At 47.3% G+C, this 50,164-nt stretch carries 38 protein-coding genes; 30 read left to right on the plus strand and 8 right to left on the minus strand.

Annotated features, from left to right (window positions below; translation table 11 throughout):
• Nucleotides 1-818, minus strand: an 818-nt coding sequence (locus ACHAL6_RS12080; RefSeq protein ID WP_395270928.1) for a PHP domain-containing protein, incomplete at its 3' end; no start/stop codon positions are given.
• Between the two features lie 268 nt (nt 819-1,086).
• Here ACHAL6_RS12080 and ACHAL6_RS12085 point away from each other — a divergent pair.
• Nucleotides 1,087-4,506, plus strand: coding sequence for a 5'-nucleotidase C-terminal domain-containing protein (locus ACHAL6_RS12085; protein ID WP_395270929.1), 3,420 nt, complete (start codon nt 1,087-1,089; stop codon nt 4,504-4,506).
• Between the two features lie 81 nt (nt 4,507-4,587).
• Here the strand turns inward: ACHAL6_RS12085 and ACHAL6_RS12090 are convergent, their stop codons facing one another.
• Nucleotides 4,588-5,457, minus strand: coding sequence for a helix-turn-helix domain-containing protein (locus ACHAL6_RS12090; protein ID WP_395270930.1), 870 nt, complete (start codon nt 5,455-5,457; stop codon nt 4,588-4,590).
• A gap of 171 nt (nt 5,458-5,628) precedes the next feature.
• Here ACHAL6_RS12090 and ACHAL6_RS12095 point away from each other — a divergent pair, with 171 nt between their 5' ends.
• Both ACHAL6_RS12095 and ACHAL6_RS12100 read left to right on the plus strand, forming a co-directional pair.
• Complete coding sequence (locus ACHAL6_RS12095; protein ID WP_395270931.1) at nt 5,629-6,996, plus strand: MFS transporter; 1,368 nt, start codon at nt 5,629-5,631, stop codon at nt 6,994-6,996.
• An 11-nt stretch (nt 6,997-7,007) separates the two neighbouring features.
• Nucleotides 7,008-7,829, plus strand: coding sequence for a creatininase family protein (locus tag ACHAL6_RS12100; RefSeq protein WP_395270932.1), 822 nt, complete (start codon nt 7,008-7,010; stop codon nt 7,827-7,829).
• Nucleotides 7,830-7,888: 59 nt separating this feature from the next.
• Here ACHAL6_RS12100 and ACHAL6_RS12105 read toward each other — a convergent pair whose 3' ends face one another.
• Both ACHAL6_RS12105 and ACHAL6_RS12110 read right to left on the minus strand, forming a co-directional pair.
• Complete coding sequence (locus ACHAL6_RS12105; protein WP_395270933.1) at nt 7,889-9,139, minus strand: hypothetical protein; 1,251 nt, start codon at nt 9,137-9,139, stop codon at nt 7,889-7,891.
• Between the two features lie 16 nt (nt 9,140-9,155).
• Nucleotides 9,156-13,994 (minus strand): cytidyltransferase, encoded by a 4,839-nt coding sequence (locus tag ACHAL6_RS12110; protein ID WP_395270934.1) that lies wholly within the window; start codon nt 13,992-13,994, stop codon nt 9,156-9,158.
• A gap of 202 nt (nt 13,995-14,196) precedes the next feature.
• On the opposite strand from ACHAL6_RS12110, the gene ACHAL6_RS12115 reads away from it, so the two are divergent.
• The 4 genes from ACHAL6_RS12115 (at nt 14,197) to ACHAL6_RS12130 (ending at nt 17,107) form a co-directional block, all read left to right on the plus strand.
• Nucleotides 14,197-14,547, plus strand: coding sequence for a hypothetical protein (locus tag ACHAL6_RS12115; RefSeq protein WP_395270935.1), 351 nt, complete (start codon nt 14,197-14,199; stop codon nt 14,545-14,547).
• Between the two features lie 31 nt (nt 14,548-14,578).
• Entirely contained in the window at nt 14,579-15,526 is a 948-nt protein-coding gene (locus ACHAL6_RS12120; RefSeq protein ID WP_395270936.1) for a DUF4097 family beta strand repeat-containing protein, read from the plus strand.
• Nucleotides 15,527-15,616: 90 nt separating this feature from the next.
• Nucleotides 15,617-15,805, plus strand: coding sequence for a ferredoxin (locus tag ACHAL6_RS12125; RefSeq protein WP_395270937.1), 189 nt, complete (start codon nt 15,617-15,619; stop codon nt 15,803-15,805).
• Nucleotides 15,806-15,895: 90 nt separating this feature from the next.
• Nucleotides 15,896-17,107: a hypothetical protein gene (locus ACHAL6_RS12130; RefSeq protein WP_395270938.1), complete on the plus strand. Its 1,212-nt coding sequence runs from the start codon at nt 15,896-15,898 to the stop codon at nt 17,105-17,107.
• A gap of 88 nt (nt 17,108-17,195) precedes the next feature.
• Here the strand turns inward: ACHAL6_RS12130 and ACHAL6_RS12135 are convergent, their stop codons facing one another.
• Nucleotides 17,196-17,522: a PTS sugar transporter subunit IIB gene (locus tag ACHAL6_RS12135; RefSeq protein WP_395270939.1), complete on the minus strand. Its 327-nt coding sequence runs from the start codon at nt 17,520-17,522 to the stop codon at nt 17,196-17,198.
• Between the two features lie 249 nt (nt 17,523-17,771).
• On the opposite strand from ACHAL6_RS12135, the gene ACHAL6_RS12140 reads away from it, so the two are divergent.
• From ACHAL6_RS12140 to ACHAL6_RS12150, 3 genes are all read left to right on the plus strand, one after another.
• Nucleotides 17,772-18,407 (plus strand): DsbA family oxidoreductase, encoded by a 636-nt coding sequence (locus ACHAL6_RS12140; RefSeq protein WP_395270940.1) that lies wholly within the window; start codon nt 17,772-17,774, stop codon nt 18,405-18,407.
• Between the two features lie 35 nt (nt 18,408-18,442).
• Complete coding sequence (locus tag ACHAL6_RS12145; RefSeq protein WP_395270941.1) at nt 18,443-19,045, plus strand: nitroreductase family protein; 603 nt, start codon at nt 18,443-18,445, stop codon at nt 19,043-19,045.
• Between the two features lie 197 nt (nt 19,046-19,242).
• Nucleotides 19,243-20,385 carry a DUF5050 domain-containing protein gene (locus tag ACHAL6_RS12150; protein WP_395270942.1) on the plus strand — a complete coding sequence of 381 codons (1,143 nt, stop codon included), beginning with the start codon at nt 19,243-19,245 and terminating at the stop codon, nt 20,383-20,385.
• Between the two features lie 127 nt (nt 20,386-20,512).
• Here the strand turns inward: ACHAL6_RS12150 and ybaK are convergent, their stop codons facing one another.
• The gene (gene ybaK, locus ACHAL6_RS12155; RefSeq protein ID WP_395270943.1) at nt 20,513-21,010 is read right to left on the minus strand and encodes a Cys-tRNA(Pro) deacylase; all 498 of its coding nucleotides are present in this window, start codon (nt 21,008-21,010) and stop codon (nt 20,513-20,515) included.
• 356 nt (nt 21,011-21,366) lie between these two features.
• Here ybaK and ACHAL6_RS12160 point away from each other — a divergent pair, with 356 nt between their 5' ends.
• From ACHAL6_RS12160 to ACHAL6_RS12180, 5 genes are read left to right on the plus strand one after another with little or no spacing between them, the layout of a single operon-like run.
• Nucleotides 21,367-21,906, plus strand: a complete 540-nt coding sequence (locus ACHAL6_RS12160; RefSeq protein WP_395270944.1) for a cupin domain-containing protein — start codon at nt 21,367-21,369, stop codon at nt 21,904-21,906.
• Between the two features lie 17 nt (nt 21,907-21,923).
• Nucleotides 21,924-22,973 carry a spermidine/putrescine ABC transporter ATP-binding protein gene (potA, locus tag ACHAL6_RS12165; RefSeq protein ID WP_395270945.1) on the plus strand — a complete coding sequence of 350 codons (1,050 nt, stop codon included), beginning with the start codon at nt 21,924-21,926 and terminating at the stop codon, nt 22,971-22,973.
• 2 nt (nt 22,974-22,975) lie between these two features.
• The gene (locus tag ACHAL6_RS12170; RefSeq protein ID WP_395270965.1) at nt 22,976-23,812 is read left to right on the plus strand and encodes an ABC transporter permease; all 837 of its coding nucleotides are present in this window, start codon (nt 22,976-22,978) and stop codon (nt 23,810-23,812) included.
• The gene (locus ACHAL6_RS12175; RefSeq protein WP_395270946.1) at nt 23,806-24,597 is read left to right on the plus strand and encodes an ABC transporter permease; all 792 of its coding nucleotides are present in this window, start codon (nt 23,806-23,808) and stop codon (nt 24,595-24,597) included. Before ACHAL6_RS12170 ends, ACHAL6_RS12175 begins: the two co-directional genes overlap by 7 nt.
• Nucleotides 24,598-24,650: 53 nt before the next feature.
• Entirely contained in the window at nt 24,651-25,694 is a 1,044-nt protein-coding gene (locus ACHAL6_RS12180) for a PotD/PotF family extracellular solute-binding protein (protein WP_395270947.1), read from the plus strand.
• A gap of 306 nt (nt 25,695-26,000) precedes the next feature.
• On the opposite strand, the gene ACHAL6_RS12185 is transcribed toward ACHAL6_RS12180, so the two are convergent.
• Complete coding sequence (locus ACHAL6_RS12185) at nt 26,001-26,834, minus strand: hypothetical protein (protein WP_395270948.1); 834 nt, start codon at nt 26,832-26,834, stop codon at nt 26,001-26,003.
• A gap of 278 nt (nt 26,835-27,112) precedes the next feature.
• On the opposite strand from ACHAL6_RS12185, the gene ACHAL6_RS12190 reads away from it, so the two are divergent.
• The 15 genes from ACHAL6_RS12190 (at nt 27,113) to ACHAL6_RS12260 (ending at nt 48,392) form a co-directional block, all read left to right on the plus strand.
• Nucleotides 27,113-27,706: an ABC transporter permease subunit gene (locus ACHAL6_RS12190; RefSeq protein ID WP_395270949.1), complete on the plus strand. Its 594-nt coding sequence runs from the start codon at nt 27,113-27,115 to the stop codon at nt 27,704-27,706.
• Nucleotides 27,707-27,733: 27 nt separating this feature from the next.
• Nucleotides 27,734-29,557, plus strand: coding sequence for a hypothetical protein (locus ACHAL6_RS12195; protein ID WP_395270950.1), 1,824 nt, complete (start codon nt 27,734-27,736; stop codon nt 29,555-29,557).
• Between the two features lie 309 nt (nt 29,558-29,866).
• Nucleotides 29,867-32,011, plus strand: coding sequence for a TIM-barrel domain-containing protein (locus tag ACHAL6_RS12200; RefSeq protein WP_395270951.1), 2,145 nt, complete (start codon nt 29,867-29,869; stop codon nt 32,009-32,011).
• Between the two features lie 28 nt (nt 32,012-32,039).
• On the plus strand, nt 32,040-33,518 hold the full coding sequence (malQ, locus tag ACHAL6_RS12205) for a 4-alpha-glucanotransferase (RefSeq protein WP_395270952.1): 1,479 nt from the start codon (nt 32,040-32,042) through the stop codon (nt 33,516-33,518).
• 4 nt (nt 33,519-33,522) lie between these two features.
• Nucleotides 33,523-35,913, plus strand: coding sequence for a glycogen/starch/alpha-glucan phosphorylase (locus ACHAL6_RS12210; protein ID WP_395270953.1), 2,391 nt, complete (start codon nt 33,523-33,525; stop codon nt 35,911-35,913).
• Between the two features lie 342 nt (nt 35,914-36,255).
• Nucleotides 36,256-37,623, plus strand: coding sequence for a hypothetical protein (locus ACHAL6_RS12215; protein ID WP_395270954.1), 1,368 nt, complete (start codon nt 36,256-36,258; stop codon nt 37,621-37,623).
• Between the two features lie 133 nt (nt 37,624-37,756).
• Entirely contained in the window at nt 37,757-38,215 is a 459-nt protein-coding gene (locus ACHAL6_RS12220) for a hypothetical protein (RefSeq protein WP_395270955.1), read from the plus strand.
• Between the two features lie 15 nt (nt 38,216-38,230).
• Nucleotides 38,231-40,315, plus strand: a complete 2,085-nt coding sequence (locus ACHAL6_RS12225; RefSeq protein ID WP_395270956.1) for an ABC transporter permease subunit — start codon at nt 38,231-38,233, stop codon at nt 40,313-40,315.
• On the plus strand, nt 40,315-41,211 hold the full coding sequence (locus ACHAL6_RS12230) for a sugar ABC transporter permease (protein ID WP_395270957.1): 897 nt from the start codon (nt 40,315-40,317) through the stop codon (nt 41,209-41,211). Before ACHAL6_RS12225 ends, ACHAL6_RS12230 begins: the two co-directional genes overlap by 1 nt.
• A gap of 25 nt (nt 41,212-41,236) precedes the next feature.
• Nucleotides 41,237-42,319: an ABC transporter ATP-binding protein gene (locus tag ACHAL6_RS12235; RefSeq protein ID WP_395270958.1), complete on the plus strand. Its 1,083-nt coding sequence runs from the start codon at nt 41,237-41,239 to the stop codon at nt 42,317-42,319.
• Between the two features lie 30 nt (nt 42,320-42,349).
• The gene (locus tag ACHAL6_RS12240; protein ID WP_395270959.1) at nt 42,350-43,378 is read left to right on the plus strand and encodes a LacI family DNA-binding transcriptional regulator; all 1,029 of its coding nucleotides are present in this window, start codon (nt 42,350-42,352) and stop codon (nt 43,376-43,378) included.
• Nucleotides 43,379-43,478: 100 nt separating this feature from the next.
• On the plus strand, nt 43,479-45,248 hold the full coding sequence (locus ACHAL6_RS12245) for a glycoside hydrolase family 13 protein (protein ID WP_395270960.1): 1,770 nt from the start codon (nt 43,479-43,481) through the stop codon (nt 45,246-45,248).
• Nucleotides 45,245-47,023 (plus strand): alpha-amylase family glycosyl hydrolase, encoded by a 1,779-nt coding sequence (locus ACHAL6_RS12250; protein ID WP_395270961.1) that lies wholly within the window; start codon nt 45,245-45,247, stop codon nt 47,021-47,023. The genes ACHAL6_RS12245 and ACHAL6_RS12250 overlap by 4 nt, the downstream gene beginning before the upstream one ends.
• Nucleotides 47,024-47,210: 187 nt before the next feature.
• On the plus strand, nt 47,211-47,549 hold the full coding sequence (locus tag ACHAL6_RS12255; protein ID WP_395270962.1) for a hypothetical protein: 339 nt from the start codon (nt 47,211-47,213) through the stop codon (nt 47,547-47,549).
• Between the two features lie 78 nt (nt 47,550-47,627).
• Nucleotides 47,628-48,392 (plus strand): SDR family oxidoreductase, encoded by a 765-nt coding sequence (locus ACHAL6_RS12260; protein ID WP_395270963.1) that lies wholly within the window; start codon nt 47,628-47,630, stop codon nt 48,390-48,392.
• A gap of 48 nt (nt 48,393-48,440) precedes the next feature.
• Here the strand turns inward: ACHAL6_RS12260 and abc-f are convergent, their stop codons facing one another.
• Nucleotides 48,441-50,081 (minus strand): ribosomal protection-like ABC-F family protein, encoded by a 1,641-nt coding sequence (abc-f, locus tag ACHAL6_RS12265; protein WP_395270964.1) that lies wholly within the window; start codon nt 50,079-50,081, stop codon nt 48,441-48,443.
• Between the last annotated feature and the right edge of the window lie 83 nt (nt 50,082-50,164).

The raw sequence follows: 50,164 nt of genomic DNA on the forward strand, positions 1-50,164 counted from the left end.
CAGAACAGGTTCAGGAAGGGTTTCAGAAGTTCCATGTCATACTCCATGGACCCCAGATATCCGTGTTTCACATCCCCGATGATGCCATGAAAGTCTGATCCTACCGTCACAAGAAGGTTTCGAGCCTTTGCGGCTTCCAGACTTTTCTTCGTCATTTCTTCGTCGTTCAGGAAGTAGAAACATTCCAGTCCGTCGAAGTCAAAGGTGAGGAGATCATCCAGTGTATTTCTGGTGTAAATGACAGGGTGCGCCAGGACCACCACTGCACCATGTTTTCTGAGAAGTGAGATTCCTTCCTCTATTGAGATTTTGATGTTGGGTATATAGGCCGGGCTTTTCTTATCCAGATATTTCATGAACGCTTCATTATAGGTAAGATGAGGAACTTTCTCGTGCACCGCATGGGCGAGGTTTGCTCTTGTCAGCACGCCATGGTTGGATGCCCTCAGCTTTTCATAGTCGATTTCCAGATCGAAATGATGTTTCAGGTTCACAATGAACTGTCTGATTCTCTCATTACGCGCATGGTGCAGTTCATCCAGCTTGTCCAGAAATTCCTGATTCTTATATCCTTCATTATTCCAGTACCCAAGGATATGGATGCTTTCACCATGAAGACTTGTGGTCAGTTCGATGCCTGGTATGTATCGGAAGTCCGAATCGTCAAGAAGCGGGATCATTTCAAAATGACCCTTGACGGTATCATGGTCCGTCAGCGCCATATAGGACAGATTTTCTTTCACTGCCAGGTCATGGAGTTCACTGGTTGTGAGTCTTCCGTCAGAGCAGGTGGTATGACAATGCAGTTCTATTTTCATTTACATCATTCCTTTTCTTTCTGTTAACAGTATCTTAATAAATTTAGTTGACATAATGAGTTATGCACATAATCTAGTAAAGCCTATAATAGCATGTTTACGGCGATTATAAAAATATATTTTCTATTATGTAAACGTTTATAAGGCCAATTTGTTACATATCTATAAAACATCAGGAAACACCCGTCTTTTGGGTTATGTAAACCATTACTTACAGATATAATAACATTAGAGGCCATTTTTGGCTAAATTTTTTGGAGGTGTAGTTTTGAGGAAAAGAAAATCAATCCGATCTCTATCTATCGCATTGGCACTGATTTTTTCGTTTGCACTTATTCCGGGTCAGCGTTTCTATGCGGATGAAGTTGTAGAACCGCCGGCAGCTGTTGAAGCGGAGCCACCAGCAGAGGAAGCAGTTCCACCGGCACCAGAGACTGAAGAGCCTGCTGAGCCTGTGGAAGAGGTTCCAGAGGAAGAAGCAGTCGACTCGGAAACCGCAGCACCTGAAGAGGAAACTCTTCCGGAACCGCTGGAAGAGCCTGATGATGCAGAGGACCTGACGATAACATCAGCTCCTGTGGCACCTATGGCTATCGCTGAACTAGATGCTTCCGCAGTTCTTGATTATTATTCCATCAATGATTTTCATGGAACAGTAGACGATTCAGCCAGTTCCAGCAATCCTGGAGTTGCAAGACTGCAGACCTATCTATTAAGTCAGAAGAAACTGAATCCTCACACGTATTTCCTGTCCGCAGGAGATCACTATCAGGGATCCCCTATTTCCAACCTGACTCATGGAGAAGTGGTCAACGAGATTCTTTCCCATATGGGGCTTCTGGCATCAGCCATCGGAAACCATGAATTCGACTGGGGTTCAGACCTCATTCCATTATGGGCACAGAGCGGTGGATTCCCATTTGTGGCATCCAACATTGAAGTGGAAGAAGCCAAGAAACCTGCTGGCTGGGATGACCATGTCAAGCCATACTACATTCATGAAGTGATGGTGGAAGGTGTTCCAGTAAGAGTCGGATTTGTCGGCATTGCAACACCAGAGACATCCTATAAGACAACAGCAGAATATGTTGACGGATTCACCTTTACGGATCCTACGGAATCTGTGAATTACTGGACAAATGAACTGAGAACGAACCATGATGTGGATGCGGTCATCGCACTGACACATCTTGGCGCATACCAGGATGGAGATGTGGTCACAGGTGAAGCTGCAGACCTTGCAAAGGGTGTAACAGCAGAGCTTGATGCCATCGTCACCGGACATACACATCAGGTGATAGATGGAATGGTCAACGGCATCGTGATTGTTCAAGGACAATACAACGGAAGAAGTCTATCCAAGGTTTCACTGGCCTTTGACCTGACCGGAACTACGGAAGCTCCTGTAGTGGAGCTTACAGGGGTCACCGGTGATGTCATCAACATCAGAAATATGAAGGTGGATCTTGTGGAAGACCCTGCGGTGAAAGCCATCATAGACGAGTATTACGTGGTGCTTGGACCGATTCTTGAAGAAGAACTGGGCACCATCGCCTATAACCTTCCTCATGATACAGATACAATGCAGGTGACACCAATGGGGCAGTTTGTAGCTGCTGCAATGGCAGAACTCGGTGGAACAGAAATCGCCATCATAAACGGTGGAGGAATCAGAGGCGGATTTGAAGCCGGAACCATCACCATGGGTGATATGTACAGCATTCTTCCATTTGACAACACACTTGTGACACTGGAAGTCACCGGTGCAGAACTGAAGAAACTCATCGAACATGGAATCTATCCACCAACATTCAGACCAGGTCAGTTCTACGGAATTGAAGTCTGGTATGACAAGGATGCGGAAGCAGGAGAAAAAATCACAAAGATTCAGCTTCTGGATGGAACCCCAGTAGAAGATGACGCGTATTACACAGTTTCCACACTGGACTTTCTGATCACTGGTGGAGACAAATATGATTACAGCAAGGCCATCAACGTTGTAGACACGTATCTGCCGCTGAGAGATCTCATAGCAGAAGCAATTGAAGAGATGGGCGAAATCGAATTCGTCTATGAAACAAATCTTTTCATCAAACAGACACTGTCTATGGACTACTATGCCATCAATGACTTCCATGGCAACGTGGACAGTTCAGGCAGCAGCAAAAATCCTGGACTTGCAAGAATACAGACTTTCCTCAGAGAGAGAATCGCAGAAAATGCACATACCTACTTTCTTTCTGCTGGAGACCATTTCCAGGGCACAGCGATTTCAAACCTTACACATGGTGAAGTCGTCAATGAGATCCTGAAGGAAATGAATCTGCTCGCTTCGGCAGTTGGTAATCACGAATTCGACTGGGGCAGCGATCTGATTCCTACCTGGGCGAAGGATGGAGAATATCTGTTCCTGGCTTCCAATATAGAAGTGGAAGAAGACAAGAAACCTGAAGGATGGGATGACTATGTGGTTCCATACATGGTGCAGGAACACATCGTCAACGGCACAGAAGTTAAGATAGGGTTCATCGGCATAGCTACACCTGAAACAAAGTTCAAGACTGCAGCTGAAAATGTTGTAGGCTATACCTTCACAGATCCGGCAGAAGCCACCAATAAATGGGCCAAGGTTCTGAAGGAACAGGAAAATGTGGATGCCATCATCGCGCTCACACATCTGGGATCCTTCCAGAAAGACGGTGTCGTTTCCGGTGAAATCGTGGAATATGCAAATGAAGTGGAAGGCATCGATGCCATCTTCACAGGACATACCCATCAGGTTGTAAATGGCAGAGTCAATGACATCGCCATCGTGCAGGGTGGATACAACGGCAGAAATCTGTCACAGATCACACTGGACTTTGAAGTGAATGATACAGTGGTTACGCTTCTGGCAGCCACCGGCAACGTGATCAACATGACAGAACTGATTCCTGAACTGGAAGAAGATGCAGTCGTGAAGACCATCGTTGACAAGTATTACGAAGAGCTTGCACCGATTCTGGATGAGGTTCTTGGAACACTTACAAACGATCTGCCTCATGATACAGATACAATGCAGGTTACCCCAATGGGACAGTTCATTGCCAAGTCTCTGGCGGAAATCGGCGGAACACAGATTGCCATCATCAACGGTGGTGGAATCAGAAGAGGATTCGACAAGGGCGACATCACCATGGGGCTCATGTATGAACTTCTTCCATTTGACAACACACTGGTTACATTGAAGGTCACTGGAGCAGAACTGAAGAAACTCATAGAACACGGACTCCATCCTGAAGATTTCAGACCTGGACAGTTCTATGGCATCGAAGTCTGGTATGATGACGAGGCGGAAGCTGGAAACAGAATATCAACCATCAGACTTCTTGACGGCACTCTGGTGAAGGATGACGAAACCTATACTGTATCCACACTGGATTTCCTTCTGACAGGTGGAGACAATTACGATTACAGCAAGGCAACGGATGTTGTAGATACCTATATTCCAGTAAGAGATGTCATTGCTGAAATGATCAGAGAAAAAGAAGTCATTTCTCACGTATATGTGGAACACCTTCATGTGGGTGAGGATATCAGACTTCCTGCAGCTGGTTCAATCGGAGACAGCTTATACTATGGAATGGGTGTCATGTCCATTCTCGCAGCTGGCGTAATCACAAGAAAAGGAAAGAAAAAAGCAGCATAAAGATAGGTGTGATCAGACGCCTGGAATGCACCAGGCGATGATTCACACAATCTGATCCATACACTATAAGACCCCTGAACCTTAAAATGGTTCAGGGGTCTTGATTTTGCCTTTGTATTGCTTCTGCATGGACTTCGGAGACATACCGAAAGTCTTGCGAAAGGCCTTGTAAAACGAAGTGTATTCGGAGAATCCGCACTGAAAAGCCACTTCGGAAATATTCATGCCTGACAGGATGGAGTTCTTCGCATGGATCAGTCTTCTCTGGAGCACAACCTGGTAGAAGGACATGTTGTGCTTTTCCTTGAAAAGATGGGTGATTTTGGACTTGCTGATATTGAATACTCCGGAAAGATCATCCAGTGAAATCTTCTCTGCGTAATGTTCAAAGACATAGTATGTCATATCTTTTATGAGCATCTCATTATCCTTCTTCTGCCGGGTTCTCAGTTTCTGGAAATAGACGGTCCGGTTCATATGCACCATGGTTGTGATGAAAAGTGCTTCCACCGCTGCAGGCCTGCACACATTCTCCTCCGTGTACTCCGTAAAGAGCATGAAGACCACGGAGTAGAGACCCTGCCATGTGGCCTTGGGACTTTTCAGTAGAATAAGATCCTCTTCACTGTTCGTCTCATAAATGGTATTCAGTTCAGGTGTCTTTCTGATCAGGTCAGACCAGTACTGCTCCCTGAACTGAATCACGATGGATGATTTCTCTGTCTCCTCCGAGATGCTGCTTCTGATCTGGAAGTTCGAGTGAGGTTTCACGAAAACAATATCACCAAGACCCAACTCCAGCTGCTCATTGTTGACGAATAGAATCAGACTGCTGTTCATGTTGAACAGAATCAGGTGCTGATTCCCCGTGAAAACATCCTTAGACGGTTCGTGACAGAATTCACTTAGCGTGGATAACTCTATATTATTGATGACACTTTTCTCAGACATGACATATTCACCTCAAACATATTATAGAAGAAAATCTGAAGAATTGCCAGAATTGCAATGTTTTAGATTTTTTAATCAATTTTGTCAATGTCAAAGTGATGTTATATTGTTGTCAATGAATTCATTTACACTATCCAGGTCTTTACAATTATTTTTAAGGAGTTTAATTATATGAGAAAATTTGGAGTCAGAGATCAGATCGGCTATCTCTTCGGTGATATGGCCGGAAGTTTCGTGAACCTTTATGTGGATGCGTTTTTCCTCACTTTCTGCACCTATGTGCTAGGGGTCAGCCCTTATTTCATGGCATCGCTGTTTCTTGGGTCCAGGCTGTGGGATGCCGTGAATGATCCCATCATCGGCTCTTTCCCTGACAGATGGCAGATCGGAAAGTCCGGAGACAAATTCAAGCCATATATTAAAATCGCCATGTTCCCCCTGGCGTTATCGGTAATCCTGGCTTTCTATGATGTATCTGCATGGTCATCCACTGCAAAACACATCTGGATCGTGGCAGCGTATATCTTCTATGGCATGAGCTATACGGGAACCTCCATGCCTTACGGATCTCTTGTGGCTGTCATCACAGACAATCCGGTGGAAAGAACGAAGCTTTCCAGAGCAAGATCCTTTGGAGGACTCATTGTAGGTGCAGGTTTTCTGTCCATCGTTCCTCAGCTGGTCTTCAACAAGGCAGGGGAAGTGGTTCCGGTGAACTTCTTCTATATTGCAGTTGCATTTGCGGCGCTGTCTCTCATCAGTTATACAGTCACACTGAAACTGACAACGGAAAGAATAAGACAGCCGAAGATTGCAGACGAAAAATTCGACTACGGTAAAGTGCTCCGAAGTGTGCTGAAGAACAGACCGCTCATAGGTGTCATGGTGGCCACAGTGGGAAGTCTTCTCTACATCACAGGAAACAGTCAGCTGGGTGCCTACATCTACAAGGAATACTATCAGGCTCCTCAGGTGCTGACATTTGTGACGCTCAGCATGATTCCCATGATGCTCATCGCATTTCCCATCATTCCGAAGCTTTCGGGTAAGTACGGAAAACGTAAGCTGATTCTGGTATCGACTGCAGTAAACTTCGTGTTTGCGCTGTTTCTGCTGCTGGTCCCCATAAAGAATGTGTATCTGTTCCTGCTTCTTTACACACTGGCCAATGCAGGGCAGACCGTATTCATGATGATCATCTGGGCGCTGGTGACGGATACGCTGGATTATCATGAATACATCACAGGAGAAAGAAGCGATGGATCACTGTTCTCCATCTACACGTTCTCCCGTAAGATCGGTTCGACTCTGGCATCCACGCTTGCAAGTGTCATGCTGGGGATGGTCGGATTCGTTTCCGGCGCAGCGGTTCAGGCTCCTGCCGTAGCGGAGAACATCAGAACGCTGACCACGGCAGTGCCTGTCATCACAACCATTCTTCAGCTCATCGGCATCGGCCTGATCTTCAATCTGTCAAAGGAAAGAATGGATGAGATTCAGGCTGAACTGAAAGAGAAGAGACTACTGAAAGCGAACTAAAGGGAGGAACAATGAGAACACGAATTTTTTCAAGACTGACGAACAGGGAAGCGGAAGAGTATCTGGAGAATCGATCAACCATCATCGTACCAGTGGGTACGGTGGAGATGCATGGTGATTTTCCTCTGGACTGTGAAACCGTCGTATCCGAAGCCATTGCACTGAAGATGGCTGAAAAGACCGACAGCGTCATCCTGAACAACCTGCCCTACTTTTACGCAGGGGCCACTCTGGCTGGCAGGGGAACGGTTCAGGTCAGTATCAGAGAAGGAATCGATTATCTCTACGCGGTAGCGAAATCGCTGCTGAGACAGGGATTCCGGAAACAGGTCTATCTCAGTTTCCATGGACCAGCTCATATGACGCTGAGTCCCATGGTGAGAGATTTCTTTGATGAGACCAAGACACCCATACTCTATCTTGATCTGATCATGGCTGTGTTCAAGCATGCCAAAGAGCTGATTCCTGACGGGAATTTCTACGATATCTATGTGGGTGCCTACGACATCATGGGAAGGCTCGAAGATGTGCCGCTGATGCCTGAAAAGAAGGAGGAAGAGAAGAAGGATTCCTCTGTCAAGGAATTTCAGAACCTTTTCTCACTGGCTTACCAGTCTGCAGCAGTGGGCTATTACTTCGGGGAAAAGAGCGACCATGCCCAGACCCATGTCATCAGAACAATAGAGGAGCGGCAGCAGATGGCAGAACGCGGAAAGAAGATCATAGAAGCACTGGTGGACAAGCTGGACATGCCTTCTGTATTGAAGCAGCTGGATGACCTGGATGATTTTCAGAAAAGCAGTGTATTCACGAAATACGGTGAATGGTTATAGACAAAAGAGGAAGGAAGCGGTTTATGGAACCGCTTCCTTCCTCTTTGTGATTATTCAGTTTATGATTCTCTGCCGTCATAGAGCGTAGTCAGAAGCTCCTCTGTTTCACGCAGGAGCGGTCTGAGCGCAGGAAGGGATACTTTGCCTGGGAAGGTGAAACTCTCCTTCAGGGTGTTTCTGGAGCCCATGAAGACCCTGCCGTTATACCAGGTGCTGAGATGCTCCTCTTCATTCAGCGCTTTCAGTATGGAGATGGCGCCGGAGGAAAGAGCAGGAGCGATGTAGGGTTTGAAACCCGTCTCTCGCACGCGGAAGTTTTCCCGTTCGGTCAGGTGTGTGAGTTCTTCGGAAAGCTTCGGATCATAGTTTTCAGTGGAATTGATCACAATGAGTCCTTTGCCATGGGGTCCGAAGGTTCTGAGCGCTTCGGAGAAGACACCTTTTTCTTTCGCGATGAATCTTGCCCTGGCTTCCATGACGCCGAGTCCGAAGCCTCGTATCCTATGATCTGGAATCTTCCCTTCATCCATGAGGTTCATGCACAGAAGATCCACCGGATCCGAGACGATGAAGTAGTAACCTTTGAATCCGGCCTCTTCCGCTTTCCGGGCATAATCAAGCAGAATCCTTCTGTTCTTCTCGAACTGCACCAGTCTTACATCCGTAAGGCTTGTGCCCACTGGGGGGATATAGACCGATACGGTGAACACCAGCACATCCGTATCGAAGATCTCTTCGATTCCGGCCTCAGTCACAGGTGGAAGCGCAGTGCCGTCACTGACTTCATTGATCTCCAGGTAGTATCGCCGTCTTTTCTTTTCATCCAGATCGAAGATGCGGATTTCCTTCAGGATGTCTCTTCCCAGAAGTCTCAGACCCATGAGGAGTGTTCCACCCACATCACCCAGTCCCAGAATGGAGAGGGTGAAGGGTTTCTTCTTCTTCATGACTTCCGTCATGATCGAAGCATCTTTTTCCCGGATCATGTGGACCTGAAAGTCCAGTCTGTTTTCGCTTTCAAGAAGAAGGGCAGCTCCGTTTTCTTCCAGCAGTTCTTCCAGAGTTCCTGCTATGTATCTGGAAGGGAAGGCATCCTCTTCCAGTATCATGAAGAGGGGGTCCCCGGCAAGAATCAGGCTTTCCATCTGAGAGAGGAGGTCTTCTTTCGCATCGGTGTCCTCCAGCAGAGCTTCGATTCGTCCGCTCATCTTCTCCTCCAGATCCTTCATGAAGTCTTTCACAGCCAGACTTCCGTCAAGCCTTCTCGTTTCAATATAGGCCAGTATTTCATGTTTTCTAAAAATACTCATGTTCATGGGTTTCTCCTTACTGTATCAGTTTTTCAAGTCTTGTCAGCTCCTCCAGATCGGAACCAAGATAAAAGGTCGGTGCTTTATAGAGGTCATAGGTCAGGTCAGGACCCTTATCCGGTACCCTTGGCATGCTGAAGACCTGTCCCAGGGAGGACAAGGTCAGTTTTCTTTCATAGACCCTGTGGAATTCCTCTTCGATGATGCTCAGTATGGTCATGGCGTTTTCTATGGAGGTTTTCGAGAGTTCGTAGACGCTCTTGGCACCGGCATCCATGATGAAGGTCGGTGTGGTATAGGGAAGGATCAGATTGATGGATTCAATGAGGTTTCGCTTCGGATATTCTCCTCTCCAGAGGGCGTCTCCGCCCATGAAGGGATACAGATCCTTCTCGTTGAACCAGGCTTTGAGCCTGGGGAGATAATATACGCCATCCACCTTGTACTCCTTGCCGGACATCATATCCATTCCTTTGGCGGAGAGGATTCCAGTGATGATCTTACGGACTTCGATGCCGTGGGATTTCAGAAGCGGGCTTAAGGCATTCATTCTATACCCCTTGTGCAGAATCGTATCCACCAGGATCACCGGTTTTCTGAAGGAGGAGAGCGTCTTCACCTGATTTTCCAGCGTCAGGTAGAACGGCACTTCCCGGATGGCAAAGCTCTTCATGTCGGAGCTGAAATACTTCTCCGAATGGATGGATTTGGTGACGGTGTTGGGGACCACAGAGCGGTCCAGTACATCACCGTAGGGAACACACATGTATCGGCCGAGCATTCTGGGCTTGGTTTCCTCCATGGGCACATTGTTCTCCTGACAGATGAGACTGATGATGCCCTGCTGGAGCATCAGGGGTTCAAAGGGGAGAACCAGATTGCCGGGATAAAGGGCGCCGATGGCCTTCATGAGGTTCGCTCGGGTTTCATTGATTCTGTTTCTGACCTTCTGATTGCTTCTGAAGGGATCCTTCAGGATGTTCTCCATGTCGAGGTTCAGTGCGATGGGGGTACTCATGTCCACATAGTACACCGGTTCATGGCAGTCCAGCATCTTGAAATTATAAAGGCCAAGAAGACTGAGGAACTTCTCTTCTTTCAGGTACTTGTTCTTGGGCAGGAAGAGGGCACACTCGTAATCTCTGGAAACACCGAAGGACAGGGTTTCTGTGAGAAGAATCTGATGGTAGTTTCTCAGCCTGTCCGGAGCGGAGATGTAGAGGCCGTCAAGGACCATGATTCTTCCCAGATTCAGCGCACGCACTTTGTCCGCAAAGGCGGATGATTTCATCTCATCCATGAGATTCTCACTTCTAGCCCAGTGGAATATACTCATGCCGATGGGCTTGCCGCTGGTGCGATCCGTCAGGGTCAGGACTCTTCCGGAAGGTTTCTGGAAGGTGTCTTTGATGAATCTCGAAATCACGTGTCTGCTTGTGGGGAAAAGTCTGTCTATGCTTTCTGAGAGTTCAGGGTCCATCTCACGATAGATCTTTTTCTCAAGGAAGGTGAGACTCACCAGTGATTTGTCCACAGGCGCTTTCTGATAGAATCCGTTCATGTAGATATAATTCTGCGCCATGGGGTCGATGAGGCTAGAGATGTCTCTGTTCTCATCGATGTTGGTGCGGATCTTCGAAGAACTGACTTCTTTCAGCTCTTTGGGCAGATCCATGAAGACCACATGTTCCACCAGGCTTTCTATGGTTTTTCTGGCTCCGCGGATTCTGGTGCGGTCAAAGACCAGATGGTTGATGGTGTGTATGGAATGCTCCGTGGGTTCGCTCTTGTAGCTGGAAGCATTGATGACCACATCACTGCCGCAGACCATGTAGACCTCTTCATTGAAGATGGTTTTCAGCTTCAGCAGATCTTCATCGCTTGCGATATTCACGGGAATATCCGCAGGGAAGAGATACAGGTCCAGTTCTCCCGCAGTACTCATCTCAAGGATTCTTCTTCTGACGTTGTTCGGCAGGGTCTTCTTGGACCAGGAGAACTCGTCGATGGAGAGATAGACTTCATACCCTTCATCTCGGATCAGTTTGGCAATGGCTAAGTGAGAGAGGGTGAAGGGGTCAAAGGTACCGGGGAAGAAGGCATACTTCGTGGTGCTTGCATGGATGAACTGCTTGTTTTCATGAAGATAGTCGTTCATGAAACGATAGATGTTGTTAAGCCCTACACTCTGGCAGAGGAACAGGAGGTTTCTCGTCTCATTGGTCAGAAGCGTGATGAGCTTCTTGTAGACGAAGAGGAACACCTGATTCTTGCTTTCCAGTGTCAGGATGTCCGAAGCGAAGATGACCTTGCCGATGGTGGTGAAGGAGGCTCTTATGGTCAGGTTCTCATAATCCGCCATACCGTAGAGAAGCACGCTGAGCATGCTCTTGATCCGATCGACTCTTTCCTTCTGGGTCAGATCGGTGCTTCTCATGCCGAACTGAATGAAGGATTCAAGGGTGGTGCCCAGGGTCTTTATGAGCAGGGATTTCACCGAAGGGTTGGCCGTCTTCACCTTGATGAGAAGATCGTCGATGATTTCGTCGAATTCCTTCATGTCCAAATACAGCAGCACTTTCCCGAGCGGTTTCGGAATATATTCCGTGAAGCGGTGTCCTTCGATCTCAAGGGCACGCAGAAGCTCCACGGCCACTTCATTGCGCTCATAGGAGGAAAGTCTTCTCATGAGGGTCATGAGGGCATTGCCGGCGGTTCTTCGAACGGATTCTATGGCCGAAACCTTCAAAAGATTGCACAGATGAAGGGAAGTGTTGATGGGAGAGATGAGGTTTCCATCCAGGGTATAGAAAACCAGGAGCCTGATGTTGTTTCTCTTGGCGATCCAGTGGGTGGCGGTCTTCAGGTTGTTCAGGAACACTTCTTCCATTTCCGCTTTTCTGTTTTTGAGATCCGTTTCCAGTGCTTTGCGCTTTTCCGGCATGGAAAGCTGACCCGCCAGTTTCATATAGAGAAAGACCTCTGTGATGTCCGTCTTTCTATTCACCTTCTGAAGCCTTGTGCTCAGATACTCGATGAACTCTTCACTGTAGTGACTGATGGGGTAGCTGGTGGTGATGAGTTCCAGCACCGAAACTCTCTGCATGATGCTGCCTTTGAGCACCGTACGATAGAAGTCTTCTTTCAGCTTTCCTGAAAATGGGATATAACGGATCGCTTCCGTCAGGAAAATATTGGTCTCCTGTCTTTTCGGGCTGATGTTTTCATAATACTTTTCCACTACAGCTGTATATTCACCGATTCTTGATTCAGGCAGGCTGTCAAAGAGGTTCTTGATCATGGTGGAAAGGGAGTAGCCCAGCTGCATCTTGTGGCTGTCTATGACCTTGTGGCCGGGATAGAGAATCTTCTTCAGCGTGGAATCCAGAAGACGAAGACCTGACACGTTGGAGGAAGGAGCCACTTCTTCCAGAGGGATCTCCTTCCGGTAGTCCTCATCGAAGCTTCCGATGATGTCTCCAAGCATTTCCGCACTGTGATACCTTATGTCATCTTCCGGATGAATGAGGCATTCCAGCAGAAAGCTTATGACCTGGAGCTTCTGTCCCTGGGTCAGGTAAGTGGAATACTCTTCGAAGATGCGCAGGTATTCTCTCAGGTCCTTCCAGTCACGAAGAGACCTGGCCTCTTCAAGAAGCGTATCCATGCTGAACTCATCTCGTAGAAGATGCATGACTTTGATGTTGTGATCAATGGCATGATATTTAAGCCTGTCGATGATCTCATCGCCGAAGCAGATGGCAGGCTTCTTCAGGGTGCTTATGTTTTTTCGTGACTCCACGATTTTTCTGTTTTCTTCTTTTCCTGCTACGCTGACTTCCACGCCCAGACTCTTCAGATAAATCTCGAAGTCTTCCAGTTTCGCATACACTCTTTCATATCTTCTCTTTTTCGCCTCGTCCACATTGTCCAGCTTCTCCAGAATCACATGGAAGGATTCATCCAGCGGGTAGATGAACATCTCCTCTTTTCCGTTTATGCTTCTGTTCTTCACTCTGAAGTCGGAGTAGATGAGCACCAGCGCTTCCAGGGACAGGTTTTCCAGTTCCAGATCCCAGGTGCTGTGGTTCACGGCAACGTTTCGGATGTAATCTATGCCGTGCTTTTTGAACCAGATATCCGAATAGTAGTAATGGAGATAGGGGACTCTTCTCATTTCACTGAGCTTGACTCCGTATTTTCCGATGTCGTGTCCTGCCAGAGCACCGGAAACTCTGCCCAGATCGATGGGAAGCCCCAGACTCTTCAGCTGCCTTGCAATGAACATGCCCACATGATGGACGCCCACCACATGGTCCAGGGTGTTGTAACCCAAGAGGTCTCTGGACATCTTCATGAGCGCGTAGATGTGATCTTCCTTGAAAGCCCTTATGAAGCGCTTGTATTCCTCGTTTTCCAGTTCCTGGACTTCTTTCTTGGTCAGAAACTGAAACCCATGTGTGATATAGAATTCATCGCTTCCGGATGCTTCTTCGTTTTTCAGCATCACTTCGTACACTGCGATGAAAATCATGATGAAATCTCTTTCCTCTTTGGTGAAAACCCGATCTCTCGCATCCTCGTCCACTTTCAGGACCAGATAGTCATAGATCATCTCAAGATCCATTTTTTCTATGCGACCCAGGGAACCGAAGGCTTCCCTGACGACCGGAAGCAAGCTCTGGACGCTGTAGTCTCTGTTTTCCAGAAGTCTCGTGATGCCTTGCGTGAATCTCTTCTCTCCGGTAGCATCGAGCATCTCCGTTTTCGTGTAACTTATTTTTCTCAGAAAACCTGACAGTGTCAGGGCCTTTCTGATGTTGGTCAGTACGCTGATTCCTAATACCTGTGACAACTTCATCCCCCCATTCATTCTCCCTTTCATTATATTATGAATCTCCTGAATACTCTACCGTGGAAGGAAAGGTTTTCCTGCGGCAGGGATCTTCAGCCTATTAGAAAAGAGGAAAGCACTCTTTTCTCTGGAAGTGCTTCTGATTTTTAATTCACTTTTAATTCTCGAAGGGTATAGTTTAGAAAAAGAGAGGAGGGAAACCATGGGACCATATAAAAACGGCAAGGGCACCAATCAGACAGCCAGACTCATCGCCCTTATACTGTTTATCATCTTCTTCGGACCTGTACTGATCAGTATTCTGGGTTCTGTGGTCATAGGATTGTTCACCATGGCTCTTTTCCTTCTGGTGGCGGCACTTGTGCTGCTGGCCTCCCCGATTCTCATCATGGTTTTCCCCGCTTCTGCAGGATTCAATATCCCGCAGCTCGCGCTGTTTTTCTTCGGTATTGCCGTCCTGGCAGTTTTTGTGCTTGTAACAGCTGTTGTCATAAGAATCATCAAATGGATTCTTTTCACGATCTGGAATATTTTTAAAAGAATGCTGGGCTAGCGACCCCGGCGAAACTCTGGAGGAATAAAAAATGAGCGGATTTAAGAAAATTGTTGTAACCACGCTGATCATCGCATCCGTATCCATCGGCATCGGTGCCTATATCATTTTTGAATCAGGACTCGGCACAGGCGAGATCGCCAATGAGATCAGAAACCTCATCGGAGGGAATGATATCAGCATCAATCTCGGCAGTGGCGTGGAAGTCAGCGAGGATCTTTCCTATCCCATGGGCAGCAAGGAGATGATTCTTGTGGATACCCCCATCGGAGATCTGGAAGTCATCGGCTATGACGGAGATGAGATAAAGCTTCTTGTGGAAGGAAATGTACCTGAGCGTTACCTTGAGCGTTATCTGAAGGTGGAGGAGAGTGCCACGGAACTTGGCATCTATTTCTACAAAGACATCAGCAACCTGAATTTCGGGATCGGCAGCAGCTACGATATGGATATTACGCTGATGATTCCGGAAGAGTACAAGGAAGATGTGCATTTTGAAAATGTTTCCGGAGAAATCACCATGGAGGGCATCAGTGCAAGAAATGTGCGGGTGGAAAACATTTCAGGAGATATCGTTCTGGAAGACGGAGAACATGAGGAAATCCGGTTCAGCAGCGTTTCCGGACAGTTCATCAGTTACAGTCCTGTCCGCATTCTGGAAGGTGAGACAGTGTCTGGAAGAATCACGGCTACCGGAGTGAAGGAGACCTTCCGTCTGGAGTCCGTGTCAGGAAGTGTCATTGTCACGGCAGAAAGTCTGACAGAGGATTCTGAGATCTCCACGATTTCCGGAGCGGCTGCAGTGGAAATAGAAGAGATCGAAGATCTCAGCTATGACCTTTCCAGTATCAGCGGGAAAATCACCGTGGATACTGGTGATGGAGTGAATCAATCTTCACAATCTCTGGAGAGAAATGTTAACAATACTGTAAAGGTAGATGTGTCAACGGTTTCCGGAAAAATCAGTATCAAATATTAGCAAGTTGTACAAAAAGTTTACAATTTGTTCATAGACTTTGTTATAAAGTTATTTATAATAGGGATATAAAGTATAAAAGGGGTGTTGTATATGAAAGCATTTGTAGATCAGGATCTTTGCATCGGATGTGGAGTTTGTCCAAGCGTTGCTCCTTCAATCTTCGATATGAATGATGATGGAAAGGCTTATGTTATAGTTGACGAAGTTCCAGCTGGCGAAGAAGACTTAGCTGAGGAAGCTGTAGAAAGCTGCCCAGTAGCTGCAATCACAGTAGAATAATTATTTGTGATTCAGAGAGGCCTACGGGCCTCTTTTTTATTTGTCTGAAATGGTGTATATTTGTTATATATTTATTAAACGGAGGACATCATGGAGATTTTTGGAAGAAATACGCTTTTTAAGGTCATGCTCCTATCCATAGCACTGTATCCTGTGGTTCCAGAAGAAAATACGCCTTGGATCGGTGTCTTCATGGGGCTCTTTTTTGCCGTGCACCTTTATGTGGACAAGGATGCCCTGAAGAAGATCCGGCGTGGCAGAAAACAGAATAAGCTTGCCTATGGGCTGGCGACCTTTCTCTTCCTTCTTCTTCAGGTCCTGACCCTGATCTATTCCAGAGATCCCATGGGGACCTTACGGGGAATCCTCATTTATGCATCGGCGTTTGTCATGTTCTTCGTGCTGAAATATGTGCTGAACAGGCCCAACCATACCATGACCCTGATCAAGACGTATTTTTTCTCGGTTCTTCTGGTGGGCATCTACCATGTGGGGCAGGTGGTTTATGATGAAATCGTCAGGGGGATTCCCTTTGATCCTTCCGTCAATTACTCCTTCATGGAGAATCCTGCGGCCTTGGCCTACTTCATGCTGATACCGCTGTTCCCCGCCCTTGGGCTTTATATCTACAAGGAAAAGGACCATGAGTCCAGATTCTATCTCTTTGTCCTGGGTGTTGCCCTGGTGTCCATCTTCATGACAGGTTCAAGAATCGCCGTCATCGGTCTCTTTATCGGGCTGGGTCTGCTGTCCTTCCTGTACTCCATGAAGTTTCTCATCGCGCTGGTTCCCACTGGAGTTTTTCTCATTCTCATTCCGGTGTTTTCCAGAAGGCATGGCCAGTTCTTCGCACTCAGTCAGGAAATGAACAGAGCGCAGTTCTATCTGGAAGTGGTGAAGGAAAACCTTTCGACCATCTTCATCGGCAAAGGATTCAACACCTTCGATGAAACTTTCAGAAGCTTCATGGTGGGCAGACCGCAGCTTCTGAATCTGGATCTTGTCAACAGGCCCTATAATGCGGTTCTGCAGGTGGTCATGGAGATGGGACTGATCGGTCTTGTTCTTGGCGGGCTCATTCTCTTTTTCAAGATCAGAGGCATCGCCACCTATAACAAGTCCATAAAGGTTCAGCCTGTGATGAAGGTCATGTATGTGGGATTCATGGTATCCATGATTGTTCTCATCTTCATAGGGCTCATGGACAGCTATATGCTTGACCCTAAAATCGTATATTCCGTCAGCATCGTCATGGGCATCATGCATGGAGATGCCAACTGGAAGGGGATTCACAAGATCTGATTCCAGGTGCAGATGGGAAAAATCAATCCAGAGTTCAAAAAAGCGTTTCTTCCGGTGAGGGAAGAAACGCTTTAGTTTATTCTATGGATTATTCTTTTTCCGGACTATGTAGACTGAACAGCCTCAAAGCCTGAGCCAGAACCTTTTCTCCGTCCATGAGTCCGTAGTCTCTTGTGGGAATGACTTCCAGCGGAACATCGTGCGCGTCGCACTCTTCTTTGATTTCAGTTAGCGCATGCTTCACCTGGGGTCCCACGAGAACCACATCCGCACCACTGATGTATTTTTTCATGATGGATTCCGGATAGGATTTCACATTCACGGTGATGTCCTTTTTTTCGGCAGCATTTTCGATCTTCCTGATCAGTAGATTGGTGGACAAACCCGTGGAGCAGAATAGTACTATATTGATCAATACAATGACCTCCTCTGATTACTCTGAAAATTCTAATATTCTACCTTCATTTTACCATATGCGGAAGGAGTTAGACAGCAAATCTTTCCTGGAAGAAGCATCAATAGGGCGTATGCAGTGCAGCGGGTATTCATATTTTATAAAATGAAATTGCATAAAATATGAAATAAGGCTATAATAGAAGAGGATTGAAAGCGAGACTGTAAAACACAGTGCGAGCATCAATAGAGAAATAAAGGAGGAATTCCATTGAGAGTTGAAATATGGACGGACATTGTATGTCCTTTCTGCTATATAGGCAAAAACAATTTCAATCGCTTCCTTGAGGATCTGCCCGAGGGCGAGACCATCGAGGTTGTGAACAGAAGCTACGAACTGGACCCTTATGCAAGCAGGACCCAATCGCATAACACAGTGCAGTCCCTGGCGGATAAGTACGGCTTTTCCGTAGAAGAGGCGAAAGCGAGAATGCGAGGCGTGGAGGAGATGGCGGAAAAAGCTGGTCTACCCATGAACATCTTTGAAGCAAGAGGAGCCAATACCCATGATGCGCACAGACTGGTTCACCTGGCTAAGGAGAAGGGAAAGGATGAGGAAGTCATGAATGCCCTTTTCAGAGGTCATTTTGTGGATGGACTGAATATCAATGACCAGGATGTCCTCCTGAGTCTCTGGAAAGAGGCAGGACTGGAGGAGAAGGAAGCAAGAGAAGCTCTGGGCTCAGACACCATGAAAGAGGCTGTGGAAAGAGACCTGTCAAGCGCGCAGGAGCTGGGCATCAGAGGAGTCCCGTACTTTCTCTTTGACGGCAAGGCCGAGGTCAGCGGAGCGCAGCCCAAAGAAGTGTTTCAGAGGGTCTATGAGACCCTGAAGAAGGAAAGATAGAGAGATAGAAGGAAAGATTACAAGGAGAAGAAGATATGAGTGCAAATGTGTTTTTAGAAGCAGTGGCTAAGAGAAGGTCTCATTATGCCCTGGACAAGAAGGAAATCGTCAGCAGAGACAGAATCGAGGAGATCATCAACCAGGCGGTGGTAAATGCGCCTTCAGCAATGAATGCGCAGAGTTCAAGAGTGGTGGTCCTTTTCGGAGCGCAGCATGACAGGCTCTGGAACATAGTTCAGGATACGCTGAAGAAGATCGTTCCGGATATGGATTTCAAGAGAACGAAAGAGAAGCTGGACTCCTTCAAGGCAGGATACGGAACAGTGCTTTTCTATGAAGATACCAGAGTCATCCGAAAGCAGGAAGAGGATTTTGCTCTATACAAGGACAATTTCGTGCCATGGGCCCATCAGGGAAACGGCATCCTGCAGTTCATCATCTGGACAGCCCTTGAAAGTGAAGGTCTGGGCGCATCCATACAGCATTACAATCCGCTCATCGATGAGGAAGTGGCAGAAGCCTTCGGTATCCATAAAGACTATAAGCTTCTGGGACAGCTGGTATTCGGAAATCCGGTCAGCGAACCGGGAGAGAAGACGACGCTTCCCCTGAGTGAGAGAGTGACAGTCATCAGGTAGGATTTTCTGCAAAATCAAAAAAAGATAGATGAAACTAATTTCAGAAACCCCCATGAAAGATCACAGCGATCATTCATGGGGGTTTCTGGAATATGAGGATAACATCATGATATTTTTCTATCCCAGTATACTGTTCACGTAATATAATACTATCATAAAAGCGATTCATAAAACGGATGTAAAAGGGGACGAGAAACATGGGGAAGAAGTTGATTTCATTACTGCTCACGCTATTATTCATAGCGACCGTATTCACTGGATGTGGAGCCGGAGAACGGCCGGAAGAGAGCTCCGGCGATCCGGTTCAGGAAGAACCTTCTACAGGAGAAGAGGTGGAGGAGCCTTCAGGAAATCAGGAGGCGGAGACAGAGGGAGAATCAGAGGAAGCCGAACAGGAGGATGTGACGCTATCTCTCAAGGGACCGGGCAATCTCATGAGCAATCTGCTTCATGACGGAACTGCAGCCTATCACGAGGGATATGTGTATCACTCCGACAAGATGATGTATGGAAATCTCATGAGAACCGATGTGAAAACCGATGAAACGCAGCTTCTTGTGAAAGGCACGCTGCATGACATCAATGTGGGAGACGGCAGAATATTTGCTGTGGGAGATGTGGATCCTATGAATCCGGATGATTTCGCGCTATCTGGGATCTTCATGAGCAGACTGGATGGAAGTGATGTAAGGCTTCTGAAAGAAGGCTATTTCGAAGAGCTGGTGCTGTATGAGGAGTATCTTTACTTCTATGATGTCATGGATGGAAACTTCATGCGCATGAAATATGACGGCACCGAGGAGACCCTTCTTCTGGAAGGGGCCTATCCTCAGATTGTCATTCTGGAAGGCAGCCTCTACATTCATGCTTCGCTGGACAACGATGATGCATTAAGCTACATCTACAAGATGCCGCTTTCAGGAGGCGAACCGCAGAAAGTGGATCCGGTGGGCACGTTCGGTGGCACCATCCATGTGGCCATGGAGGATATCATCTACATCAGCAGAAACGGCGATACGAAAGGCATGAAAAGATACGATGCGGAGACAGGAGAGATCACGGATTTTCTCGATACCTGGATCAGTGACATCGTCCAAGATGAAGAGTGGATCTACTATTACTGGAGTGGCGTAAGACAGGACAATGAGGATCAGGGCATCTATAGAAGCAGGCCTGATGGCAGTGAAGCGACCCTGCTTCAGAAGAGAGAGTATGTCAGCAGCTTCAACATTGCAGAAAAATATCTGTATTACATCACCAACGACGAGCAGAGAAGAGTGACAAGGCTGAATCTTGAAACGCTGGAAGAATCCTTTGTACCTATTGCTCCAGAGCCGTAGCCCTGATGAACTGAAAAGAACAAAAAGAAAAGCGAAAAATGAAAAGAAGAGGTTTCAAAGCTCCGCAAAGAGGAGCCTTGAAGCCTCTTCCATTTTATGGTTCAGAATCAATCAGTAAATACCGCTTCTATTTGAAGATGGATTTTGTTTCCATGAGGAGATCCGTGGTTTCTCCTTCCGTAGCCCGCAGAAGTCCCTCCACAGGCACTTCGATCTGATAGCCTCTTTTCCCGGCAGATACGATGATCTTCTCAAAGGAAAGGGCATGCTCATCATAGAAGGTCTTGTAGAGCTTCTTCATGCCCACCGGAGAGCATCCGCCTTTCTCGTAGCCCGCCACTTTCAGAAGATCCCTCTGATCGATGAGAGAGATGCTCTTTTCTCCGGCAGCCTTGGCCGCCTTCTTCAGATCCAGCTCTTCGATGATCTGAAGACAGAACACATAATGATTTCCGCTTGTGCCTGCGGTTACGATGGTCTTGAAGATTCTCTCCACTTCTTTTCCGATTTGCGCTGCGATATACTCCGGTGTGATGGAATCCGCTTTCAGATCGAAGGAGAGAAGTTCATGGGATATTTTATGATCGTCTAAAAGCCGCATGGCATTGGTCTTAACTTTCTTCATGATTACCTCCACTGCTAACAGTCATTAAGAACAGTGTATCACCCGTGAAGTTTTTTGACAATTCAGGAGAAGGAGAAAATGTTTCTGGTTTAGTGAGAGTAAACTCTGAGTACGTTTCTTTGAAAATCAAATGATTGAATTCCTAGTATTATGAAATGATCAGTGTTTTAATTGATGGCTGAAACGCGCTTATACCAGTGTGTTGAAGCCTTGCTTTCCGAAGGTGGAAAATCCTGCTTTTTTTCCGGGAAAAATCATTGATTTCGAAAATATTTTTCTATATAATGGTCTATGCAGTTTAATTTAACTAAACAAAAAGTTTACTGATTCATATACTGACGGAACAGGAGGTAGTTATGCAGATCGGTGAGAAGATCAAGAACTTAAGAATCAAAAATGCACTGACGCAGGAAGAACTTGCGAACCGCTGTGAGCTCACAAAAGGGTTCATCTCTCAGCTGGAACGAGACCTGACGTCTCCGTCCATAGCAACCCTTGTGGATCTGCTGGAAGGTCTGGGGACCAATCTCAGGGATTTCTTCAATGAGACCACAGAAGAGAAAATCGTGTTCAGTAAAGAAGATGCCTTTGAAAAGGAAAACGAGGAACATAAAAACATCATCAACTGGATCATTCCCAATGCGCAGAAGAATGCCATGGAGCCCATCCATGTGGAAATCCGTTCCGGTGGTAGAACCAAGGAAATGCCGCCCCATGAAGGAGAAGAGTTCGGTCATGTACTGACAGGGCAGATCATTCTTCATGTGGGAGAGGACAGACATAAAGTGAAAAAAGGGGAGAGTTTCTATCTGAAACCAGGCAAAGCCCATTATCTCTCCAATGAAGGTAAGAATACAGCCATAGTCATCTGGGTGAGCACACCACCAATATTCTAGAAAGGGGACACAGCGTTATGACAACCAATATCATGATCGATCTTAAAAATATATCCAAGAGTTTCGGTAAGACCACCGTGCTTGAAAACATGAACCTTTATATCAGGGAAAATGAATTCCTTACTCTTCTTGGACCTTCGGGCTGCGGGAAGACCACAACCCTCAGAATCATCGCAGGCTTTGAAACGCCTACAGAAGGAAAAGTGATTTTCTCCGGCAAAGATATTTCCGATGTGCCTCCCTATGAGAGACAGGTCAATACAGTCTTTCAGAAATACGCACTGTTTCCCCATCTCAATGTGTACGAGAACATCGCCTTCGGTCTGAAGATCAAGAAGATGCAGAAGGATGAGATCACAAAGAAAGTCACGGACGTGCTGAAGCTTGTGAACCTTTCCGGCTTTGAAAAAAGAGGGGTAGACTCCCTTTCCGGTGGACAGCAGCAGAGAATCGCCATTGCAAGAGCCCTGGTCAACGAACCCAAGGTCCTGCTTCTGGATGAGCCGCTCGGTGCACTGGATCTCAAGCTTCGAAAGGAGATGCAGATCGAGCTGAAGAACATTCAGAAACGGGTAGGCATCACCTTCATCTATGTAACCCACGATCAGGAGGAAGCGCTGACCATGAGCGATACCATTGTGGTCATGAATGAGGGCCTCATCCAGCAGATCGGTACGCCGGTGGACATCTACAATGAACCGAAAAACGCTTTCGTTGCGAAGTTCATCGGGGAGTCCAACATCCTGCCGGGCATCATGCACAAGGACTATCTCGTGGAGTTTCAGGGCGTGCAGTTCCCCTGCGTGGATAAAGGGTTCTCTCCCATGGAGCCTGTGGAAGTGGTGGTGAGGCCTGAGGACATCCTCATGACCAAGGAAGAAGAAGGTCAGCTCACGGGTCTGGTGGAAGAGGTCACCTTCAAAGGCGTCCACTATGAAATGGTGGTGAACGTGGACGGATTCCGATACCTGATTCAGAGCACAGCCATGGCACCTCTCGGGGAAGTCATCGGCATGAAGATTCTGCCCGATGCCATCCACATCATGAAAAGAGGTGAGGCATCTTGAAAATGAGAAAGGCCTCGTATCCGTATATTCTATGGATGCTGATCTTTATCCTCATTCCGCTCTTTCTTGTGGTGTATTTCGCTTTCACCACAGGGGACAGCAGTAATTACGAGACTTTCCGTTTCAGTCTGGACAACTTCAGGCGTTTTCTTTCTCCCATCTATATCGATGTTCTGGGAAGATCCCTGATGCTATCCCTGATTTCAACGGTGATCTGCTTTATCCTCGGCTATCCCATAGCCTACATCATTGCAAACAAGAGAAAAGCCAAGACGAGAAACAATATGATTCTTCTTTTCGTCATACCCATGTGGATGAATTTTCTCCTGAGGACCTACGCGTGGCTCACCATCCTGGGAAAGAACGGAATCATCAATTCCTTTCTGAACTTTCTGGGGTTTGAGTCCATGGAGCTTCTCTACAACAGCGGGTCGGTGATTCTGGGGATGGTCTACAACTTCCTGCCCTTCATGGTGCTGCCCATCTATTCCGTACTGGTGAAGATGGACAAGAAGCTGGTTGAAGCGGCGGAAGACCTTGGCGCAGACAGGAAAACCATATTCAGAAGAGTGATTTTTCCCTTGAGTCTTCCCGGCGTCATGACGGGATTCACCATGGTGTTCACCCCAGCGGTGTCCACCTTCATCATCTCCAATCTCTTAGGGGGAAACAAGACGACCCTCATCGGGAATGTCATCGAGCAGCAGTTCATCTACACCGGAGACTGGCATTTCGGTTCCTCCATGTCCATCATACTCATGGCGATCATTCTCATTGTGATGGCACTGACCAATAAAGGCGGCGGAGACCTGGAAGGAGGCAGAGGCGGATTATGGTAAGAAAAGGAATCAAGAATCTTTATACGGTGCTCATTTTCCTGTTCCTCTATGCCCCCATCATTGTACTCATCATCTACTCCTTCAATGAATCGAAATCAAGAGGAGCCTTTACCGGATTCACACTGAAATGGTATCAGGACCTGTTCACCAACAGAGCCGTCATCAGTGCGCTGACCAATACCATGATCATCGCGGTGGTGACCACCATCGTGGCGACCATCCTGGGCACCCTTGCAGCCATCGGCATCCATTATTCCAGAAAGGGACCCTTCAAGCAGATGGCGCTGAACCTTAATTACCTGCCCATCCTGAACCCGGACGTGGTCATTGCGGTATCTCTTATCGCCCTTTACAGATTCATGGGACTGGATTTCGGACTTTCCACGGTGCTTCTTTCCCACATCACCTTCTGCACCCCTTACGTGGTGCTGACGGTGCTGCCGAAACTGAAGCAGATGAATGTGAACCTGGCGGAAGCGGCCATGGACCTGGGTGCGAAACCCATGTATGCGCTTCGCAAGGTGATTGTTCCGGAAATCATGCCCGGCATCGTCACAGGAGCTCTACTGGCCTTCACCCTTTCGGTGGATGATTTCGCCATCAGCTTCTTCACCACAGGTCATGGGGTTCAGAACCTCAGCATTCTCATCTTCTCCATGGCGAGAAGAGGGATAAACCCCGTAATCAATGCTTTATCAACCTTCATGCTCATCGGATTCTTCCTTCTTCTGCTGGTCATCAACAAGATCGGAAGAAACGAGGAAGAGGAAGAAAGAGATTTATAATAAGAAAAGAAACAGTATCATCCATGGTCATTCATGGACAACAGGAGGATAAAATGAAAAACATCAGAAAAATCATTGCAGCTGCCCTCATCGGGGTCTCCGCACTGGCACTGGCTGCCTGCGGAGAAGAAAAGGAAACCATCAACGTCTATAACTTCGGTGACTACATCAATTTCGATGTGCTGGACCAGTTTGAGGAAGAAACCGGCATAGAAGTGGTCTATGACACCTATGCGAACAACGAGGACATCTATACCAAGCTGAAGCAGGGTGGCAATTCCTATGATGTCATCTTCATCTCTGACTACACCATCGAAAGATCCATCAAGGAAGAGCTCATTGTGCCCATCAACTGGGAGAATGTGCCAAACAGAGACAAGATCGACCCTGATTTTCAGGGGCTTGTCTTTGATCCCAACGATGAATACTCTGCACCATACATGTGGGGAACCTTCGGGATCCTCTACAACAAGAATGAAGTCACAGAACCTGTGACTTCCTGGGATATTCTGTGGGATGAGAAGTACAAGGATGAGATCCTTATGCTGAACAGCCAGAGAGACACCATCGGGGTTTCCCTTCTCAGACTGGGCTACTCCATGAACACCAGAGATGTGGCGGAGCTGGAAGAGGCAAGAGATGAACTGATCAAGCAGAAGCCCATCGTCTATGCCTACCTCGGAGATGACATCAAGGATGCCCTTATTGCGGAAGATGCAGCCATGGGCCTTGTATGGTCAGGAGATGCCATGTACATGATCGAAGAGAATCCGAACCTTGATTATGCCATTCCGGAAGAAGGAACCAACATCTGGTTCGACTCCATGGTTATCCCAAAGAGTGTGGCCAACAAGGAAGGGGCTGAGAAGTTCATCAACTTCATGCTCAGACCTGACATCGCCATCCAGAATGTGGACTACATCGGATACTCCACACCGATCACGGAAGCGGTGGAGATGCTCCCTGAAGAAATCAGAAACAGTCCCATCGCTTATCCATCAGACGAAGTGCTTGAAAACACGGAGATCTTCAGAGATCCTTCCGATGTGCTTTCTGTCTATGACAGAATCTGGACGGAAATCACTTCCTCCAACTAGGATGGGGACTGAACTATCCATGACATGAAAAAAGCAGTATGAGGTTTTTCAAAAAAACCACATACTGCTTTTTGCTATGCTATTCTATGATTTCCAGAATTTCTGAAATCTCGTCTTCCTCTTCCGGGGTAGGCTCCTTTTTGAGAAGATAGAGCAGAGCGATGCTCACAGCCACGCCCACCAGAATTCTGTGAGAGGAGGACGTATCTGTCACAGAACAGAAAATGCTGAAGCCGATCCTTTGATGGAAAGGCTTCAGCTTTTTTTAAGCTTCTCCTGCAGTATTTTTTTTATTCTTCTTCGGAATCAGTGTTTCTTTGCTTCTGAAATGGCTTCTATTCTTCGCTCCACATTCTCCAGCCAGATGTCGATGCCGGAACGGGTCCAGTCCAGAGGAAAGAGAAGCTCTTCTTCCACCTGCGGGTGAAGCGCCATCATATCCGGATGTTCTGCTCCCTTTTCCAGGCAGTTTCCGCAGAGATACCCATTGTCTTCCACCTGATAGGAATAACGGATATGGGGCGTGTTGAAGCGATGAAGGACACATCTTTTTCCGAAGGTGAGCTTCACTTTCGTGCCGTCGCCTATGGTGATGACCATGCCTTCCGCCCAGCTGTTTTCCAGAGCCTTCTTTTCCTGATCGAAGTTGCATTCGTCCAGAAGTTCCAGTTTCTTCAGCTCTTCCAGAAGAGCGGGAATGCTTGGCAGCTCGGAAATATCTCTGGCATCCGCTATGATTTTCGCGAAGGTATAAGGGTAGGTGTTGTCTCTGAAAAACTCCGCATCGGAAACAGGCCATTCCAGCGGGAAGAGGATGTTTTCTGAAACTTCTTCGATCTTTCGCAGGGTTCTATGACAGGTGAGGCACCTGTACTTGTTCTCATCGATGCGATAGGCGTAAGTCTCTTTCTTCTCCAGGCTGGAGTGTCCGGCGCAGATCAGGTCCTTCAGAAGCTGGACCTTTGTGCCGTCTTCTATGGTGAGGGTGACGCCTTCTCTGAACGCTTCCTCTATGAAGGTGAGTTCTTCTTCAGGGTATTCTCCCGCAGTGATTTTCCTGTTCACCTTCTTGTAGATGGACTTCAGCGAAGGCAGTGAGTCTACGGTTTTCGATCTTTTTAATATTTCAAGAAATTGCATTTCAGTGCTCCTTTTTCAGTCTGAGTCTGTATTTTTCGTTCTCTCAGAATGTAGTTCATTTCATTATAACATTTTTGACTGTAATAGCAGAATCGGATTTCTCTGCAGTGAAAAAAAGAGCGTGAGAGATGATGTTCGGATAAAGTGATTGTGAAAAACTGATAATACCTTTCAGGCAGAGAATGAATGAGATATACTATATGTGATATTATAAATTATAGTGGAAAACTATTCTATAGGATAAGACAGAACATGAAATATGCTTCCAGGAGGGCTCTATGAAAAAGATCAATTACCCATTGCTGCTCGGCAGCCTGTTATTTCTGTTTTTCATGGCGGCAGCCATGTTTCCGGAGCTTTTTACAGACAAAGACCCCATGTTCGAAGAGCCGCCGCGAAATATGGAAGTGATGGTGGAAGGGGAAGTGAAGGACGAGTTCACCATGCATCCCATCTGGCCCAGTGAGGATAATCTCATGGGCACCGATGTGGCGGGCAGAGACATTTTTGCAAGGCTTGTCTACGGCACGAGAAACACCTTGAGACTTGGCTTCTATATCGCCCTTTTCAGAATCCTTCTGGGGATGCCCATAGGGATGCTTGCGGGTATGGGAAAGAATTTCTTCAGGAAGCTCATTCTCTTTTTCAACACCTACTTCAGTGCGGTGCCCATTCTGATTCTGAGTTTTCTCATTTTCAGAATGAATTTCTTCCGGAATCTTCAGATCGACAGATCCATTCTGCTCTATTCCGTGATCCTTGCTGTCCTGGGCTGGTCTCGGGTGGCGGGCATCATTGAGGATGCGGTGAAGCGCATCATGGAGGAGGATTTCATCGAAGGTCAGATCGCCATCGGAAAAACCTGGCCGTAAATCATTCGTCAGAATCTCCTTCCCCATGTGGTTCCGACAGCCCTTGCAGGATTTTTCAAGGAGACAGGGCAGGGGATCTTTCTTGTAGCCCAGCTGGCGGTCCTTGGCATCTTCGTGGGTACCATCAGAGAAGTGAAGACCCTGGCCTTTCGGGCAAGTTATGAAATGAGCATCGAACCGGAATGGGGCTCCATGCTTCTGAAGCTCACCTCCCAGCTGGAGCGTTTCCAGGACAACTGGTGGCTGGTGGTCTTTCCGGTGCTCACCTTCACCCTAGCAGTGCTTGGGCTGAACCTTCTGGGAGAAGGGCTTCGCATAGAATTTGGCAAAAGAAATTCAAGGTTTGTGAGCAATGTGCGAAAGGCGTATTTCATACTTTCACCGAAGGTGTTTTTCATGGAGCTGAAAAATATCAGGAAGTACTGGAAGCCCGTCGTACTGAAGAGTGCATCTGCTGCAGTCCTTCTGGTGCTTCTTCTTGTGCCCAGCTACAAGCCGGTGGGGGACTTCAATGTGGACAATGCCAGAGAACATCTTGAGGAGCTCATCCATGAGAAGTATGAGGGCAGAGTCTCAGGTTCAGAGGGAGGCCATGAGGCTGGAGAATACATCATCTCCACCATGGAAAGCTACGGATTCCAGACCCAGGAGTTTCCCATCCAGTATGCCTATCCCAATGAAAATCCGGACCGGGATGTGGACTTTGCACTGGCCCACAGAACACCCCTGATCATGAAAGAGGCGAAGATCACCCTGACCGATGGGGAAGGGCATGTGGAGGAGTACAGCCTCCATGAAGATTTTTCCGTTCTGGAAGTGCCCATGGACTATGACAGACCGGGAAAAAAGGTTGTGAAGGAAGGCAGAGCCGTGGAGTGGGAAAGGGAAGACTACAGCATGGAGGATCGCAGCTTCTTTCCCGTGAGCTATGCGGGTCTGGATGAAGTGATCCGGGGCATGGACCACCTGCCGGGCTTCATGGACCCCACAGATATCGTGGAGTTTCTCATCGTGGAGGGTCATGAGGCCAGAAGCAATACCTACTCTTCCTACAAGCTCACCCTGGTGCCCTACGGTGCCCTTCAGGAGAAGCTTCTGGAAGGTCCCGTGGATGTGATCGTCGAATACACCGTTCCAGAGATTCCGAAAAGGGACGGCCGAATCATCGAGTCCTGGCTCATTCCTGAAGGAAGGAGCATTGAGGACCATGGCCAGAGCCTCATCATCGGTGTGCCATATGATGGTGTCAGACTTTCCGATGGAACCGCATCGGTGGAAGGCACCACAGCGCTGGCCACAGCCCTGGAATTAGCCCGAGCCATCACGGAAGGGGAAGAGGGATATGAGAAATCCATCCTCTTTCTGTTCCTGGACCGGGAATCGGATCTTCTGGGCGAAAACAGGAATGACTACTATCTGCGCCATGCGGAAGTCTCCTCCGGCGGAGGCTACATGTATCTGGAACTTCTGGGTTCCGGGCTGAAGGGGGACAGAGAGGTGGACCTGGTGGCCTACTTCGGACAGCTCAACAAGGAAGACTCTTTCCGCAGTCTGCTGCGCATGGAAAACATCCTGAAAGAGATGAAAGTGCCTTATACCAGGTATCAGGGGCTTCTGCCGCCGGATGACTGGCGGGTGTCCACCCCCATCTACAAAACCGTCTCCAGGCAGCTTCTGAATTTCAGAACCAATGCCCATCTGTCGGTGGGCATCGGGAAAGCCTATCACAATCAGAAAGGAACGGAGAAGGATACCCTGGAGAATCTGAACCTGAAGAAGATGGAAAGCATCGGACAGATGCTCACAGACCTTATCATTTCAAGAGAGAATTTCGGGCTGGGAGAGCCTTGACCTGAAGGACAACCAGTCGTGACATGCTTAGAACAAGTTCGTGCACGCAGAGATCTTTGCGCATCAGATATTAGAATCTGTACCTGGATCGGATGAAATTCCGATCCAGGTATTTTTCTGCGAGAAATTTTCGAGGACGGATTCACCTGAATGGAGTCCGTAAGCGGTTGGAGCTTCCATGGTGATATCAGAAGTTAAGATTACGATATTTACAAAAATTGGTAATAACCTTTACATTTGGATTTTTTGTACTATAATGGAGTTAAGAAATTAGTGCAAGCGGTTGCACAGATAAATCTGGAGGTCCAAATGAGCGCATTCAAGCTTACAGAACATGTCACCGGATACACCTTCGGGGAACCAGTGGACACAGGAATCATCCTTGGAGAAAAAACCTATGGTGACCATGTGCTTCCTGTCAAAGTGGAAGTGAGAGATGGTCATGGAATCATATCCTTCGCACTGACAAAGTACGACCGTGTATTCGGACTGGGTCCGAATCTGGGCGGCATCAACAAAAGAGGAAGACAATACGAGTCCTACTGCACAGATGACCCGCTGCATCATGAGGATAAAACGACTCTTTATGGAGCCCACAACTTCTTCATTCTGGAGGATGATGATGTGGCCACAGGCTTCTTCATCGATTTTCCATCCAGAATCCGATATGATGTGGGTTTCACGGAAATGGATGCTTTCGGCATCGATATCCACGGAGAGGATTTCACTCTCTACATCATTGAAGGAGATTCTCTGAAGGACATTGTGGTGAATTTCCATGAAATCATCGGAAAACCTTATATGCCGCCCAAGTGGGGGTTAGGTTTCTTCCAGTCCAGATGGGGATATGAGACGGAGAATGACATCAGAGAGGTCTATGAGACCTTCAGAAAAGAGGATATCCCACTGGATGGAATCTATCTGGACCTGGACTACATGGAGGACTTCAAGGACTTCTCCTTATCAGAGGACAGATTCCCGAATTTCGAAACGCTGGTCAGAGATCTCAAAGCGGATGGCGTGCGCCTCATTCCCATCATCGACGCAGGCGTCAAGATGGAAGAGGGGTATGATGTCTACGATGAAGGCATCGCGGGAGATCATTTCGTGAAAGATGAGAGCGGTAAGCCCTATGTGGCAGCCGTGTGGCCTGGCAAGGTCCACTTTCCTGATTTTCTCAAGGAATCCACCAGAGCCTGGTTCGGAGACAAGTACCGGTTTCTCACAGACCTTGGCATTGAAGGGGTATGGAACGACATGAACGAACCTGCCATCTTCTATGATGAGACCTCCCTTTCCGAAGGCATCGAAGCAGCCATAGCGGCCAAAGGCGAGAACCTCGGCGTCATGCCGTTCTTTTCCCTCCGAGACAAGTTCCAGAACATCGGAAACAAAGACGAATACTACAGAAGGTTCTATCATGAAATTGACGGAAAGAGATATACCAACGAAGAGGTCCATAACCTCTACGGATTCAATATGACTGTATCCGCTTCAGAGGGTCTGAGAAAGCATCTGGGGAAGAGACATGTGCTCATTTCAAGGGCTTCTTCCATCGGCATGCACAGATACAGCGGAATCTGGACCGGGGACAACAGCTCCTGGTGGAGTCATCTGGACCTGAACGTGAAGATGCTGCCTGCCCTCAACATGTCCGGATTCTACTATGTGGGCGCCGATACCGGAGGCTTCGGCGGAAACGCCAGCGGAGAGCTTCTGACGCGATGGATGCAGTTTTCCATCTTCACACCGTTATTACGAAATCATTCGGCCATCGGATGCGCCTTCCAGGAACCTTACGCTTTTGGTGAGAAGGTCACGGATTACAACAGGCAGCTGATCAAGGCGAGATACAGCATCCTTCCTTATCTGTACTCAGAAATGCTGAAGTCCCATGAGGACGGTTCCATGATGTTTACGCCACTCTCCTTCGAGTTTTTCGGAGAGGAAGCTCTGCAGGCGGAAGATCAGCTGCTTCTGGGAGAAGAGCTGATGATTGCGCCGGTGGTGAAATCCAATGCCAGAGGAAGATATGTCTATCTTCCGGAAGACATGGTCCTGGTTTCCTTCAAAGAGGAGGATGTGAAGATGTGGACGGCGAAAGCGGGGGTCACGTATCTTCCGTATGGACTGGACGATCTGAAGTTCTTCCTGAGGCGAAACAGAATGATGCCGTATATCGCTCCGGGTAGAAGCGTCAAGGATCTTTCCATGAAGAGCATGAACATCATCGGATACGTGGAAACGGAAGCTGTCTACACCCTCTATGACGACGATGGAACCAGCTACGGCTTTGAAGACGGAAAGGTCTACAAAACCGAGTTCCATGCGAGAAGAGAGGAGGACGGTGAAATCCAGATCAGAGTCACCAATGACAATCCGAACATTGAGAAGGTGATCTTCACCCTGATGGACGGGGACGAGAACAGTATAACGAAGGAGGTGCAGGTATAGAATCAGAAACTGATTCATGCCGCTCTATATGAAAAAAAGATCAAGTGGAATACTGATGCACATTTCAAGCCTTCCAGGTCCCTATGGAATAGGGGATTTCGGGAAGGGTGCCTATGAATTCGTGGATTTCCTTGACAGAGCCAACCAGAGAGAATGGCAGATTCTTCCTCTGGGGATCACAGGCTACGGAGATTCACCCTACCAGAACTTTTCCGCTTTTGCGGGAAATCCCTACTTCATCGATCTGGATGAGCTGCTCAGTCAGGGATTCATTGAACGAGAGGAGCTGGAGAATCTTCCACTGGGAGAGGATCCTGAAAAAGTGGACTACGGCATTCTCTACAGGAACAAGATGGAGCTTTTAAGGCGTGCCTACAAAAGAGCATACAGAACCATGGGTTCTGAGCTGAAGGCTTTTTATGAAGAAGAGAAAAGGTGGCTGAGAGACTATGCGCTTTTCATGGCCATCAAAGCAGACCACAAGGGAGTTTCCTGGCTCAGATGGCCCGCGAACTACAAGGATATTCATTCCGGTGCGGTTCTGGAATTTGAAAAGAATCATGAAAAGGAAATGTATTTTCATGTGTTCATCCAGTACTATTTCTTCAAACAGTGGAAGAAGCTGAAGAACTACGCCAATGACAAGAACATCAGAATCATCGGCGACATTCCCATCTATGTGGCGGAAGACAGTTCGGATGTATGGGGAAACAGCAGTCTGTTCAAAGTGAACGAACACTTCGAACCCATCACCGTAGCCGGATGTCCTCCGGATGCGTTCTCCGATACAGGTCAGCTCTGGGGCAATCCCATCTACAACTGGGAAGCCATGGAGGAGGATGGATACAGATGGTGGATTGAAAGAATCCGTTCCAGTTTCGACATCTATGATGTGGTCAGAATCGATCACTTCAGAGGCTTCGAAGCCTACTGGGAAATCAAGAACGGGTCTGAAAATGCGGTCCATGGACAGTGGATCAAAGGACCCAACATGAAGCTCTTCAGGAAGATCAGAGAAGAACTGGGCGACCTGGACATCATTGCGGAAGACCTGGGCTTTCTTACGGAAGAAGTCCATGAACTGATCAAGGAGACCGGATACCCTGGCATGAAAGTGCTTCAGTTCGCCTTTGACCCGAGAGAGGAATCCGACTACCTTCCTCATACCTATGAGAGAAATGCCGTGGTGTACACCGGTACCCATGACAATGAAACCATCATGGGCTGGGTGAGGACCGTGAAAAGCGAGGATATGATCCATGCGGGGAAATACCTCAAGCTGAGCTATGAAGAAGGAATCAACTGGGGATTCATAAGAGGAGCCTACGGCTCTGTTGCGGATCTTTGCATCATACCCATGCAGGACTTCCTGGGACTGGGCAATGAAGCACGAATGAACATCCCATCCACTCTGGGCAACAACTGGACCTGGAGAATGAAGGGAAATGAACTTACAGATAAACTGGCAGATAAAATAGCAAAACTGACTAGAATGTACGGGAGATAATAGAATGAATAAAGAATTGATGACGATGAGAATGAAGGGATATGCCCTTACTACCTACGGTAGAGACCTGAAGAACCTGAACACCAAGGAGAAGTATACAGTCTTCTCGAAAGCACTGATGGAAGACATCCTGCTGAAATGGCAGACTTCCGAAGAAAAATTCGAGGGAAAGAAGAAGGCATATTATCTGTCCGCTGAATTTCTCATGGGACGTGCGCTTTCCAATAACCTGATCAACCTGGGATATATGAGTGAAGTGAAGGAAATGCTTTCCTCCATGGGCATGGACTACAATGCGCTGGAAGAAGCGGAAAGCGACGCTGGACTCGGAAACGGCGGTCTTGGAAGACTTGCAGCATGTTTCCTGGATTCCGGAGCAAGCCTGAACTACTCCCTCACCGGATATGGAATCCGATACAACTATGGAATCTTCGAGCAGAAGTTCGTGGAAGGCTATCAGGTGGAGGAAGGCGACAAATGGCTTGACCATGGGGACAGCTGGTCCATCAGACGTCAGGACAAGAAGGTCGTTGTGGAGTTCAAGGATCAGAGCGTGTACGCGGTTCCTTATGATACACCGGTGGTGGGATTCTCTGGAGAGACCATCAACACCCTGAGATTATGGCAGTCAGAAGCCATCACGGAATTCAATTTCACCGCCTTCAACAATCAGATGTATGACAAGGCAGTAAAGGAGAAGAACGATGCGGAGAACATCTCCAAGGTTCTTTATCCCAATGATTCCATGGAATCAGGAAAGATCCTGAGACTGAAGCAGCAGTACTTTTTCGTTTCCGCTTCCCTGCAGGACCTGATCAGAAAGTACAAGGAGAGTCACAAGGACTTTTCCGACTTCAGCAGACTTCATGCAGTGCAGCTCAATGACACGCATCCTGCAGTGGCCATTCCGGAGCTCATAAGACTTCTCGGAAAAGAGGGCGTATCCTTCAAGAATGCCTTCGACATCGCAGTGGATACGTTCGCCTACACCAACCACACCATCCTGAAGGAAGCGCTGGAACAGTGGTCTGTGAAGCTCTACAAGAAGATTCTTCCGGAAGTGTATGCCATTATCGTGAAGATCGACAACATGCTGACCAGAGAACTGGAAAACAAAGGACTCACAGCGAAGGAAATCAGTGAATTTGAGATCATATCCGAAGGAAACATCAAGATGGCATGGCTTTCCATTTACGGAACCCATTCCGTAAATGGTGTGGCGCAGCTTCATACAAACATCCTGAAGGAGACGGAGCTTTCTGGCTGGTATAATCTTTTCCCGGAGAGATTCAACAACAAGACCAACGGAATCACCCAGAGAAGATGGCTGCTGGAATCCAATCCGGAACTTTCCGCGTTCATCACCGAGCTTCTGGGACATGACGGATGGATCACAGAACTTAGTGAGCTTGATAAGCTGAAGAAGTTTGCAGAGGATGATACCGTCATCGAGCGGTTCATGAGAATCAAGAAAGCGAAGAAGATGGAGCTGAAGGAATACATCATGGCCAGGGAAGGCATCGAGATTGATGAGAATTCCATCTTCGACATCCAGATCAAGAGACTTCATGAGTACAAGAGACAGCTTTTAAATGCATTCCATATTCTGTATCTCTACAACAGACTGAAAACAGAGAAGGACTTCGACATGGAGCCTAGAACCTTCATTTTCGGTGCGAAAGCCGCTCCGGGATATGCAAGAGCCAAGGCCATCATCAAGTTCATCAACGAAATCGCAGAAGTTGTGAATAACGATGCGGACATCAATGGAAAGATCAAGGTGGTCTTTGTGGAAAACTACGGCGTATCCTATGCGCAGAAGCTTTTCCCGGCTGCAGACATTTCCGAGCAGATCTCCACAGCAGGGAAGGAGGCTTCCGGAACAGGGAACATGAAGTTCATGCTAAACGGAGCACCTACCATCGGAACCTTCGACGGCGCCAATGTGGAAATCGTGGAAGAAGCGGGGCTTTCGAACAACTACATCTTCGGACTCACCGTGGAGGAAATCGAGGCGCTGAAAGCTACCTACGATCCGAAGTCTGAACTGGAGAAGAACCCTATGCTGAAATCCATCGTCAATACGCTGATCGATGGAACACTGGACCTTGCACCAGAAGAAAACTTCAAGGAGCTGCATGATTCGCTCATAAAGGGTGCATCCTGGCATGATCCGGACAACTACTTCATCATCAGAGACTTTGATGCCTATGTACAGGCGCAGGAAAGAGTCAATGAGGACTTCAAGAATCAGCTGGAGTTCTATAGGAAGGGATTCATCAACATGGCATCTGCAGGAAAGTTCTCTTCAGACCGTACCATCGTGGAATATGCCAATGAGATCTGGAACATTCCAAGTATCACAGAAGAAGATGAGGAATCCATGGCAGTGTAAAAAATCACAGAATGAGTAGAAAAACACAGCAGTGTGAAACTGCTGGGAATCAAGGGTTTCAGCGATTGTGTCAAGATAGTGCAAACGCTAGCATTGAAAAATCGCTGAAATATCCTCTTTTTTCTCTTTTTCACTGGATTTTTACCAGAATTAGCTGTATAATCAAATAGTAAAGCGTTTTCATTTTAGTTTTTGTGCAAGCGTATGCACCGAAGGCGGACTGCCTGGTCCATTCTGGCAGGCTGTGCTACGGGAATTGCCCTTGTTCTTTGACTGAGAAGTAAACGGTTACGCGTTTGATTCAATACATAAAAAAATACAAATGTATTAGGAGGATAAAAAATGAAGAAAATCACTAGTCTTGTACTTGCTCTAATGCTGACACTTTCAGTAGCTGCATGTGGAACAAAGGATGAAACACCAGAAACTCCTGGAGAAACACCAGCAGAAACACCAGCTGAAGGTGAAGAAGAACCAGAAGAAGAGCCAGCAGAAGGTGGCTTGACAGGTTCTATCACAGTTCAGGCAGAAGAAGGATGGCTACCCTATTATGAAGCTGCAGTCGAAAGATTCGTCGCTGTGAACCCAGATGCTGAAGTTGAGCTGATCACATCCGGAGCGATGGATATGCTTGATGTAATAGATAATACAGATGCTACCAATGAAGACGTCGCTGACGTGTTCTCAATCCCAGCAGATAGAATCTACGGGCTGAACGAAAATGAAGCACTTGCACCAATCGATGCAATGGCAATCGCAGACAAGGTTGGAGGATTTGACAACTATGACGCAGGTCTAGGTGGAAACTTCAACATCGATGGAGATTACCTTGCATTCCCGATGAACATCGAAACACTGATCATCTACGCCAACAAGGCAAATGCTGAAACAGCTGGAATCGATCTTACAAAGACAGTAGAACTGAATGATGTGAAGGTATCCGACGTACTGATTCCAGTATGGAATGCATGGTATGGCGTTGCAGTGACAAATTCATCAGGAATCGAACTTCTCGGCATGGATGACAGCGGAGCGCTGTTCTCAGACATGACCAAGGATTGGGCAGATCTTGAACCAGAAAAGCAGGCAACCATCGAAGCAATGTACAACTACTACAAGGGTGTACAGGAAGCTGGAAACGACATGTGGGACAGCTCAGCAGCATGGGGTCATATGGACACAGAATTCACCACTGGTGGAACAGCTGTCATGAGAGTGGAAGGACCATGGGATTCAGGTAAGATGAGCGGACTTGCTTCTGATGGAGCAGACCTGGAAGTATTACCAATCGGATCCGTTACAGTAGCAGGCAAGCCACTGAACCACTGGAAAGGTGGATGGGGACTGGTTGTGAACTCAAGAAATGAAGGCGACGATGAAAAGATGGCTCTTGCTGAAGCATTCATCGCTGAACTGATGAACACAGACTATGCACTTGATTTCTTCAAGTACACAGGAAAGATCATGGAAAACGTACCTGCTGATGTTTACCTGAATGGAGACATGAGCGATGCGGACAAGATCATCGTAGAAAACGTACTTGCTTCTTATGCAGATGCACCAGCTAGACCACTCTTCACAGAATGGGGACAGGTCTGGAGTACATGGGAAAATTCAGTACTATCATGGGCGTCAGTACAGCCTGCTGATGCAGAAGCTGCATACAATGCAATCAAGGCAGCATTCGATGCCATGATGCTGAACTACTAGAATTTGACTTGAATCAGAAGAGAGGCTATTTTAGCCTCTCTTTTCTTACAATAATGACAATAGGATATATATGGAACTTCTTTTCATGTGACAGGAAAAGCGGAAGAGAAGGTTTATGAGAAAGGATTACTAGATGTTTGGAAATGCGAAACTCTCAACTAAAAAACTTTATCTGATCATGGCAGCCTCCTTTCTGATTATTTTATTCAGTTCTCTGGAAGTGTTCATGAGAGTCAAGGACCCGCTGATGTTTGAAAACTGGGTTGCGAGGGCGATGTCTTCAGGGGATCTGCCGTCCGGATATACGCCGGTTTTTGATGACTATGTGGTGGCAGAGCTTTTCAGATACTTTTTCAAGATTGCAATTCCCATGGGATTTGCCGTATTCTCTTATTATACGTATGTGAAACTGAGACTAAGCGGAATTTTCATTTTCGTATGGACTGTGCTTCTAGCAGGAGGACTGGCCTATACCGTTTTTGAACTGAATTTCGGTTCTGTATTCTATTATCTTATTGTTGCAGCATATCTCCTTCTCATAGGAGCAGTATTATCCCTATCAGGGGATATGGAAAACGTAAGAAAAAAGTAAAGGTGGGAAGAAATTTTGGCGAAATACAAGAGAATTCTCGTCGATTACATCGGCAGAGAATATGAAAGAAAGAATCTTTATCTCAAGGAATATGCAGAGCTGGAAGAAAAAATCAGTGAGATGGATGCTTCTGAAAAGAAAAATCTCGCAGCTCGACTCAAAGAGCTGAAAATAAAGAAAGATCAGCATCCTTACAACGTGGAGCTGAAAGCCTTCAAGGATGCGGAGAAGACATTTCTTTCAAAGCAGAAAGAGGAAGTGGAAAAGTTCAGAAAAACTGTTCCTGAAGACCTTTCGGATGTGGTTCGTGATCTTACGGTCAAGATCAGGGAAAGCGAGCTGGAAGCGGGGTTTTATGAGGATTATACCGAACTTTCCTATGATGCGGAATTTCTGTATAAAAGAGCAAAAGCTCATCTGAGGGTGCTTCCAAAGAACATCGAGGAGATCGCAGCGCTGGAAACAGAGCTTTCCGAAGCGAAGCATCTGGATGCATCGGGAGATCACAGCGCCATCAAAGCGGAAATCACTTCGTTCAGAGAAAAGCAGAAGAAGCTGCTGGATGAGCGTACCAAGGAGCTCCGTGACAAGAAGAAGCAGGGTCTCATTTCAGACAAGGCACTGAAGAACGGTATTTCCCAGATTAAAAAGGACTTCAAGCATCTGACCACGATCAAGTCCTTTGAAGATCCAGTGAAAAACAAGAAAGAACTCATCAAAAGCAAAACCTTTGAGCTGAAGAACTACATCAAGGTGACCAGAAGAATCCTGGATGCGGATATCGCTGACATCAGAAGATCCGTACCGGTGGAAGTGGAAAAGACATCACCCGTCATCGCACATACCACTTTTCTTCTGCCAGGGCTAGGACAGCTTCTGAACAGGCAGTACATGAAAGCACTGCTATTCGGTCTTGGTGCACTCTTTATCTACTTCATCGCCATCCCTTATGCGCTCGGATACGGAAATTATCAGGGAGAAGGGGTAGCGGGACTCATTTCCCTTGCTGAAGGAGGAAAGAGAGTGGATAAATCCCTCATATTCCTCATCGAGGGCATCATCGCCATCATGTTTCTGCTCATCGCCTTTGCCATCTATTTCACCAGTTTCAATGATGTGAAAAGCACGGAGAAAGGAATCATAAAGGGGACACGTTCCTTCAACTGGTTTGAAACCAAGAGTCATATCGAAGAAGAGGGTTTCCCTATTCTGGTATCCATGCCGGCCCTTCTCATCATCATGTTCATTGTACTGGTACCCATATTCACCGCGATTCTATTGTCCTTTACGGGCATGGATCCGAGACACCAGTCCAAGTTCTCCTGGGTGGGCCTTGAAAACTACATGCTCATCGCAACAGGAACAGGTCTTGCAGGTTCCGTCTTCTGGAAAATCCTGGGATGGACCATCATCTGGACACTCACAGCAACGACCCTGGCCATCTTCATCGGATTCGGCCTGGCGCTTCTTGTGAATAATCCTAGAGTAAAGGGAAAAGGAATCTTCCGGATGATCTATCTTCTTCCCTGGGCGGTGCCGGCCTTCATCACCATCATGTTCTTCAGTATCATGTTCTCCAAGACAGGGGCACTGACGACCATAGCAAATGATCTCACAGGACTTACACTGGATTTCAAAAACAACACCAACCTGACGCGTATGATCCTTGTGATGCTGCAGGGGTGGCTGGGAAGCTCCTATGTGTTCCTTCTGTCCACCGGTGTGCTTCAGGCGATTCCTGAAGATCTCTATGAAGCGGCGGACATCGATGGGGCCAACAGCTGGCAGAAAATCAGAAAAATCACGCTGCCGCTGGTTCTTTTCCAGACAGCACCGCTCCTGGTGAACCAGTATACATTCAACTTCAACAACTTCTCCATCATCTATCTGTTCAATGGAGGAGGACCCTTCAATCCCGAGAAATACGGTAACCTTGCAGGGTCCACGGATATTCTGATTTCCTATATTTTCAAACTGACAACGGAAAATCAGTATCAGGCCATAGGAGCCGCCATCACCATCGTCATCTCACTAGGACTGATGATGTTCGCGTTCTTCGGCTATAGAAATTCAAAGGCGTTCAAGGAGGAAAGATTATAATGAGTTTATTTGGAAAAAAGAAAAAGGAACTTTATCTTTCCGACAGACAGCCTCTGACGACAGGAGGAATGATTCTTCTGGGACTGACCTACCTCATTCTGGCCTTCTGGGCATTTGTCATCATCTGGCCTCTGGTTCAGATGGTCATCTCCGCATTCAACGGGACCCAGGCGAATTATCTTATTCTGAACAAGGAGTTCGAGTTTTCCCTGAAGCACTTTGAACATTTATTCAAGGAAACACTTTATCTGAAATGGGTGGTGAATACCATAGTCATCGCTGTGGCCACAGCGATTCTGACCATCCTCATCGTCTCCTTTACCGGGTATGCCTATTCACGATTCCGCTTCAAGGGTCGTAAGGCGAGCCTTATGGCCATCATGCTGATTCAGACTATTCCTGCTTTCGCAGGAATCACAGCATATTACACGATTCATTCCATCATTTCCTCTGTAATCCCGCCGTTTTCCAGACAGATGATGCTGATTCTGATTTACGCGGGAGGCGGTATTGCTTCCAATACCTTTATTCTGAAGGGTTACATGGATTCCATATCAACAGAGCTGGATGATGCGGCAAGAATCGATGGATGCTCCAATATGAAAGTCTATAGACTGATTATCATGCCCATCATAAGACCGATGCTTGCCATCATCGCACTCTGGTCCTTCATCGGACCATTTATGGATTATCTGCTTCCAAAGGTGCTGCTCACAAATCCTGAGTCGTATACCCTGGCAGCAGGACTCTACACCCTGATCAACAACAGGGAAACCCTCAATCAGCCTGCCTTTGCGGCGGGTGGACTGCTCATCGCGATTCCTATAGTCATCCTGTTCGCAGCGCTTCAGAAGCAGCTGATTTCAGGACTGGCACAGGGCTCCGTGAAGGGCTGATAAAAAGAATAGGAGGTATAAACGAATGAAAGTAACATTACAGAATATAGGTAAAAAATATGAGGGTCGGGAAGAGTTCACACTGAGAAACATCAATCTGGAGATTGAAGAAAAGGACTTCTGCGTCATACTCGGACCTTCAGGCTGTGGAAAGACCACGCTTTTAAGAATGATCGCGGGGCTTAATTCCATTACGGAAGGAGATCTTCTTTTCAACGACAAGAGAATGAACAAGGTTCCTTCCAAGGATCGTGACATCGCCATGGTATTCCAGAGCTATGCACTGTATCCTCATATGACCGTTTATGATAATATGGCGTTTTCTCTGACCATGAGAAAGGAAAGAAAGAGCGTTATTGATAAAGCCGTGCGTGAGGCAGCAGAGCTGCTGCAGATCACAAACTATCTACACTCCAAGCCTTCAGATATCTCCGGCGGACAGCGTCAGAGAGTTGCTCTTGGCCGTGCCATGGTCAGAAGACCCAAGGTCTTCCTCATGGATGAGCCTTTGTCCAACCTGGATGCCAAGCTTCGTGAGCATATGAGAGTGGAGCTGGTAAGACTCCACAAACAGCTGGGCACCACATCCATCTACGTCACTCATGACCAGACGGAAGCCATGACCATGGCTACAAAGATCGTGCTCATGGATCAGGGGGAAATCCAGCAGGCAGGAAAACCGGATGAATTCTACAATCAGCCCGCAAATCTTTTCGTGGCCAGATTCATCGGCTCTCCTACCATGAATATCTTCGAAGGAGAAATCAGAAACGGATCCTTTGTATCCACAGATGGTCTCATCAAAGCTTCCCCTTCCGAAGCGGACAGAAAAGCGGTGGAAGCCTTTGAAGGAAAGAAGGTATCATTAGGGATCCGTTCCGAGAGATTCCTCACTGAAGCTTCAGACGAGAATGTGGAAGTGGATATCGACGTCATGGAAATGCTCGGTAAGGAAAAGATTCTGTACACAAAGCTTCAGTCCGGACAGGAAATCATCATTTCCGTACCAGGACATCTGGACTTCCAGGAGAACACCAAGAGCAAGTTCGGCATCGATCAGGGTTCACTGCACTTCTTCGATACGGAAACCGGTATGAGAATCAACTAATAGACGCAGAACAGGAAGGAGCGCAAAGCCTTGAGAAAATCGAATCAGACAACAGTGAAAGACGTAGCCCTGAAGGCGAAAGTATCCCCATCCACTGTATCCAGGGTGATATCCAACAACCCTAAAATCAGTGAAGAGACAAGGGTAAGAGTGCTTAAGATCATGGACGAGCTGGGGTATTATCCCAATGCCATCGCCCGTTCTCTGGCATCTCGTAAAACAGGAACAGTGGGCGTGATTCTGCCTTCAAGGTCGGAAGATCTTCTCCTTAATCCTTTCTTCCCGGAAGCCCTTAGAGGGATCTTGAAAGGGGCGGCAGCCGCTTCCTATGATGTGCTGCTCTCCAGCAGCACGGAATCGAAAAGCGAGCTTGAAATCGTCAAGACCTTCATCAGAAGCTCCAAGGTGGATGGCATCATCCTCATGAGCTCCAAGGTGGATGACGAGACCCAGGAATACCTGTCCGGCATCGATTTTCCTTTTTCCCTCATAGGTTCTCCCTATGACAACAAGGATAAGGTCAATCATGTGGACAACGACAACTATATGGCAGCTTATGAGATCACCACCTACCTCAGCATGATCGGGCGCAAGCGCATTGCGCTCATCGCCGGTGAGGACAATCAGATGGTGACCATGAAAAGAATAGAAGGCTACAAGAAAGCCCTTATGGAGAGTAATCTGCCCTATGATGAAAGGCTTCTGTTCACGGGGAAATTCGATGAGGAAACCGGATACACCTATGGTGTGGCCATTCTGAATCTGGATCCCATGCCGGACGCCATCATCATCACAGATGATCTCATCGCCTTTGGTGCCACAAAGGTATTCAAAGGTGCCGGTATATCCATTCCTAAAGATATGGCCATTGCCAGCTTTAACAACAGTATTCTTTCCCGATACTCCGACATTCCTTTGACCAGTGTGGAGATCAATTCCTTTGATCTGGGATACTACTCTGTAGATCTTCTGGTGAAAGCCATCAATGATGGAGTGAAAGGAAGAAAACTCATCATTCCCTACGACATCGTGAAAAGACAGTCCACTGAGGGAGAGTAGAAAGACCATAAGGTGTTATAGTATTTTTTACTATGACACCTTTTTTGACAGAAAGATGCTTTAACCGTATGGAAAGCATCCTTGAGGAGGAGAGAGCAACATGATCAATATACATGCACTTCATCATCAGACCACCATTCCCTATGCCTATGCCAAGGACAAGGATCACCTTTATGTGAGGCTTCGTACAGCAAGAGATGATTTTAATGAGATCAAGGTCTATTACAGAGACCGGTATCTCACAAAGAACATCTTTAAGATCAAGACCATGAAGAAATCCTACAAGGATATGCATTTCGATTATTATGATGCCGTCATCGATCTAGAAAGGAACCGCTATGCGTACTATTTTATCCTGAGAGACCATGAGGGAAAAGTCTGGTATATGGATGAAAGAGGCGCCTGGGAAAAAAGGCCCAGAGTCCTTCGTCACTATGCATTTCCCTACATTGCGGAGGAGGATGTCTATGAGGGAGAGGACTGGCTGAAGAAGTCCGTCTGCTACCAGATCTTTCCGGACAGATTCCACCGTTCGGAACATGCGGAAGTCATTCTGAATGAGAAGAAGCTTTCCCATTGGGGAGATACACCCACCACCAGAAGTCATTTCGGAGGGAACATCAAGGGCATCACCGAGAAGATCCCTTATCTTTCGGAGCTAGGCATCACGCTGCTCTACTTCACGCCTCTTTTCGAGTCCACCTCCAACCACAAATACAACACCAGAGACTACTACAAGATCGACCCCAGCTTCGGTACGCTGGAAGAGACCAGAGAGCTTGTGGCGAAATGCCATGAAGCGGGGATCCGCGTGGTGTTTGATGCGGTGTTCAACCATACGGGACATGACTTCTTCGCTTTTGAGGATGTACTGAAACATCAGGAGGAGTCCAGATACAAGGACTGGTATCATCTGGATAGCTTCCCGGTATCCAAGGAAAAGGTCAACTACTACACCTTTGCCAACTATATCGCCTATATGCCCAAACTCAATCTCAAGAACCTGGCAGCACGGCAGTACCTTCTTGATGTGGCAAGATACTGGATCGAGGAAACCGGTATCGACGGATACAGACTGGATGTGTGCGATGAACTCAGCCACAGCTTTCTGAAGGATCTCAGAAAGGTCGTGAAGGAAACGAAGAGGGATGCGGTGATCATAGGGGAAATCATGCATGAGGCAGAGGACTTCCTGGAAGGAAACGAGCTGGACTGCATCATGAACTATCCTTTCCGGCATGCCATGATCGATACCTTCGCCAGAGGTGAACTGAGCCTGGAAGAGTTCTTCCAGGTGCTCATCCATAATCAGACCATCTACAGAGAAGAGATCACCCATCAGATGCTGAATCTTCTGGGCAGTCATGACACACCGAGGTTTCTCACGGAGACGAGAGGCTCAAAGAAGAAGCTGATGCTTGCTACAGCCTTCCAGTTTCTCTATAAGGGCGTACCTTATGTCTACTACGGAGATGAAATCGGAATAAGCGGCGGAATGGACCCGCTTTGCAGAAGAACCATGAGCTGGGATAGAGCGGACTGGGATCAGGAACTTTTCCGTTTCTTCAAGGATACGGTGAGGATGAGAAAAGAGAATGATGTGCTGTCCGAGGGTGATTTCCAGGTGGAGATGGTTTCGGGCAAAGTCTTTTCCTTCAGCAGAAATCATGAGGGGAAAAGAATCCTTGCTTTTTTCAATCTGGACAATCGTCTGAGAGAAATCGATCTGCCAGAAAAGATAGAAGGGAGAAATCTCTATACAGGAGAAAAGGTGGTTCTTGACGGAAGAATCAACCTGAAAGGACTCTCTTTCCTGGCCATGGAAGTGGACAGCGGATTGAGTCGTGAGAAAGAGGAGAGAAGCGTATGAAGAAGAGAATCTGGATCACCCTGATGCTAGCAGTGATGACCTTGACGGTCATGGGCTGCAGCAGTAAGGAAACGCAGTACAGAACTTCCACGGAAGGAGCCTTTTCCTATGAAAATGCCACCGTGTATTTTGCCATGACAGACCGGTTCTTTGATGGTGACGAGGAGAACAACAACGCCTATGGAAGAGAGACTGTGGACAGTCTGGGAAAGAGCATAGGCACCTTCAACGGCGGAGACATCAAAGGCATGACGGAAAAGCTTGAGGATGGTTATTTTACAGACCTTGGCATCAATGCTATCTGGATCACGGCGCCCTATGAACAGATCCATGGTTACATCGGCGGAGGCCGGGAGGGGGATTTCGCACACTACGGCTTCCACGGCTACTATGCCCTGGACTGGACCATGATGGACCGCAATATGGGTACCGTGGAAGAGTTTCGGACCTTTGTGGATACCGCCCATGAAAAGGGCATCCGCATCATCATGGACGTGGTCATGAACCACGTGGGATACCCGAATCTTCAGGATATGCTGGAATATGGTTACGGGAATGTGGATCTGCCGGAAGACTTCATCGTGGAGGAGGGAGACGACTTCTTCTCCTACACGGATCATGTGGACTACGAAAGCGAAGAAGCCTGGGAGAACTACTGGGGGGACTGGGTGCGAAGCGATCTTCCCGGCTATGAGAAGCCCGGTGCCACGGAAATCGATCTTTCCCTTGCGGGGCTTCCAGATATCAGGACCGATGTGACGGAGGATATCGGACTGCCGCCGATTCTGGAAAGAAAGTGGATGAGTGAGGATGAAAACTATGACCCCTGGATTCTCCCCAGTGCAAGAGATCTCAGGCAGGACCTTTCCCTTGCACCCTATGAATACATCATCAGCTGGCTCAGTGCATGGGTGGAAGAGTTCGGGATCGACGGGTTCCGGATCGATACGGCAAAGCATGTGGAAGTGGAAAGATGGGCGGAGCTGGAAGCATCTGCCAGTCTGGCGCTGAAGACTTACAGAGAGAATAATCCGGACAAGCCAGCTGCGAAATTCACCGACGACTTCTTCATGATGGGAGAGGTATGGGGGCATGGCGTGCTGAAGGACTACTACTTCGACAACGGATTCGACGCACTCATCAACTTCACTTTCCAGGGACTGAAGAAAGACGGACCAGTGTTCAGGGGAAGAAACAAGGATAATATCTTTGCAAACTACGCCGAAGCGCTAAACAGCGATGAGGAGTTCAATGTCTTAAGCTATATATCTCAGCATGACACAACGCTCTATCCAAGAGACCGTCTCGAAGAAGGAGGGACCTATCTTCTGCTTCTGCCCGGTGCGGTGAAGATCTTCTATGGAGATGAGACCGCAAGACCGATGGGAGACGGTGGATCCGATGCCACCCAGGGAACCAGATCACCCATGAACTGGGAAGAGATCGACGAAGAGGTGCTCACTCATTTCAGAAAGCTCGGTTCTTTCCGAAACAGAAATCTTGCAGTGGGTGCAGGAGAACATACAAGATTAAGTGAAGAGCCTTACGTATATATGCGAAAATATGACCAGAACGGACTGGAAAATACGGTGGTGATCTATGAAGGAGTACCTGGAGAGGTGACGGTAAAGGTCAGTGACGCATTTAACGAGCAGGCAATTATCCGAGACGCCTATACGGATGAAATCTACACGGTGGAAAGTGAGAAAATCCTATTGAAGGTGCATGAAAAGGGCCTTGCGCTGCTGGAAGAGGTCGTGGAACTGGAGAACTGATAGAATGGATTAAGATTTCATAACAATGATTATGTAATCTTAATCCTTCTTTTTCACCGGGTTCAAAGTTTTCGAAGGTTGAGTTCTGATCCCATGTGAGAAGCGATGAAGGATTATTGGTATGTTTCCACAGATAGGTTTATAATGGAATCATAAAGAGAACCAAGTTATTCTGGAGGTGAATTCCATGAAACTCACGCTTTATCCCAGAACCAAATCAGGTGTATTCTCCATCAGTTTCATGATCATTGCTGTCATTCTGGTGGTGGTTGTTGCCTATATGGCAGAAGACATAGAGATTCTCTATAATGGAGGATTTTTTGATCATCTGAATCTTGCCATCATGACTCTGGTTGCCTTCGGCTGTGCCATCATTTCCCTTGTGACTGGCCTTTTAGCAATACTGCGAGATGGAGAAAATTCAGTGCTTTGCTATGGTGCCATTCTGCTATCGGCTGTAGCGGTGTTCTTCGGTGTTTCTGAGTTCATCGGTGAAATGGATGCTTTGAATACCCAGACCAAATAGCAGAGTGTAAGGGAGCACTTAATTAGACTAATCAGACAGAGAAAAAAATACAGTAATAAGAACAACAAGGAGATGGAAATGGTAGAAAATTTATTCGACATCAGCGGAAAGAAAGCCATTGTTACAGGGGCGAGCAGAGGACTGGGTAAGAGTATGGCGGAAGCGCTGCTGGAAGCTGGCTGTGAAGTTGTGCTGATGGGATCATCTGAAAAAGTCCATGCGGTGCAGAAGGAGTATGCGGAGAAAGGATACAAGTGTCATTCGGTCAGAGCAGATCTGCGAAATCGTGAGGAAGTATATTCTTCCTTTGAGGAAGCACTTCAGCTGCTGGATAATGATCTGGATATCCTGGTGACAGCTGCAGGAATACAGAGGAGACATTCAGCAGAAGTCTTTCCTATTGAAGAGTGGGACGAAGTACTGAATGTAAATCTGCATGCTGTCTTTATCCAGTGTCAGCTGGCTGGAAAAGTGATGCTTGAGAAAGGCCGTGGAAAAATCATCAATGTCGCATCCATGTTATCCTGGTTTGGGGGACAGACCGTACCTGCATACAGTGCAGCAAAAGGCGGTGTAACGCAGCTGACGAAAGGACTCTCCAATGACTGGCTGGGGAGAGGGATCAATGTCAATGCCATCGCTCCGGGCTATATGGCGACTGAAATGAATACAGCACTGATCCATGATCCCGTGCGAAGCCAGCAGATTTCTGCACGTATTCCCGCCGGGAGATGGGGCGAACCTGAAGATATGAAGGGCATAACGATTTTTCTTGCGTCTCCTGCAAGTGATTACATCAGTGGTGCGATCATCCCTGTTGACGGTGGTTATCTGGTCAAATAGAATATACATAAATAAGGATCTTCCCGAGCTGGGAAGATCCTTTAAGTTTCACCTGTTTCTGAGCTGATCCATTCTGGAAGCAATACTGAAATATTCCTCTTCCAGTTTCTTTTTCTCTTCTTTTCCTGCCAGAGTCATCTTATGGGCCAGTTCCGCCAGGTTCATTTCCATGATCAGAATGTCCTCATGGTTTTCTTTTTCCGGAATCTGCTTCGAAAGAAAATAGTCATAGTTTCCTTCATAGACAGTAAGCTTCTTCTCTGCCAGATGCCAGATCTCCTCTGCCACGGCCTTGATGAAGTAGCGGTCATGGGAAATGAGAAGCAAGGCACCTTCGTAGTCTCTCAAGGCTTCCTCGATGATTTCTTTGGTTTCGATGTCCAGAAAGTTTGTAGGTTCATCGAGAATCAGAAGATTGCATTCCGTAAGAATCAGTTTGCAAAGCTCCACCCTCAGTTTTTCTCCGTAGCTTAAGGTTCCGATTTTCTGAAAGACCATGTCCTCTGTGATCCGCATGGAGCCAAGAAGGTTTCTGATTTCAGTCTTGTCGTCGGAGTATCGGGAAAGGTCTTCCAGGGGCGTCTTCGTCTCTTCCAGATGGTACAGTTCCTGTGAAAGGTATCCGATCTTCGTGGAAGGCGGTATATGGATCTTTCCCTCATGGTCTGTCTGTCCCAGCATGATCTTCATCAGGGTGGTCTTTCCAACACCGTTTTCGCCAAGCAGTGCGATTTTACTGCCGTTTCTTACATGGAACTTCACCTGGTCAAAGAGCAGTGTGTCAAAGGATTTGCCGATGCCTTCTCCACGAAGGAGAATGGGAGATGCTTTTTCCGAATAAACGTGGAAGGAGAGATTCACTTCTTTTTCGTAATGGGGCTTTTCCTTCACTTCCATTTTTTCGATGCGCCTGCGCATGGATTTCGCTTTCTTCTGAAGCTGCTTGTTTCTGGAACGTAGATAGTCGTTGGAGGAAAGCCCTTCCATCCTGTTTGCCTTGTCGGAGATGCCTCTGGCCGCCGCTTCCAGTTCTTTTCGTTTTCTTGTGTATCGGATGTACTCCAGATTCGCTCTTTTGATTTCCTTTTCCCGCTTTTCCTTGAAGAAACTGTAGTTCCCGCTGTATTTCTTCATTCTGTTCTGATCAAGATGGTAGATGGTATCCACCGTATGGTCCAGAAAATCCCGGTCATGGGAGATCATAAGTACGGCACCTTTATAGGCGGCGAGATAGTTCTCCAGGACTTCGATGCTTCCGGTATCAAGAAAATTGGTGGGTTCATCCAGTATGAGCAGAGGCGGGTTGTCCTTCACCGCATGAAGGAAAAGAAGCTTTGTCTTTTCACCTCCACTGAGCTTATGGACTTCCTTGTTCATGAGTGTATGAATGGACAGATCTTCCATGAGTTTCAGAAGGTCTTTTCCATAGCTGCCTTCCAGAATGCTTTTCATGGTCTCCTCTGAAACTTCCGCGCTTTGTGGCAGATAGCCATAGGGAACGGGGACCTTCACCTGTCCTTCCACGGGCAGGATGTCTCCCAGGATGATCTTCAGTAGGGTGGTCTTTCCGGAGCCGTTTCTTCCAAGAATGCCGATACGGTCTCGATCTTGGACCTCTAGGGAAACATGGGAAAAAAGCGCTTTCGATGGAAAGTGCATGGTCACGTCTTTTACTAGTATTTTCAGCAAGGTCTATCAACTCCCAGATCTTGCCTTTTCTGAGGCAAGATGTTTATTCTGCTTTGGATTCTTCTTTCTTAATCATTTCCTCT

Source organism: Proteiniclasticum sp. C24MP (assembly GCF_043951855.1).
GTDB lineage: Bacteria > Bacillota > Clostridia > Clostridiales > Clostridiaceae > Proteiniclasticum.

Bases quoted from the DNA above. Each gene is read 5' to 3' on its own strand.
- ACHAL6_RS12090 (WP_395270930.1), bottom strand. From the start codon at position 5,457: ATGTCTGAGAAAAGTGTCATCAATAATATAGAGTTATCCACGCTAAGT.
- ACHAL6_RS12095 (WP_395270931.1), top strand. From the start codon at position 5,629: ATGAGAAAATTTGGAGTCAGAGATCAGATCGGCTATCTCTTCGGTGAT.
- ACHAL6_RS12100 (WP_395270932.1), top strand. From the start codon at position 7,008: ATGAGAACACGAATTTTTTCAAGACTGACGAACAGGGAAGCGGAAGAG.
- ACHAL6_RS12105 (WP_395270933.1), bottom strand. From the start codon at position 9,139: ATGAGTATTTTTAGAAAACATGAAATACTGGCCTATATTGAAACGAGA.
- ACHAL6_RS12115 (WP_395270935.1), top strand. From the start codon at position 14,197: ATGGGACCATATAAAAACGGCAAGGGCACCAATCAGACAGCCAGACTC.
- ACHAL6_RS12120 (WP_395270936.1), top strand. From the start codon at position 14,579: ATGAGCGGATTTAAGAAAATTGTTGTAACCACGCTGATCATCGCATCC.
- ACHAL6_RS12125 (WP_395270937.1), top strand. From the start codon at position 15,617: ATGAAAGCATTTGTAGATCAGGATCTTTGCATCGGATGTGGAGTTTGT.
- ACHAL6_RS12130 (WP_395270938.1), top strand. From the start codon at position 15,896: ATGGAGATTTTTGGAAGAAATACGCTTTTTAAGGTCATGCTCCTATCC.
- ACHAL6_RS12145 (WP_395270941.1), top strand. From the start codon at position 18,443: ATGAGTGCAAATGTGTTTTTAGAAGCAGTGGCTAAGAGAAGGTCTCAT.
- ACHAL6_RS12150 (WP_395270942.1), top strand. From the start codon at position 19,243: ATGGGGAAGAAGTTGATTTCATTACTGCTCACGCTATTATTCATAGCG.
- ybaK (WP_395270943.1), bottom strand. From the start codon at position 21,010: ATGAAGAAAGTTAAGACCAATGCCATGCGGCTTTTAGACGATCATAAA.
- ACHAL6_RS12160 (WP_395270944.1), top strand. From the start codon at position 21,367: ATGCAGATCGGTGAGAAGATCAAGAACTTAAGAATCAAAAATGCACTG.
- potA (WP_395270945.1), top strand. From the start codon at position 21,924: ATGACAACCAATATCATGATCGATCTTAAAAATATATCCAAGAGTTTC.
- ACHAL6_RS12170 (WP_395270965.1), top strand. From the start codon at position 22,976: ATGAGAAAGGCCTCGTATCCGTATATTCTATGGATGCTGATCTTTATC.
- ACHAL6_RS12175 (WP_395270946.1), top strand. From the start codon at position 23,806: ATGGTAAGAAAAGGAATCAAGAATCTTTATACGGTGCTCATTTTCCTG.
- ACHAL6_RS12180 (WP_395270947.1), top strand. From the start codon at position 24,651: ATGAAAAACATCAGAAAAATCATTGCAGCTGCCCTCATCGGGGTCTCC.
- ACHAL6_RS12185 (WP_395270948.1), bottom strand. From the start codon at position 26,834: ATGCAATTTCTTGAAATATTAAAAAGATCGAAAACCGTAGACTCACTG.
- ACHAL6_RS12190 (WP_395270949.1), top strand. From the start codon at position 27,113: ATGAAAAAGATCAATTACCCATTGCTGCTCGGCAGCCTGTTATTTCTG.
- ACHAL6_RS12200 (WP_395270951.1), top strand. From the start codon at position 29,867: ATGAGCGCATTCAAGCTTACAGAACATGTCACCGGATACACCTTCGGG.
- malQ (WP_395270952.1), top strand. From the start codon at position 32,040: ATGAAAAAAAGATCAAGTGGAATACTGATGCACATTTCAAGCCTTCCA.
- ACHAL6_RS12210 (WP_395270953.1), top strand. From the start codon at position 33,523: ATGAATAAAGAATTGATGACGATGAGAATGAAGGGATATGCCCTTACT.
- ACHAL6_RS12215 (WP_395270954.1), top strand. From the start codon at position 36,256: ATGAAGAAAATCACTAGTCTTGTACTTGCTCTAATGCTGACACTTTCA.
- ACHAL6_RS12220 (WP_395270955.1), top strand. From the start codon at position 37,757: ATGTTTGGAAATGCGAAACTCTCAACTAAAAAACTTTATCTGATCATG.
- ACHAL6_RS12230 (WP_395270957.1), top strand. From the start codon at position 40,315: ATGAGTTTATTTGGAAAAAAGAAAAAGGAACTTTATCTTTCCGACAGA.
- ACHAL6_RS12235 (WP_395270958.1), top strand. From the start codon at position 41,237: ATGAAAGTAACATTACAGAATATAGGTAAAAAATATGAGGGTCGGGAA.
- ACHAL6_RS12245 (WP_395270960.1), top strand. From the start codon at position 43,479: ATGATCAATATACATGCACTTCATCATCAGACCACCATTCCCTATGCC.
- ACHAL6_RS12250 (WP_395270961.1), top strand. From the start codon at position 45,245: ATGAAGAAGAGAATCTGGATCACCCTGATGCTAGCAGTGATGACCTTG.
- ACHAL6_RS12255 (WP_395270962.1), top strand. From the start codon at position 47,211: ATGAAACTCACGCTTTATCCCAGAACCAAATCAGGTGTATTCTCCATC.
- ACHAL6_RS12260 (WP_395270963.1), top strand. From the start codon at position 47,628: ATGGTAGAAAATTTATTCGACATCAGCGGAAAGAAAGCCATTGTTACA.